Below are 55410 nucleotides of genomic sequence, written 5' to 3'. Positions count from 1 at the left end.
GCGCCGGCGCCGATCACCGTGCCGGCGCCGATCTCGACCCTCGGGCCGATCACCGCGAGCGGATCGACGATCACGCCGTCTTCCAGATGGGCTGTTGCGTCGATGATCGCTGACGGCGCGATGCCGTCATTGTCGAACCAGGACTGCGGGCGCAGCGCATCGCCATGCCACTCGCGCGCGATCTTGACGAAGGCGCGGAACGGCTGGGTGGTGCGCAGCACGGCAACATGGGCCGGCACCTGGGCTTCGAATCGCGGGCCGACGAGGCACGCGCCAGCCTTCGTCGAGGCGAGCTGACCGGCGTATTTGAGGTTGTCGAAAAACGCCAGATGCATCGGACCGGCTTCGTCGAGCGAGGCCAAACCCCTGATCTCGTGGCCGCCCCGCGACGGGTCTGCCAAATGCGCCTTGGTCAGCGCGGCCAGGTCAGCCAGCGTCGACGAAGGGGGTCTTTTGAAGAATATCGGCTGCGCCATTCCACCCGTCGCAGTCCGGCCGGCGCTCGCATCGGAGTTTCGGTTCGGATCAATCAGAACCGAGCTCTTTTTTGTTTTGACGCGTTCTCTTCACGCGACCCGGTACCGACTTCGCCTGAAAACGCTTTAAATCGCGATCCGATTCGATCGAATCGGATCATGATCCAATCTCTCTTGTTCGAGCATGATCCCTCGGGTCGAGCCCGAGGGCATGCTTTTCGGAAAACCGGTTCCCACTTTTCCGGATCATGCCCTAGAACGATGTTCCGCCGCCGAACCTGAATTGCTGCACGCGGTCAAACCTGCCCTTGGTAATCGGAACCGCATAGTCGAAGCGCAGCGGGCCGAACGGCGACGCCCAGATCAGGCCGACACCTGCCGAGGTACGGACGACCTTGCTGTCATCATATTGCAATCCGAGGCAAGTTCCAGGACTGGTCGGATTGGTCGTCGGCGCGATACAGCCGGGAACATTGACTTCGCCGGTCTGCGCCCATGACGTCGGCCCCTTATAGTCAAACAGCCCGCCGGCGTCGGCGTAGATCGAGCCCTTGAGCCCGACTTCCTTCGGCAGGAACCAGAACGGCATCTGCAATTCCGCCGAAAGGCCCCAATATTTGGTGCCGCCGAGCGCGTCGCGGGTTCCGAACGGATTGATATCGCGCGGGCCGATGCCGTTCGGGGCAAAGCCGCGGACGAGGTTCGGACCCATCTGGAAGTGGTCGAGCATCCGCAACTCGTTGTTGCCCAACTGGTTCAGAATGCCGCCCTGGGCATGGATCAATCCCACGATGTCGGAAACCAGCGGCGTATAGTATTTCGCGTCGATGGCGGACTTGATGTAGCTGACGTCGCCGCCGACGCCGGCGAAATCCTGCTTGAAATCGACCAGCAAGCCTTCGGTCGGGTTCTTGTTGTTGTCGAGCGTGTTGTAGTTCAGCGAATAGCCGAGCGCCGAGGTCAGGGTCTTGCCGCTCTGCAGCTCCTTGCGGACCGGCAGCGAAGCCTCGCCATCGCTGAAGCACCACAGGCCGGTGCCGGAAGCATCCGTAACGCCATTGATCGTTCCACCAGCAGGAACCCCGTTCAACTGCGCAAACGCCGGCGTCGGGTTGAAGGCAAGCAAACCGTTGTTCAGGTTGTTGTTGCAATTCGCCAGCGTGTTCGGCAGCTGGATCTGCTGCTGATAGATCGAATAGCGCAGCTGCAGCGCGAGATCCTCGCGCAGGCTGAAGCCCAATCGCGGGCTGAAGCCGAGCGTCTTGGTGCCATAGGAAATAAAGCTGTTGGCGAGTTGCTGGCGCTGGTACAAATCCAGCCCGAGCGCGACGCGATAGTCCAGCAAATAGGGCTCGACGAACGACAGCGAGTAGCCGCGCGCGTACTGGCCGTAGGTTACCGACGCCTTGGCGTAGAGGCCGCGGCCGAGGAAGTTGCGCTCGGAGATGCTGACTTCGGCGAGCGCGCCGTCGGTGGTCGAATAGCCGCCCGAGACCGAGAAGTCGCCGGTGGATTTCTCCTCCAGATCGACGATCAGAATCACGCGATCGCTCGAGGAGCCCGGCTCGGTCACGATCTTGACGCTCTTGAAGAAGTCGAGATTCTTCAGCCGCCGCTCGGCGCGGTCGACCAGCGCGCGGTTATAGGCGTCGCCCTCGGACAGATCGAATTCGCGCCGGATCACATAGTCGCGGGTGCGGGTATTGCCGCGGACATTGATGCGCTCGATATAGGTCCGCGGGCCTTCGTCGATCGCGAACACGATCGAAACCGTGTGGTTCTCGAAATTACGGTCGCCGCGCGGGCGCACGATCGCAAACGCATAACCGCGCCGCGACGCCTCGATCTGCATTTCCTCGACCGACTTTTCCAGCGCTTCGGCGTTGTAGAGCGAGCCTATGCCGACGCGCGAGAAGCCGCGCAGCGAGTTCGCATCGAGCGTGCCGATCGAGGACTGGAAATCGACCGTCGCGACGCGATATTGCTGGCCTTCCTCGATCTTGAAGGTGACGAGGAAACCCTTGCGCTCCGGATCGTATTCGGTCAGCGCCGCCACCACCTGCACGTCAGCAAAGCCGTGCTTGAGATAGAAGCGGCGAATCAGATCGCGGTCGGCCTCGACCCGGTCCGGATCGTAGACGTCATTGCCGCCGAGGAAGCTCAACAGGTTGGATTCGCGGGTCTTGATGACGTCCCGCAGGCGATAGGACGAATAGGCGACATTACCGATGAATTCGATCGATTTGACGCCGGTTTTCGCGCCTTCGGTGATGGTGAAGACGAGGTCGACCCGGTTGTTCGGCTGCTCGATGATTTCCGGATTGACCCGCACGTCGTAGCGGCCCGACCGCCGGTAGATCTCGGCGATGCGCTGGGCGTCCGACTGCACCATCGGACGCGACAGCGTGCCGCGCGGCTTGGACTGGATTTCCGCCGACAGCTGCTCGTCCTTGACCTTCTTGTTACCCTCGAAGGCGATGCGGCCGATCACCGGGTTTTCGACCACCACCACCACGATCCGGCCGCCGGCCTGGTTGATTCGGACGTCCTGGAACAGGCCGGTTTCGATCAGCGCCTTGAGGCCGTCGTCGATTTCGGCCTGAGACAGACGCCCGCCCGGACCGGGCTTGAAATAGGAGCGGATGGTATCGACCTCGACCCGCCGGTTGCCCTCGACGGCAATCGACGACACCGTCTGGGCAGCCGCCGGCACGGATAAAAGCCCGGCCGCCAGCGTGGCAGCCACCGGCACGGCGACCATGACCAAGGCGGCAAGCAGACCCCCCCGCACTCGCATTCCAACCATCATGCGCAACGCGCCCTTATCATTCCATCGCCGGACCGCACCCCGCAGCCCGACAGATTCTCATTCGTTGCACCGCTTGTAACCAATTTCGCCGGGGCGGCAAACCGACATCGCCATGCGATTCCATTTTCGGTCCAGGACGTTGCCCATCGGCAACGTCACAAAAAAGCCGCTTCAGGATGCCGCCAGATGCAGAATGTCGTTGTAGGTGGCGAACACCATCAGCATCAGCACCAGGCCAAGCCCGATTCGGAACCCCATCTCCTGCGCCCGCTCCGACAAAGGGCGCCCGCGGACCGACTCGATCGCATAGAACAAAAGGTGACCGCCATCCAGTAACGGCACCGGGAACAGGTTCAACAGACCGATCGAAATCGAGAGTACCGCAGCCAAGTGTATCAGGGCGGCCAGACCGATGGTGGCGACCTGACCCGAGATTTGCGCGATCCGCAGCGGACCGCCGACCTGATCGGCGGCCTCACGGCCGGCAAACACGCCGCCGATATAGGCGAGCGTCCGGTCAACCACGAACCAGGTTTCCTTGACGCCCAGCCAAAGCGCGGTCGCGGGATCGACCGGTTCGGTCAAGGTATCGCCAGGCGAGGTGGCGCGGGTAATGCCCAGGACGCCCAGCCGATGGGTGTTGCCGAACGGATCCTTCACTTCCCGAAGTTCCGGGGTGCCGCGCAACTGAACCGTGGAATCGCCACGCCTGATCGTGAAGGACAGCTGATCTCCGGCATGAGCGCCAACGATCCGCTGCATGTCCGAGAAGCTGCCGATGGCCTTGCCGTCGATCGCGGTCACGACGTCGCCAACCTGGAAACCCGCACCGGCAGCCGCACTGCCCGCTTCCACCTTGTCCACGCGCGCCGTCGTGCTTGGCTTGCCGAAGAAGGTGAACAGGCAGGTGAAAATCACCACCGCCAGGATGAAATTCGCGATCGGACCGGCCGCGACGATCGCCGCCCGCGGTCCGACCTTCTTGTGATGGAAACTGCCGGCGCGCTCTTCCGCCGTCATCGACGCCAGCGTCTCGGACGACGGCGTCGAGGCTTCAGTGTCGTCACCGAAGAATTTGACATAACCGCCGAGCGGGATGGCGGAAATCTTCCAGCGGGTGCCGTGACGGTCGTTGAAGCCAGCGAGCTCCGGCCCGAAGCCGAGCGAGAATGTCAGCACTTTCACGCCGGCCCAGCGGGCGACCAGGAAGTGACCGAGCTCATGGAAGAATACGACGATGGTCAGGACAAACAAAAAGGGAATGATGTAACCGATGAGCCCATGGCTCAACGTGTTGAAACTATGAAGAAAAAGCTCAGACATGTGATTCCCCTCGACGAAGGCCAACGGCCCCGCTCCAACCCTCTAGGATGCCTTTAAGGCAATTTGAGGCAATAGGGAGGCAGCCCTATTTCGCGCATTGTGGTCAACGGAAATCGCATCGTCCGCCGACGTCAGCGGCGCCAGATTTCCGGAGCGGATCCAGTCGTTCATGGTGGTCTCGACCAGACGCGCAATGGCGCCGAATCTGATTTGGCCTGCGATGAATGCCGCCACCGCCACCTCGTTGGCGGCGTTGTACACCGTGGTCGCGCCGCGGCCGGTGCGCAGCGCGTCGTAGGCAAGCCGCAGCGCCGGAAACCGTTCGAGGTCCGGCGCCTCGAAGGTCAATTGCCCGATCCTGGCGAGATCCAGCCTGGCCGACGGCCCGACGATGCGATCGGGCCAGCCGAGGCAATGCGCGATCGGTATGCGCATGTCCGGCGCGCCCAATTGCGCCACCACCGAACGATCCGAGAATTCGACCATGCCGTGGATGATCGACTGCGGATGCACCAGGACATCGATCTCGTCCGGCGTCAGCGCAAACAAATAAGAGGCTTCGATGACCTCGAGCCCCTTGTTCATCATCGAGGCGGAATCGATGGTGATCTTCTGGCCCATGCTCCAGTTCGGATGCTTCAGGGCCTGCGCCAGCGTCGCCTGCTCGATGTCGGCGACCGTCCAGGTCCGGAACGGTCCCCCGGACGCGGTGATGATCACGCGCACCAGTTCCTCGCGGTTTCCCGCGCCCAGCGCCTGAAACAGCGCATTATGTTCGGAATCGGCGGGCAGGACGCAGGCGCCGGCTTTCAAGGCGCGTTGCATGAAGAAATCGCCGGCGCAGACCAGGCATTCCTTGTTGGCCAGCGCCACCGTCGCGCCGCGATCCACCGCGGCCAGCGCCGGCTTCAGCCCGGCCGCGCCGCTGACCGCGGCCATCACCCAGTCCGCGGGGCGCGCGGCCGCCTCGATGATCGCGCTTTCGCCGGCGCCGCACTCGATGCCCGTCCCGGCCAGGGCTTGCTTCAACTCACCAAGGCGCGCCGGATCGGCCACCGCCGCAAATCGCGCGCCGAATTCCTTGGCGAGACTGGCCAGCGCCGACACGTTGGCATTCGCGGTCAGCGCCTCGACCTGATAGCGGTCGCGCGCGCCCCGCAGCAAATCCATGGTGCTGTCGCCGATCGAGCCGGTGGCGCCCAGCACCGTCACCGAACGCACGGCGGACGCCGCGGCCTTGTTGTTACGCAATGGAACTGCGCTCATCCCGTCACCAAACCATAAGACCGCGGCCAACGCCATCCGCGCCATGCCGAAGAAAGCCGAAAATCGCCGCCACCACGACGGCCGCGACAAATCCGTCCAGGCGATCCAGCAACCCGCCATGGCCGGGAATGATGTGGCTGGAGTCCTTGACGCCGAAACGCCGTTTCACCGCGGATTCGAACAGGTCGCCAAGCTGCGAGACCACCGAAAGCAACCCGCCCAGCAGCAGCAACGGGCCCATCTTGCCAAGATCGAACGCCGCGAAACCGGCGGCCACGGCGAGGCTCGCGGCAAAGCCGCCGATCGCCCCCGCCCAGGTCTTTTTGGGGCTGACCCGCGGCCACAATTTTGGCCCGCCGATGCCGCGGCCGGCGAAATAGCCGCCAATGTCGGTCACCCACACGATCAGCAGGACGAACATCAGGGCGACGAATCCTTTTGCTTCATCAAGCCGAACCAGCACCGAGGCGATCTCGGCCGCCGCCGCATAGCAAAACCCCGTCGCAGTCCAGTTGCGCCGCGTTGGCGAGACCAAAACCGTGGCGATCAAGCCGGCCGCGAGGACGACGAACGAGGCGTGGATCCCGCCCAAGAGGAGGCAAAGCCCGGCGGCCGCGAGCGCGGCCACGCCGGATACGACCACGCCGCTTTCGCGCGCGGGGCTCACGATCGTCAGCCATTCCACGTAAAGGCCGATCGCGGCAAGCGTCACCAGCACGGTCCACAGCACGCCGCCGGCATAGGCGATGGCGATGGCAAGCGGCGCCAGCACGAGCGCTGCGATCACGCGCATCAGGAGATTGCGCGCGCCTGGTTCAGTCGCCGCCGGCGCGGCTTCACCCTCGGTCACGATCCGGTTTTCGCGGCCAGACCGCCGAAACGGCGCTCCCGTCTGGCATATTCGGCGATCGCGCCTTCAAGCGCGGCCTTGTCAAAATCCGGCCAGTGGATCGGCACGAACACCAGTTCGCTATAGGCCGCCTGCCACATCAGGAAGTTCGACAGCCGCTGCTCGCCGCTGGTGCGGATGATCAAATCGGGATCGGGAATGTCGGGCGCATCGAGATACTGCCCGAGCGCATCGGCGTCGATCGAGGCGGGGTCGCGTTTTCCCTGGGCCACTTCGCACGCCAGCCGTCGCGCCGCGTTGGCGATTTCCTGACGCGATCCGTAGTTGAAGGCGACGACGAGATTGAGCCTGGTGTTGCCCCTGGTCAGTTCTTCCGCTTCGTTCAGCAGCGCGCAGATGTCCGGCTCCAGCCCCTCGCGCTCGCCGATCACACGTACCCTCACCCCGTCACGGTGCAGCGTCGCCAGATCGTTGCGGATGAAACGCCTGAGCAAGCCGAACAGGTCGCCGATCTCGGTCGCGGGCCGCGACCAGTTCTCCGAGCTGAATGAAAAGATCGTCAAATAGAGGATGCCGAGTTCATGCGCGGCGCGAACGACGCGACGCAATGCCTCGACGCCGCGGCGGTGGCCTTCGGCGCGCGGCAAACCGCGCGCGGCCGCCCAGCGGCCGTTGCCGTCCATGATGATTGCCACATGCAACGGACTGCCGGCGCGATCCGGTGCTTCCGTTGCTGGGGCGGCGAGATTCGACATCGATCAATCCTTTGGCCTGTCGTTAAAGCCCATCCTCGGCCTCAGACGGTGAGGATTTCCTTTTCCTTGGCCGCGAGCAACTGATCGATCTCCGAAATCATTCCGTCGGTCGCCTTCTGCACATCATTGGCGAGGCGTTCCTGATCGTCTTCGGAAATCTCGTGGTTTTTCTCGAGTTTCTTGACGATATCGAGCCCGTCGCGGCGGACATGCCGCACGGCGACCCTGGCGGCCTCCGCATATTTGTGCGCGACCTTCACCAGTTCCTTGCGGCGCTCTTCGTTGAGTTCGGGAATCCGCAAACGAAGCACCTGCCCTTCGGTGGCCGGGCTCAGGCCGAGGTTGGAATCGACGATCGCCTTCTCCACCGCCTTGACCATGGACTTGTCCCACACCTGCACCGAAAGCAGCCGCGGCTCGGGCACGCTGATGGTCGCAAGCTGGTTGAGCGGCATATGGGAACCGTAGGCTTCGACCTGCACCGGCTCCAGCATGGACGCCGCGGCGCGTCCGGTGCGCAATCCGCCCAATTCATGCTTGAGCGCCTGGGTGGCGCCTTGCATGCGTCGCTTCAATTCGTTGATGTCAAAACCAGGCGTGGGCATAGCGCTCTCCCCTCCTTAAGATCCAGTCGCTGTCGCCGTCACCGCCGTGCGGTTCGACGCCAGCGCGTCAGCCGGCGACGACCGTGCCGTGGCCGGTTCCGCGCAAGATCGCGCCGATCGAGCCCGGCTCGGCGATCGAGAATACGATGATAGGCAGCGACGTCTCGCGGGCAAGCGCGAATGCGGTCGCGTCCATGACCTTGTAGCCGCCTTCGATCGCCTGCGAATGCGTCAGGCGGTCGAAACGCCTGGCCGAGGAGTCTTTCCTCGGATCGGCGCTGTAGACGCCGTCGACATTGGTGGCCTTCAGCACGGCTTGCGCGCCGATTTCGGCCGCGCGCAGCACCGCCGTGGTATCGGTCGTGAAGAACGGATTCCCGGTCCCGCCGCCGAGCAAAACGATCCTCCCCTCGGCGAGGTATTTGTGCGTCGCATTGCGGGTGAACAGCTCGGAAATCTCCGGCATCACGAAGGCCGACAAGGTCCGCGCCGGCGTCCCCTTGCCTTCGATGGCAGCCTCCAGCGCGAGGCAGTTCATCATGGTAGCGAGCATGCCCATGGTGTCGGCGGTCGGCCGGGACATGCCGCGGGAGGATACTTCGACGCCGCGAACGATGTTTCCCCCGCCCACCACTACCGCGACCTCGGTGCCAAGCTCAAGGGCCGCGATCAGCTCGTCGGCGATCCGGTCAACTGTCGGCCGGTCGATGCCGAAGGATTGGCTGCCTGCGAGATACTCGCCCGAGAGCTTGATCACCACGCGACGATAGACCGGCTCAGCCATTGCGAATCGCTTTCCTTATCCGACGGAAGCTTCGGCCTACGAGACGGTCGCGTTGTCTCCCGGCGGCTTCTTCTGTCCGCTGGCCGCCGCGACCTCGGCTGCGAAATCGGATTCCTGCTTGTCGATTCCCTCGCCCAGAGCATAGCGCACAAAGCCGGTAATCTTCACCGGCGCGCCGATCTTGCCCTCGGCTTCCTTGACCGCCTGGGCCACCGATTTGCCGCTGTCATGGATGAAGGCCTGCTCCAGCAGGCAGACTTCCTTGTAATAGGTCTTCAGGCCGGACTCGACGATCTTCTCGATCACGTTCTCCGGCTTGCCCTGCTGGCGGTACTTGTCGGCCAGCACGTCCTTTTCGCGCTTCACCATCGCGGGATCGAGGCCGGCCGGGTCCAGCGCCTGCGGATTGGCGGCGGCCACATGCATCGCAAGCTGGCGGCCGAGCAGTGCGAGCTCATCGGTCTTGCCGGCGGATTCCAGCGCCACGATCACGCCCATCTTGCCGGCGCCTTCGATCACGGCGTTATGGATGTAGCTCGACACCACGCCCTTGCCGACTTCCAGCAAGGCCGCGCGGCGCAGCGTCATGTTCTCGCCGATGGTCGCGATCGCGTCCGCAATCGCGGTCTCGATCGTGACACCGCCGACCTTCGCCGCCTTGATCTTTTCGACGTCGGCGCCGACCTGAAGCGCGACCTGGGCGATCATCTTGACGAGGCCCTGGAACTGCTCGTTGCGCGCGACGAAATCGGTCTCGGAATTGACCTCGACCACGACGCCCCTGGTGCCCGCGGTGACGGCGCCGATCAGCCCTTCGGCCGCGACGCGGCCCGCCTTCTTGGCAGCCTTCGACAGGCCCTTCTTGCGCAGCCAATCCTGCGCGGCCTGCATGTCACCGGCGCTCTCGGTCAGCGCAGTCTTGCAATCCATCATGCCCGCGCCGGTCGACTCGCGGAGGTCCTTGACCATCGCTGCTGTGATCGTTGCCATCGTCGAGTTTCCTTTTTACCTGTCAAGAGACCGCGGCTCTCGCGCGCGCCGCCGCCAGCGACAGGGACTGCTTCAGTCGGGGAATTGGCGCGGTGGCCGGGCGACCCGGCCACACCGAATTACCGTTATTCCGCTTCCGCGGTCATGGCCTTGGCCTGGGCGACCCAGCCATCGGCACGGCTCGGAAGTCCGACCTCCTCGCCGATGTTGTGCGCGGTGTCGTGGTCGAGTTCGGCCAGTTGCCAGTAGTGGAAGATGCCGAGGTCGTTGAACTTCTTCTCGATCGCGCCGGACACGCCGGTGAGCTTCTTGAGATCGTCGGCGGTGCCGCGCGGCCCGGCCAGGCCCTGGAAACCGGTCGGCTGCGGCGCTGCCGGAATTTCCTGGCGGAGCGGGTGCGCGGAGGCGCCGATATCGATCCCCGACTCGCCCTGCGCGCGCGAAATGCCGTCGATGACGGCGCGGGCGACCAGGTCGCAATACAGCGAAATGGCGCGGCCGGCGTCGTCATTGCCCGGCACCACATAAGTGATGCCCTTGGGGTCGGAATTGGTATCGACGATCGCGGCGACGGGAATGTTGAGCCGCCGCGCTTCCTGGATCGCGATGTCTTCCTTGTTGGTGTCGATCACGAAAATCATGTCGGGCAGACCGCCCATTTCCTTGATGCCGCCCAGCGAACGGTCGAGCTTGTCGCGCTCGCGCTGCAGCGTCAGCCGCTCCTTCTTGGTGTAGGCGCTGGCATCGCCGGAATTGAGCACCTCATCGAGGTGGCGCAGCCGCTTGATCGAACCGGAAATCGTCTTCCAGTTGGTCAGGGTGCCGCCGAGCCAGCGCGAATTGACAAAATACTGCGCCGAACGCTTGGCCGCTTCGGCGACGCCGTCCTGCGCCTGCCGCTTGGTGCCGACGAACAGGATACGGCCGCCCTTGGCGACGGTATCGCTGATCGCCTGCAACGCGCGATGCAGCAGTGGCACGGTCTGGGCGAGATCGATGATGTGGATGTTGTTGCGGGCGCCGAAGATGAATTCCGACATCTTCGGATTCCAGCGGTGCGATTGGTGGCCAAAGTGGACGCCAGCCTCTAACAGCTGACGCATAGAGAAATCGGGTAGCGCCATAGGTTCGGTTCTCCGGTTGGTTCCTCCGGAAACGTGTGAGCAAACGAGCCTTACGGCCCGGCTGCCACCGGACGGCCTTTTGAGCCATGTTTCCGTGTGAGATGGCGCGGTATATAGCCGGATTTTGACGGGAAGCAAGGAAATACGGGTGGTTTTCGGGGCTTGGGGCGGCTGAATCATTGGATTTGGTCTTGAATCGATCGGCAAATTCGGACTCGGCACGAGGACATCCATTTCGTCCGCGCCTCGTAGATCATGCTTTGACGAACCTGGAAATCTGGCTATAATCTGGCCAGAATGGCTTTCGCCGTCGTCCTTGCCCCGGAAGCCGTCGAAGACCTGGAAAGGCTCTCGGCGAACGTTCGATCGACGGTGCGGAGTGCGCTCGAAACGCATCTTCGGCACGAACCCGGGAAAGCCAGCCGGAGCCGGATCAAGCGATTGCGGGGATTGCGACGTCCGCAGTATCGACTGCGCGTCGGTGATGTGAGAGTATTTTACGATGTTTCCGACGCAATCGTCGAAATCTTGGCGATCGTATCGAAATCGGAGGCCGAGTCATGGCTCGCACAGTTCGGAAATCAGGAATGAAGGAAGTGCCGCTCTCGGAGATCAAGGATGATCTCTCGCGGTTTCTTCGCGAGGCGGAGACGCAGGAAATCGTCATCACGCGCCACGGCAAGCCGGCGGGCGTGCTCATCGGCTTCGAATCGGAAGAGGACTGGTTCGAGTACCGGCTGGAGCATGATCCCCGATTCCTGCGGCGCATCGAACAGGCACGGGACAGTTTGCGCGCCGGACACGGGGTCCGCCTGGAAGACCTCGACGCCGAATAGCCAGTTAGCCCTCTCCGCATAGCGTGCGCGCATCCACCCGCGGGACACCGGAATCAGACCGCCGCCGGCACCTCAATCAATCCAAGATGCCGCGCCATCGGGTGGAAATCGCCGTCATTGTGCAGCAACGGCCGGCGGTTTTCGATGCACCAGGTCCCAATCAGCAGGTCGATGGTCTTGCGGATGGTGATGCCACGCCTGCGCAAGACGCGAAAGTTGCGGGCCGCGGCCACGGCGATCGCGTCTCCGGCCATCGGCACGATTTCAAAGCGGCGCAGCAGGGATTCGACCTGTCGAGCCGCCCGTTCGCCGTCGAGGCCCTGCAGAACCTCGCAAAGCATCAAATCGCCGACGATAATCTCATCCGTGCCTAGTGACGCCCGCAGCGCTGAAACATGGGGCGCATGGCGACCATTGAGGAAGTCGATCCATACGCTACTGTCGACGACGATCAACCGGTTCCCCGCCCCTTGCGGCTTCGAGCGAGGTCGCCGCGCCAGCGGTATTTGCCAAACGCGGCGTCGACCTGCTGCTGTCGCCGCAATCTGATCATCAAGCGAAGCGCCTGCTCGACCGTCTGCTTTTTGGTCGCCTGCCCCGATGCCTTTTGGGCCTCAGCCATGAGCGTATCGTCGATTTCGATATTTGTGCGCACTGGCGATCTCGGGGCTATGTGTATGAATGATATTATCATACACACCCAGACCTGCAATAGAAATCCACAACGATTATCCTGCGCACAAGCTCAATTTGCCCCTACAGCGTTTGCACGTCCACCACGCCCGACACCGCCTTGATCGCGCCGGCGATCTGCGGCGAGACCTTGAAACGGCCGGGCAGTTTCATTTCGACCTCGGTCTCGAGGTCGAGCATGAGGACGAGCGAGACGTCGCCATCGCCGCCCGATGGTGCCGGCATCGGCTTGGCTGGCGGGGTGCGGGCTTGCGCGCCCGCCGCCGCTTCCGGCATGTTCAGCCGCCTGGCGATGGAATCGAGCGGTTTGGTATCGCGAACGAAGATCCGCAGACCCTTCTGGGTCTTGGCCGCGGCGGCATCGAGCGGCTCGGCATGCAGCACCCGGGCGCGGACGTCCTCGCCCTGCAGTTCGGCGCCGAGCTGCAACAATACCGCGGCGCCAGGCTCCAGCACGTCGCGATATTGCGCGAGGCCCTCGGAGAACAGCACCGCTTCGAAATGGCCGGTGGGATCTGACAGGCCCATGATGCCCATCTTGTTGCCGGTCTTGGTCCGCCGCTCCATGCGCGACACCACGGTCGCCGCGACCTTGCCCGCGGTCGCACCGGTTTTGACGGCGCGCGAAAACTCCGCCCAGGATTGCACCCGCAGCCGCTTCAGCACACCGGCGTAATCGTCGAGCGGATGGCCGGACAGGAAGAAGCCGATGGCGTCGTATTCGCGGCGCAGCCGCTCGGCCGGCAGCCACGGTTCGACCTGCGGCAGCATGATGGTCGGCGCGTCGGGCGCGCCGCCGAACATGTCGTTCTGCCCGATGGTCGCCGCCTCATGGCTGCGCTGGCAGGCCGCGAGAATCGCCTCCGCGCCCGCGAACACCCGCGCGCGGTTGGAATCGATGGTGTCGAAGGCGCCGGCGGCGGCGAGACTTTCGACGATGCGCTTGTTGATCGCGCGCGGACTGACGCGCGCGGCGAAATCGGCCAGCGAGGTGAACGCCCCGTCGCGCCGCTTCTCGACGATCAATTCGACCGCCTGCGGGCCGACGCCCTTCAGCGCGGCCAGCGCGTAATGGATGGTGCCGTCGCTGACCTCGAACGTCGCACCCGAGCGATTGATGTTGGGCGCCTCGACCTTGATGGCGAGCCGCTGCGCCTCGGCGCGGAATTCGGAGAGCTTGTCGGTGTTGTTGAGGTCGAGCGTCATCGACGCCGCCAGAAACTCCACCGGATAATGCGCCTTCATGTAGGCGGTGTGATACGAGACCAGCGCATAGGCCGCCGCATGGCTCTTGTTGAAGCCGTAGTCGGCGAATTTCGCCAGCAGTTCGAAGATGGTTTCCGCCTGCCCTTTCGGTACGTTGTTGCTGACCGCGCCCGCGACGAAGCGCTCGCGCTGCTGCTCCATCTCGGCGCGGATCTTCTTGCCCATCGCGCGGCGCAACAGGTCGGCTTCGCCGAGCGAGTAGCCGGCCATCACCTGGGCGATCTGCATCACCTGTTCCTGGTAGATGATGACGCCGAAGGTCTCTTTCAGGATCGGCTCCAGCAAGGGATGCAGATATTCCGGCTCCTCGTCGCCATGCTTGCGCGCGCAATAGGTCGGAATGTTCGCCATCGGACCGGGACGATAGAGCGCCACCAGCGCGATGATGTCCTCGAAGCGGTCCGGGCGCATGTCGACCAGCGCGCGGCGCATGCCCTGGCTTTCCACCTGGAACACGCCGACCACATCGCCCCTCGCCAGCATCTGGTAGCTCTTGGCGTCGTCGAGCGGCAAGGTCGCCAGATCGACCTCGACGCCGCGCTGCCTGAGCAGCTTGACGGCGACATCGAGCACCGTCAGCGTCTTCAGGCCGAGGAAGTCGAATTTTACCAGTCCCGCCGGCTCGACCCATTTCATGTTGAACTGGGTCACCGGCATGTCGGATTTTGGATCGCGGTAGAGCGGCACCAGCTCGCTCAAGGGCCGGTCGGCGATCACGATGCCGGCGGCATGGGTCGATGCGTGCCGGGTCAGGCCTTCGAGGCGTTGCGCGATGTCGAAGGCACGCGCCACCACCGCGTCCTCGTCGCGGAACGCCTGCAGTTTGGGTTCGCTTGCGATCGCCGCCGCCAGCGTCACCGGCGCGGCGGGATTCTGCGGCACCAGTTTTGTGAGCTTGTCGACCTGCCCATAGGGCATCTGCAGCACGCGCCCGACGTCGCGCAGCACGCCCCGCGCCTGCAGGGTGCCGAAGGTGATGATCTGCGCCACCTGGTCGCGGCCGTAACGCTGCTGCACGTAATCGATCACCTCGCCGCGGCGGTCCTGGCAAAAGTCGATATCGAAATCCGGCATCGACACGCGCTCGGGATTGAGGAAGCGCTCGAACAGGAGACCGAACCGGATCGGATCGAGATCGGTAATGGTCAGGGCATAGGCGACCAGCGACCCGGCGCCGGAGCCGCGCCCCGGCCCGACTGGAATGCCCTCCGACTTCGCGTGCTTGATGAAATCGGCGACGATCAGGAAGTAGCCCGCATAGTTCATGCGGGTGATGACATCGAGCTCGAAGGCAAGCCGCGCGCGATAGTCTTCCTCGGTCGTGCCTGGCGAGAGCCCGTGCACCCTGAGGCGATGGCTCAGGCCCTCCCCGGCCTGGCGGCGCAATTCCGCGGCCTCCTCGCTTTCAGCGTCGGCCGCATGGCTGCCCGCGCCGACCGTGAACCGCGGCAGGATCGGCTTGCGCGTGAGCGGCCGGAACGAACAGCGCTCGGCGATCTCCACGCTCGAGGCCAGCGCTTCCGGGATGTCGGCGAACAGCACCGCCATCTCGGCGCGGGTCTTGAAGCGGTGATCGGGCGTCAGTTGATCGCGATCGGTCTCGGCCACCAGGCGCCCGCCGGCGATGCACAACAGCGCATCGTGGGCTTCGTAATCGTCGCTGGTTGCAAAATAAGGCTCGTTGGTCGCGACCAGCGGCAATCCCCTGGCAAAGGCCAGATCGATCAGGCCGGCTTCGGTGCGGCGTTCCTTCTCGACGCCATGGCGCTGCAATTCGACATAGAGGCGGTCGCCGAACAGGCCGGCCAGCCGGTCGCAGCGCGCTGCTGCAAGAGCTGTATGATCGGCGTTGAGCGCCAGCGCGACCGGCCCGTCGGGACCGCCGGTCAGCGCGATCAGATCCTCGGTTTCACCAGCCAGCCATTCGAACTTGACGTGCGGCGATTGATGCACCGGCGTTTCGAGAAACGCCCGCGAATTCAGCCGCATCAGGCTGCGATAGCCGCGCTCGCGCGCCGCCAGCAGCACGATTCGCGAAGGCCCGGCGGAAAGCGCATTGCGTGCATTGGGGTCGATGTCGCCGAAATCCACCGCCAGTTCGCAGCCGACGATCGGCTGGATGCCGTAGCCCGCCATTTTGTCGGAGAATTCCAGCGCCCCGAACATGTTGTCGGTATCGGTCAAAGCCAGCGCCGGCTGGCGGTCCGCTTTTGCGAGTTCGCCGAGCTTGGCGATCTTGATCGAGCCTTTCAGCAGCGAATAGGCCGAATGAACGTGGAGATGAACGAATCCGGCACTGGACATGGTCGCTGAAGGATCTCTGCATCGGGGGTGGGCGCAATCGTCGGGCCCTGGTACCTTCCAGATCCGACTCGCCGCGCTATGGTGATGCCTGAGGCGCGCCGAGTCCACGCGCGACAGCCAATTAGCGTGCGCCGTCCCGCTTATCCCCAGCGGCCATGATTCGTCGGTTCCGGCCCGCCAAAATCAGAGCTGCGGGATCAGTTGCGCCCAGACCGCGATCATCCCGACAAACAGCGTGATCGATGCCAGCGCCGCTGCTTCTTCGACGAAAATCCTGAACATTTTCGATCTCCCGAAACCAGAACGTATGAGGAACATTGTTCCCTTTTTGTTCTAGGAGTCAAGAGATTCGGACGTGCCCTTTGAGCGAATATTTTCGATGGTTAACCGCCACTGGTCGAATCAAAAAAGCCCCGAGCACGGCCCGGGGCTTCGATGGTCTCGCTGTTCGCGCGAGATCAGTACTTCGCGATCACCGGGCCGCCGAACTTGTAGTTCACGCGCACAGTGACGAGATCGACGTCCTGACGGATGCGGTCGGAGCCGAAGAAGGCGCCAGCCGGCGTGGTGAAGTTGTAGGTACGATCCTGCATGAACAGATGATCGTATTCGATCGCCGCCGACCAGTTCGGGGCGAAGCCGTATTCGAGGCCAACGCCGATGGTGCCGCCCCAGCGGGTGTCGTCGCCGGTGGTGCCGGTGAGTGCGCCGCCAACCGTGTTGTTGATCCGGTAGCGATTCGACGTCACCGCCGCACCGCCCTTGGCGTAGAACAGCGCGTTGTTCACGGCGTAACCGATCTGACCGGTGAACAGGCCGAACGCGTCGATGCGCGAGGTGTTGGTTGAGCCCGGGAAAACCAGGCTCGCATTCGAACCCTTCAGGTCGGCCCAGTCACCCTGCGCTTCCAGGCCGAACACCCATGCGCCGGCCTGCCAGCGATAACCGACCTGACCGCCGGCGACGCCGCCGGTCGCGTCATGGCAACCTTCGGAGGCGCCACCCGGCTGCGAGTGCCAGCAATCGCGGCTCGATCCCCAGCCGCCGTTGGCGCCGATGTAGAAACCGCTCCAGTCATAGACGGCAGCGAGCATCGGCGGCGCCTTGGTATAAGGACGCGCCGCGAGATCGGCAGCCGAGGCGGGGGCGACCGCACCGAACGCGACCAGACTCGCCGTAACAAGAAAAACCTTCTTCATCTTTTTGATTCCCGTTCCAATTGTACAGCCCCCGGGGCCGTTACAGCCTGATAGCAAATCTGCACCAGATTGCTGTAACCTGGCTGCAACAGCGCGCGCGAAACGACTTCGGCGAAAACGTAAGTTAATGTTGTGTTACAAGCACTTTCGGGAACTTTTGAGTTCCATCCGGTCGCAGAAAATTCACAATTCGGATCACGTCGCTTGCTTCATTCGAGACCCATTGACGAGAATTCAGCGTCCGGCTTGGATTACAACGATGGAAATGACAACCACGCCGCGGCCAAAGGAGCTTCGATGCGCAACCTGATTCTAGCCGTACTGACCGCGGGCGGACTCGCGGCACTGGGCGTCGCGCCAGCCGAAGCGGTCGGCACCCGATATCCGTTTTGCATCCAGGGCGACGACTATCCCGGCCTCAGCAATTGCACCTTCGTCAGCTACGAACAATGTCAGGCCACCGCGTCCGGACGCAGGCTGTACTGCATCGCCAATCCCTATTATGCCGGCGACAGTGACGATCCGCGTGCCTATCGCGGCCCGGGCCGGCCGCCTCCATCCGGATTTCCGGACTATCCCCGTTATTGAACGCACGCCGTCGCCGGACGATGGCGGTCACGGAACGCACGAACGTGATTTGACGCGAGCGTGTGCCGCCTGTCTGCTCCGCCAACTGGCGCGCAGCCGACTGCCCGGCGGGAGGTTCTGATGCGTATTCCGGCATTGGCGATTTTGGCCTTCGCCGCGGTTTCGGCGGCTGTACCGGCGAAGGCTCAAACCTACGACCCAAGCTATCCGGTTTGCCTGCACGTCTACCGCATGGGCGGCGACTATTACGAATGCCGCTATACATCACTGGCTCAGTGCAACGCGGCGGCGTCAGGCCGCTCGGCACAATGCCAGACCAATCCGTACTTCGCGAACGGGTATGACGACCCTTCGGTGCGTTACACCCGCCGGCATCGCCGGGTCTATTGAGGCTAGTCCAGCTCGACGACCCGGCCGTCGACGATCGACACCCGCCGGTCCATCCGGCCGGCGAGTTCCATATTGTGGGTCGCGATCAGCATCGCCACGCGCGTCGCCTTGACCAGTTGTATCAGCGCCTTGAACACATGATCGGCGGTGTTGGGATCGAGGTTGCCGGTCGGCTCGTCCGCCAGCAGCGCCCGCGGCGCGTTCGCCACCGCGCGCGCGATCGCGACCCGTTGCTGCTCGCCGCCGGACAGTTCCGCCGGGCGGTGGGTGATGCGGTCGCCGAGGCCGAGATAGGCGAGAATTTCGGTTGAGCGTTTGACGGTCTCGGCGCGTTTGAGACCGCCGATCATCTGCGGCAGCATGACGTTTTCGAGCGCGGAGAATTCCGGCAGCAGCCGGTGCGACTGGTAGACGAAGCCGATATCGGAGCGTCGGATCTGGGTCCGCTCGATGTCGGATAGTTCCGAGGTCGGCGCGCCCGCGACATAAACCTCGCCTTCGTCGGGGCTTTCCAGCAGGCCTGCGATATGCAGTAGCGTCGATTTGCCCGAACCCGACGGCGCCACCAGCGCGACCGACTGGCCTGCCCACAGCGCGAGCTTGGCGCCGTTGAGGATGGTCAGCGTCGTCGCGCCCTGCCGGTACTGGCGTTTTATCTCATGGAGATAAATAACCGGTACATCTTCCGCCCCCTCGACCATCGCGTCCTCACTCGTACCGGAGCGCGTCGACGGGATCGAGGCGCGCGGCGCGCCAGGATGGATAGAGGGTCGCAAGGAAAGACAGCGTCAGCGCCATGATCACCACCGCGGTGGTCTCGCCGAAGTCGACCTCGGCCGGCAGCTTTGAGAGAAAATACAGCGTGGGGTCGAACAATTCGGTGCTGGTGAGCCATGACAGGAATTGCCGGATCGATTCGATGTTCAGGCAGATCAGCATGCCGACGAAGAAGCCGGTCAGCGTGCCGACGACGCCGATCGCAGCTCCCGTGATCAGGAATATCCGCATGATCGAGCCCTGCGAGGCGCCCATGGTGCGCAGGATCGCGATATCCTGGCCCTTGTCCTTGACCAGCATGATCAGTCCGGAAACGATATTGAGGGCTGCGACCAGCACGATCATGGTCAGGATCAGGAACATCACGTTGCGTTCGACCTGAAGCGCGTTGAAGAAGGTCGAATTGCGCTGCCGCCAGTCGACCAGGAATACCGGCCGCCCGGCGGCCTCGGTCACCAGCTTGCGGAAGGCCTCGATCCTGTCGGGATTGGCGGTGAATACCTCGATCGCGGTGACGTCGTTGTTGCGGTTGAAATAGGCCTGCGACTCCGGCAGCGGCATGAACACGAAGCCGGCGTCATATTCGGACATGCCGATCTCGAACACGGCGGCAATTCTGTACGGCTTGATGCGCGGCGTCGTGCCCATCGGGGTCACGGCGCCGCGCGGCGCCACCAGCGTGATGCTGTCGCCGGCGTGCAGCGACAATTGATCCGCGAGCCGGCGGCCGATGGCGACGCCCTGCCCTTCGTCGAATCCCTCGAGCGTGCCCTGCTTGATGTTCCTGGCGATCGAGGTGAGATTGTTCAGATCGTCCGCGCGCATGCCGCGCACGAGGACGCCCGATGCGTTGAATGCCGAGGACGCCAGCGCCTGGCCGTCCACCACGGGCGCTGCCAGCCGGATTCCCTGCACCTGGCTGATGCGATCAGAGACGTCCTTCCAGTCGGTCAGCGGCGATTCCAGCGGCTGCACCAGAAGATGGCCATTGAGGCCGAGGATCTTGTCCAGCAGTTCCTTGCGAAAGCCGTTCATGACGGCCATCACCACGATCAGCGTGGCGACGCCTAGCATGATGCCGAGGAAGGAAAAACCGGCAATGACGGAGATGAAGCCTTCCTTGCGGCGCGCCCGCAAGTAACGTCCGGATAACAGCCACTCGAATGGCGCAAAAGGCGGGGTCCGGACCGGCTCGTTCATGGTCTCATTCATCTTTCGATAATCCCATGATTCGGGCCAAATGTGGCCGGATTGGCTGACGATAAGCACCCGGTGGACAAACTTTATCCGGCCAAAGCCTGTTGTTTTGACACGTTTTCTCTACGAGAACCGATATCCACCCCGGATCAAATCCGGGGGCAGGCTTTCGCTCTAAGACGCTATAGCCTTGCGATCACTTCAGCCGGGCTGAGATTCTCGCGCGAACCGTCGCTGCGCCGCTTGACCTCGAACTTGCCCTCGGCGAGGCCTTTTGGCCCAACCAGAATCTGCCAGGGGATGCCGATCAGATCGGCCGCGGCAAACTTGGCGCCAGCGCGCTGGTCGGTGTCGTCATAGAGGACATCGACGCCTTTGGCGAGAAGTTCGCGATAGAGTTTCTCGCACGCCGCGTCGGTATCCTCAGAGCCCTGTTTCAGGTTCAGGATAACGGCCGTGAACGGCGCCACCGCTTCCGGCCATTTGATGCCGGCATCGTCATGGCAGGCCTCGATGATCGCGCCGACCAGGCGCGACACGCCGACGCCGTAGGAGCCGCCATGAATGGGAACGTCGACGCCGTCGGCGCCGGCGACCAGGGCTTTCATGCTGTCGGAATATTTGGTGCCGAAATAGAATATCTGGCCGACCTCGATGCCGCGGGTGTGCACCTTCTTGTCGGTGTGCACTTCCGAATCGAAGCGCGCGGCGTCATGGACATCCTCGGTCGCGGCATAGACCGAGGTCCATTGCCGGATGATCGGCGACAGATCGCCCTCGTAATCGATATCGTCGCCCGGGATCGGCAGATTGAGCACGTCGCGGTCGCAGTAGACGCCGGACTCGCCGGTTTCCGCGAGCACGATGAATTCATGGCTGAGATCGCCGCCGATCGGCCCGGTTTCGGCGCGCATCGGGATCGCCTTCAATCCCATCCGCGCGAAGGTGCGCAAATAGGCGACGAACATTTTGTTGTAGGAGCGGCGCGCCGCCGCCTCGTCGATGTCGAAGGAATAGGCATCCTTCATCAGGAATTCCCGGCCGCGCATCACGCCGAAACGCGGACGCTGCTCGTCGCGGAATTTCCACTGGATGTGGTAGAGATTGAGCGGCAGGCTCTTGTAGGATTTGACGTAGGCGCGGAAGATCTCGGTGATCATTTCCTCATTGGTCGGCCCGTACAGCAATTCGCGCCGGTGCCGGTCGGCGATGCGCAGCATCTCCGGACCATAGGCGTCGTAGCGGCCGCTTTCGCGCCAGAGGTCGGCAAGCTGCAGCGTCGGCATCAACAGTTCCAGCGCACCGGCGCGGTCCTGCTCCTCGCGCACGATCTGCTCGATCTTCTTCAGCACCCGAAAACCGAGCGGCAGCCAGGCATAGATGCCGGCGGCTTCCTGCCGCATCATGCCCGCGCGCAGCATCAGACGATGCGAAACGATCTCCGCCTCTTTCGGATTTTCCTTCAGGATGGGGAGAAAAAACCGCGACAATCGCATGGACAGCTCTCAGGGAATCGGTGGGAACGCGAGAGGGGTGCAGTGAAACCGGATCGGGTGCAAAAACACAAGGCCGGGAACCGCGAAATTGCCGCCAGAACAGCGGATTCAAGGCCATTTTACAGAGATCGTGAGGCCGACGAAAGCCGCCGGGGGCGCGAACCGGCACGGAAAATTTGTCCCGCGCCGACCACCGATCATTTGATCAGGATCGGTGCCCCCACTTGCACCTTGTCGGTATCGGAAAGCGAGGCCGCGACAAATTCGACGCGCAGGCGTGCCGATGAAGCGATATCATCATCGTTTTCACATCTTCATGCCGGAATGACCGGGCATCTTCTTCATGTCGACAGGCCCGCCCGCTCCCTCCGTGCCCGCAGGCGCCTGCGCGCCGATGCCCTGCACGTCAAGCGACAGCGTCACCTTGCCGGCTTTCTCGAACTCGAGCGTGACCGATACCTTGTCGCCCTCCTTGAGCGGACTTTTGAGATCCATCAGCATCAGGTGGTAGCCGCCCGGCGCCAGCCTGACGGTCTTGCCGGGCCCGATCGCGAGGCCCTTGTCGAGCGGGCGCATCGTCATCACGCCGTTGTTGACAGCCATCTCGTGGACCTCGACCTTGCCGGCCACCTCGCCTGCGCCGCCGACCAGCCGGTCCGGCATGGACCCCTTGTTCTCGATGGTCAGATAACCGCCAGCGATTTTCGCCCCGCTCGGCGTCGCGCGGCTCCAGGCTTGCGTAATGACGAGATCGCCGGCCTTGAGTTCCCCGGCGCGCGCGAATGCGGCAAAAAGCAGCGAGAGCAGCGCAAGCGCTGTGATTGCGCCAGCAATTGACATCGACGCCGGCCTTTCAATTTGCATGTCGTGGTCCTCCTCGGCTTTCAGCGGGATGGCTGTTGCATCGGGGCGTCAGATACAACGGCGTGGATCGCGGGATGCAGCGTACCCAGCGCCCCGACAATTGCGAAAATCATCAGCGCGAGCGCGATCTCGATCATGCTGTTGCGCGCAATTCGACCAAGCGCCTCGCGGGGCGGCATGCTTCCCGGCAAGGCAAGCCGCGGTGTCCACCAAAATCGATTCGCCGCGGCAAACAACAGCATGATGGCAAACAGGGCTATCTTCAGCAACACGAGTTGCCCGTAGCCGGTGACGAGCAAGGCGTGCAAGGAACCGACCAGAATCCATGTGTTGATGATGCCGGTTGCAAGAACCACCGCGACGACGGCGATGCCCATTGTCGAAAACCGCTCGGTTGCCTCCCGTGCGAATGACAAACCTGCGGAGGTCCGATCCGGCCCTGCCACGGACAACAGCAGGGCCAGCGATACGAGGCCTCCAATCCAGATGGCCGCGGCGAGGAGATGAAGCGTATCGGCCGCCAGATGCAAAATCCCCATCTCACCTGTTGTCGATCCCGCATGCCCCGTCCAGGCGATAGCGGCGATCAGGCCTATGGAGATCGCCAGCGCGAACCCGCGCATCAGCGGAAACCGGTCATATCCCAGACAACCCGCCAGGATAACCGCCAGCACTAAACGGGTTTCCAGGACGCGCCCAAACTGCGTCTCGTTGACCACCGTCAGAAACACGTCCGAAGTCATGGCCTCGGCGAACGAGAGACCACTCATCGAGGCTGCTTCCAACAAGAACCAGATCATGCCGGTTGCTGCCGATATCACGAGGCTGGTCCAGGCGAGGCGCAGGGTCGTGGCTCGGACAATGCTGGCGCCCGGCGTTGACGGACCGAAGGCGGCATCAGCGACCAAAGCTCGAAAAATCAGGATTCCGGTTGTCATCGCCGTGGCCGCGAAATGGATCGCGCGAATGCCGACCAGGGGACCGTCGATCTCCGCTCCGAGCCAGTGCATTGGCGTTACTGACCGACATGGAATGAGAAACTGCCCTCGGTCCTGTGGGTATCGACCGAGAGGACACGCCAGGCGACATGGTAGGTTCCGGCGCCTCCTGGACGGAGCGAAACCGACATCTGGTTACCGCTGACGCGGGGTTTTCCGGTATCAACCCGCTGGCCGGCGGCGTTGGTCACGGTGATGCTGCTGAACGCAGCCTCCAGTTTCTGCGTGAACCACAGCGTCACCTCGCGCGGCGCCATCGCGACGGTATCGCCCACCCGCGGTTCGGCGCGATCGAGAACGGTGTGCGCGGTGGCCTCACCCGTCGCAAGCAACAGCAGCAGCGCTATGAGTCCGGCGAGCGGCGCGCGGCGCGTGGTGCGCATGGTCGATTCAATAGCCATTGTCAGTTCCTCGCCAAAGGCGTTGCCGGAGATGCAGTGCTGCCGAACATTGGCCTGCCAATTCCATGCGGATCGAGATCATCGAGATAGAAGTGCAACTGACCGATGACGCCGACATTGGTCCCGCTCTGCCGGTTGATCGGAATCAGGGCTTCGACACCGATCTGAAAGCCTTTTCCGATCCACAGGAAACCCGGGTTGATCGTCCCCGTCGTCACGCTGCCGGATGTCAAGGTATTGGCCACCGGCGTTCGCATGGTTGCCTCGACCAGCGGGATGAAGCGATTGATGAAGTCCGGCAGGCCGAGATCAATCACGGCCGATTTGAGATAGGGCATGCTATACTGAACGGTCCCGCCCCAGTTCAGCACGTGCGGATGAAATTCGGTGTCGACAATCGGATTTCCGCTATCCGGATCGACCCCGAAAGTGGCTGTCGAATTTCTCCCGGGAACAGCATAGCCGATCTGACCGGTGACGGCGACCGGCCTGATCCAGGACAGCGTATCGGGAAGATCGCCAAAACCTTTGCCGAAATACAGGGTCGGCGTGGTGGTGTTGAACGGCTCGGCGCCAATGCGCTGCGCGCCCGTCCTGCCCCACTCGATATTGAGGCCGACCGACATCACGAACTCGTGCACGGGGTCCTTGAACAGGCGATACTTGAATGTCGTCTCCAGATTCTGGAATCCGTCGGCGCCCATCCCGGTCGGCCCGCCAGGGGTGCCGAGATGGCTGTGGGTGACGCCGAGGGAGACCGCGAAGGTTTCGGTGATGCGCTTGGAAAACTCGCCCGAAATATCGCGTTGCCGGAACGAAGGATCGTCGCCGGTCCCGAAGGCCGCGACCGTCGGGATTGAAAGTTCGTCGTTGACGCCGGGATCGTCGATTCCGAGTGTTGCCGGGAAAAGCCGGTTGCCGACGATTTCGTGGGCGACGCCTTCGCTGAGAGCAACGAGTATTATTGCGAGCCCTGCAAGGCCCGCGCGCAAAATGCGCATGGACATGAAAATTCTCCGCCGGTGTCGAGTTGTGAACGCTTCGGGGCGGCCAGTTGCCGCCAAGTTCACATCGACAGCGGTGGCGCGCGCGCCTGCGCGTGGGATCCCGTGCGAGAGCGGGACAGGTCCTGCGTGAAATCGCGCCAGACCACACGCCCGGGCTGAAGATCGAAGCCAATGATCTCGGCGATTCGCGGCACATCCAACGGCGCGCCAGTATGGAGTACGCTGCAAACCGGGCAGCAGCCGTCGTGGGCGCGATGTTGTACGTTCCGATCGGCCTGGCCTGTGCTCGAGGCCGCTCCGCCGGAACAGATCGGGGCCGCGCGCAGCGGGTCCGACGCCGCAATGCTGGCGGCCCAGGTGACGCCGATCGGCGCGACGATCTGCACCAGCAGGGCAACCATCACCACAGGCAGGAAATTCTGCAGCCGTCGTCGCATCAACCGACCCATCCTGCAGGCCAACTAATCACCTCGAGAGTCCGGAGTCGAGATCAGGCTCCCGATTTATCTCGGGGTCGCCATGAAATAACGCGATCCCGATGGTGTTTTTCGCCAGACGAAATTTGGGGCGCGCGACGCGCTCGCGACTCCACTACCCGATTGCCGATTTTGGCTGCGCAGCTACAACCCGCGGTGGCGGAATCCCGATCGTGGCGCGGATTGCTCGAATTTTAAACAATCATTGCTGAAAATGATGACAAAACGAAAAAGATGGTCTACCAGTTCAGTTTCAGGCTGGCCGCAAGGCTCAAGTCTGGTGGTCCAAGTCTCGGGAGGAGCCGGACGCGCACAAGCAGCGTCACCCCATCAATCAAGACCAAATCCGAATCTTTTGGGGAAAACAGGGTCGACACAATTTTGGAGCAGGGTTTTCGCCCTGCTTTTTTTTGCGACATCGCGTTTCGTGCGAAGCGGGTACCGATTGGCGCGACCAAAGCCGCGTCACTGAATCAAGTCCCGCAGGCGACAGCATGCCGTTACCGAACCTGGTCGAGCGCAGCTTTGAACTCGCCGCCGCGCGCTGCGAGGATCTGACACCTCTGGTCTATCGCCAGCTGTTCCGCGAACACCCGGAGGCCGAGGCGATGTTTCGCTCCGAAGGAAGCGACCTCGTCAAGGGCTCGATGCTGGCGCTGACGATCGAGGCGATCATGGATTTTGCCGGCGACCGCACCGGCCACTTCCGCATGATCGAATGCGAGGTGTCGTCGCACGACGCCTATGGCACGCCGCGCGAATTGTTCGTCGCATTCTTCGGCGTCATCGCAAAAACGCTGCGCGAGATTCTGGGCGCGGACTGGTCGCCGGAGATCGACTCGGCGTGGCGGAATCTGCTCGCCGAGATCGAGCGCGTTGTCGTCCGGAGCGACGCCTAGAGCGAGATGACTTTTCCTCGAATCGCCATCCCGCTCCATCTCCTTTGTTTGAGCATGATCCCTCGGGCCGAGCCCGAGGGATCATGCTCCGGCTCACTCCCGTTCCAGGAAACTCGATCCGACGTTGGCCTTCTTCTTGGTCGGATCGTAGTCGCAATAGACGCTGTCGGCGACCAGCGTATAGCTCGCAATCACGGTATCCTTGTTGAGCTTGACTGAATTCAATCCGATCACTGCCGTCTGCTTGCCGCCGTTCCATTTGAATGGCGTCGAACTCCGCGCCCTTTCACAGGCCGCCACCGCGTCGGCAAACACGGTGCCTTCGACATAGGCCTGCACCGTCCGCAGCCGCTTCAGCGTCTTCCAGTTCATGTAGAACGACCCGGCGAGGCCGGCGATCACCAGCACCAAAAGCCCGAGCAATATTCTCTGCAACGTCATTTCATTCTCTCCCGCCGGCGAAATGGAGCGCGCGAACCGCCATCCGCGTCAAGGACCGCATTGATCGTTTCCTGCCGGTTCGACGGCAAGCCGAAAACATCGACGGCACAACAAAAGCCGCCTCCGGTCGGGAGGCGGCGCTTGCAGGCGGCGCCAGGTTCAGAACGATATCTTGAGGCCGCCGTTGCCGTAGAAATCGTTGCCGCCCTGACGCGCGAAGGTCTGCGATACATTCGCGGTCAGCGCGACGTTGTCCGACACCGGAGCCACCACGCCGGCCGCGACGCGGCCGTAAACATGTTGCGAACCGGTGTTCGGCACAGCCCAGTTGTTGACGATGAGCGGCGCCGAGGTCGCGCCGAACTGGATGATGCGCCCGTTGCCGATGAAATCGTCATCCATCGTCAGATTGACGTAAGGGTTGATCATCCGGCCGTTGACCATGAAGGGAAAGCGGAATTGCGCGCCGACGCTTCCGATCAATGTTTCCGCCACCTGCTGGCCGACGGCCAGGGTCAGCACCGGATCGCCGGCTTCGGTGTAGGCGTTGACCTTGGCCCGCGCGTAGGTCAGGCCGCCGATCGGACCGATCTGCGACCTGCCGGCATCGAAGAGGTAGCCGACCTTGCCCGCGGCGACGAAGCTCGTTCCGTCCGGACTGGAGGTGATGGTGTCGACGACGCCGCGCCGGCTGTTGCGATAGTTCTGCCAGCCGAAGGTGGCGAGGCCCTGGGCAAAGAAATGCGAATTGGTCCAGGCGCCATAGGCGCCGATTTGATAGGCGTTCGCTTCGGTGCTGCCGGCGTTGTTGAAGAACCGCGCCTTGGGATTGGAGTAGTCGAAGGCGGCGCCGACAAAGGCGTTGTTGTTGATGCGGTATTCGGTGCCGATGGTGCCGCCGACGCTGTCGAGCGTGAAGCCGTTGGAGGCCACGTTGGCGGATCGCTCGCTGTAGGCGCCGTTGCCCAGCATGTAGAACGACCAGGGATTGACGGGTGCTGCGACCGGCGCCTTCGTGTAGGGCGCCCTGGCGACCTGGGCGTAGGAATTCATGGCCGAGGCCACCATCGACGTCTCGCGGAAGCTGTCGAGCTTGCCGAACAGGGTGGAGGCAAAGCCCATCGCCGACGACAGGCCGATGTCGCCCTGCGCCGACAAGGTGAGCGGCGCATTGAGCCGGTTGACGATGTATTCGCCGAGGATCGTGAAGCCCAGCGAGGTCAGGTGGATGCCGTCGAAATAGAACAGGAACTGGTTCTGCAGCGCGGGATTACCGATGCAGGTCAGCGGACAGGCGCCAACATTCGCCACCCCGTAACGCGACGGGTTCGCCTTGATCAGGTTTCCGATCAGGGCAACGTCGACCAATTCGACGCGCACGCCGGAGCGGGCGATGCCGGCAAGCGCCGCCTGCATCTGGGCGTTGTAGGCCTGGCTATAGGCCGAACCGACCGCGGCGTTGGGATTGCCCACCGCTTCCGGCAATTGGCTGACGTCGCCGGTCGTGAAAACAAGGTTGCGGGCGCCTGCGCCGACCAACGCGTTGATGCCGGCCAGCGCCTGATTGGCGCTCACGGTTGCGGCCGCGGGGACGCCGGCCAGCGTGTTGCCGGCCTGATAGTAGGCGCGGGCATCGTTGCCGCCGATGCTGATTTCCACGAGATCGGAAGCGGCAATCCTCTTTCCCGAGGCGATGAAGCCCTGCCATTCCTGGGCGAAGCCGGGAATCCCCGGCGCGACCGTGTTGGTCGACCCGGTCTGCGCGCCGCCGATGGCGAAGTTATTCTGGGGAATACCCAGCAGCAGCGACGTGGTGTCGACGAAATTGGTGCCGCCGCTGAAGCGCCCGGTCGGATAGGCCGGGCTGGGCCCGATGATCGTGAACAGGTTTCCCGTGTCCGCGTAACTGTCGCCGAAGGCCTGGATAGTCGTAAATACGGTCTGCGCCGTGGCCCGGTTTCCCGGCAGGAATACGCTCCCCGCTGCGACCAATGCCCACAGTAAACCCGCCTTTGCCCCGACTTTCATGACGCCCCCACGCAACTGATACTGATGCGGACGACGGTTTGACGGGGTATTGGGGCGAACAAGCGACCTACGAGCCGATCGCGCACGGATTCCGGCAGGTGTGCTTTTGCTACACCAGTTTGCACTGCAACTTCTTGCAGTGCAAACACACCATGCGTTGCGTTCAGGTCGTTCCTCTGCAGCCGAATGCGTTTGACGGGTACTAGATTAGCCATCCAGCGTCGCGCCGTTGCCGCAAGATCGCGGAAATCCGTCTCAGTCCCGCGTGTTCTGCAAAGGCAAAATCCCCTGTATCCGGTCGCACCGATGTGATGTCGCAGAGTTCGCCGGAAGCGACTTCGCGCACCACGCGATGAGGTATCAACCAACGCCAGCCCAGGACGAGCCATCCTTGTCGGGCAAGGCATAGCCATCTTGCTTTTGCGGGATGATAGAGGAGTGCCGCTGATTTGCCCGACATGTCAAATGTTTCGCACCCGTCGCCAAAGGCATCATGCCAGCAACTATCTGCTACTTTGCATGGGGTTGTTTTCCATATTTTGAGGTGGGCGCAGCTATTGGTCGAATACGATCCGAAGCCGCCGTTCGATGCTGGATCGCCGAAACATGCCGGTTCCGATCTAAAACGGCATCCCCATCAGCTTCGACAACCGCTCGATATTGAAATAGCCGGCATCATAGGCCCACAGCGCGACGCCAAATATCACCGCCGAGATCAGCGTGGTCCAGATCAGCTTGCGGCCCATCCGGCTCGCGATCGGCGCGCCGGGATCGGTGCCGGGCGGACCCCCGCCGTCCTCATGCTGGCTGCGCACGCCGAACGGCAATGTCAGGAACAGCGTGATCCACCAGATCACGAAGTAGATCGCAAACGCGGTTGAGAGGCTGTAGGCCATCAGGTCTGCTCGATTTCGACCAGTGCGCCGGAAAAGTCCTTGGGGTGCAGGAACAGCACCGGCTTGCCATGGGCGCCGATCTTCGGCTGCCCGTCGCCAAGCACGCGCGCGCCCTCCCTGATCAGGGTGTCGCGCGCCGCGACGATATCGGGCACGTCATAGCAGACGTGGTGGATGCCGCCGTCGGCGTTGCGCTCGAGGAATTTTGCGATCGGCGAGGCTTCGCCGAGCGGCTGGATGAATTCGATCTTGGTGTTGGGCAAGGTCACGAACACGGTGATGACGCCGTGCTCCGGCAGCGGCACCGCGGCCGAGATATCGGCGCCGAATGCCGCGCCATAGATCTTGGCGGCCTTCTCCGCGTCCCTGACCGCGATCGCGACATGATTGAGCCGGCCCAGCATCGCCAATCCTCCCTGTCTCACACCGTCAGCACGTGAACGAGACAAAGCGGCTTCTTGCCCCATTGCTCGTTCAGCGCCGCGCGCACCGCACGGCGCACCGATTCCGCCATCGCGTCCGGATCGCGCCGCCGCGCCCGCGGCAGGCCTTCCACCGTCGATATCACCACATCGAACACGATGTCGTCGAGCGCCTCGCCTGCGCTATTCTTCGCGGGGATGCCGACCAGATCAACCTCGGGATCGTCGACCAGCTCGCCCTTGTCGGTCATGGCGATCGCGACGAAGGCGCAGCCGGCAAATCCCATCCGCCGCCGTTCCACCACGGCGCGCGATTTGGAGTCCTCCAAAATGGTGCCGTCCTTGTAGATCCGGCCCGAGGGCAGCTGGTCGATGATGCCGGGATCGCCCGGCCCGAGCCTGACGAGGTCGCCGTTGCGGCAGATCAGCACTTTTGGCACGCCGACGGCGCGCGCCAGTTTTGCGTGCTCGGACAGATGCAGCGCCTCGCCGTGCACGGGGATCAGCAGTTGTGGGCGCACCCACGAGATCATGTCGCGCAATTCGTCGCGGCGCGGATGGCCGGAGACATGAACGAGATGGGTGCGGTCGGTGATGACCTCGATGCCCTGGGTGACCAGGCCGTTGATGATGGCGCTGACCGCCTTCTCGTTGCCGGGAATGGTGCGCGAGGAAAAGATCACGCAATCGCCCTTGTTCAGCGTCACCTGCGGATGATCGTCGCCGGCAATGCGCGCCAGCGCCGCGCGGGGCTCGCCCTGGCTTCCCGTGCACAACGCCAGCACCTTGTCCGGCGGCAAATGACCGTAGAGATCGGCGCCGCGAAAGTTCTGCACGCCATCGAGATAGCCGGTCTCGCGCGCGACCTGCACCACGCGCTCCATGGCGCGGCCGACCACGACGACCTCGCGATCGGCGGCTTTGGCGGCATCGGCCACCGCCTTGAGGCGCGCGACGTTGGAGGCAAAGGTGGTAACGGCGACCCGGCCCCTGGCGGCCTTCACCAGCGCCCGGATCGTCTTGGCGACCTCGGCTTCCGAGGGCGAGCGGCCTTCCCGCACCGCATTGGTGGAATCGCCGACCAGCGCCAGCACGCCGGCATCGCCGAGCTCGCGCAGCCGCCGCTCGTCGGTCGGCAAGCCGATGATCGGCGTCGGGTCGATCTTCCAGTCGCCGGTGTGGAGCACGGTGCCGGCCGGGGTGTGGATCGCCAGCGCATGCGACTCGGGAATCGAATGCGCGACCGGGATGAATTCGATACCGAACGGGCCGAGATCGATGCGCCCACCCGACGGCACCACGGTGACCGGAATTTTCGGCGGGTTGCGCTCGGCGGCGCATTTGGCCTCGAACAATGCCGCGCTGAATTTGGTCGCGTAGACCCGGCATTGCAGTCTTGGCCAGAGGTCGATGAGGGCGCCGAAATGGTCCTCATGGGCGTGCGTCAGCACGAGGCCCACCAGGTTGTTACGTTCCTTTTCCAGAAAGCGGATGTCGGGCATGATCAGGTCGATGCCCGGCAGATGCTCCTCGTCGCCGAACGAGACGCCGAGATCGACCGCCAGCCAGGCGCGCTGATGCCGGTTGCCGAGGCCGTAGATCGACAGGTTCATGCCGATCTCGCCAACGCCGCCGAGCGGCGCGAAGGTCAGTTCATCCGGCCGCGCCATCAGGCCGCTCCCACGGACGCCGCCGCGCCGAAATAGACCTCGCCCGCGGCGACCGGCACGCGCTGGCCCTCCGGTGTCCGGACGATCAGGCAGCCGGTCTCATCGATGGTGTCGAAGATGCCGTCGATGGTGATGGCGCCGGTCCGGATCGCGACCCGCTCGCCGATCCCGGCGGCGCGCCCGAGCCACAAGCTTCGGATCGCTGCAAAGCCCCGGCCGTTGTCCCAGATGCCGCGGAATTCGACCCAGGCGTCCGACAGCGCCGTGAACAGCTCTTCCGCGCCGATGTGGACGCCCAGCGCCGCCAGCGACGTCGCCGGCGTCGGCGTGCCCTCGGGCGCGGCGACGACATTGGTGCCGATGCCGACCACGACCGCGAGGCGATCGTCCGCCACCGATTCAGCCTCCAGCAGGATACCGGCAAGCTTTTGCGACCCGGCCAGCAGGTCGTTCGGCCATTTGAGAGAAAACTTCAATTGCCCGGACCCCGGCACGCGCGAAGCGGCTTCGATGCTGACCGATCGCAGCGCTGATTCCAGCGCCAGACCCGCCGCAAATCCAAGCGTCGCCGCGATCGCGGGCGGTACGTCCATCACCTCGAGAATGCTGCCGGCGAGATTGCCGCGCGGCGCGATCCAGGGCCGGTGCCGCCGCCCCCGTCCCGCCGTCTGCTCCGAGGTGACGAACCACATCGGACTGCGTAGCCCGTCGCGGGCGCATGACATCGCCTCCGCATTGGTGGAACCAATCTGGTCGAAGGCAGCGAGCCGGTAACCCGCCGATATGGCTCGAGGGCCGAGCGTGAAGGCCATTTAGAACAATGATTTCGCGGCAACCGTGGCGACGCTGACCAGCGGCCCCGGATAGAAGACAAAGAGGATGTTGAAGAGGCCTGCGACCGCCAGCACCGTGCGCAACTCTGTGCGCATGGGATCGAGCGCCGCAAGCGGTTCTTCGAAATACATCACTCTGATGATGGTCAGGTAGTAATACGCGCCGACGACGCTCGCAAGTACGCCGATGACGGCCAGCGTGAACAGGTTGGCGTTGATCGCGGCGACGAACACGAAGTATTTCGCAAAGAAGCCGGCCAGCGGCGGAACGCCCGCCAGCGAGAACAGCAGCGCAGCGAAGAAAAAGGCGAGCAGCGGATTGGTGCGGGACAATCCCGCAAAATCGCTGATCTGCTCCATGGCCTGACCGTTGCGCTTCATGGTCAGGATCACGGCGAAAGAGCCGAGCGTCATCGCCACATAGATCGAGATATAGACCAGCACGCCCTGCGCGCCCTCGACGGTGCCGGAGGCCAAGCCGACCAGCGCAAAGCCCATATGGCCGATCGACGAATAGGCCATCAGCCGCTTGATGTTCTTCTGCCCGATGGCGGCGAACGATCCCAGCACCATGGAAGCGATCGCCACGAACACCACGATCTGCTGCCATTGCGACACGATGCCCGGAAAAGCCGTCAGCGCCACGCGGGTGAACACCGCGAGCGCAGCGACCTTCGGCGCCGAGGCGAAGAACGCGGTCACAGGCGTCGGCGCGCCTTCGTAGACGTCGGGGGTCCACATATGGAACGGCACGGCGGAAACCTTGAAGCAGAGGCCAGCCAGCAGGAACACCAGGCCGAACACGATGCCGACGCTGCCGGTCTTCGCCGCCGCGGCGATCCCGGCAAAACCCACGGTGCCGGTAAAGCCGTAGATCAGCGAGGCGCCGTAGAGCAGCATGCCCGACGACAGCGCGCCCAGCACGAAATACTTCAACCCGGCTTCGGTCGATTTGGCGTTGTCGCGGTTGCTGGCGGCGACCACGTAGAGCGCAAGGCTCATCAGCTCGAGGCCGAGATAGAGCATGATCAGGTCGCCGGCCGAGATCAGCACCATCATGCCGAGCGTCGAGAGCAGCACCAGGATCGAATATTCGAAGATGCGGCGCGACGGATCGGACAAGAACTCCGCCGACAGGATCAGCGTCGCCGCCGAACCGATCAGCGCCAGGATCTTCAGGAAGCGGGCAAAGTCATCGACGATGAAGCTGCCGGCAAACGTCGTCAGCTTGCCCGCGGGCAGCAGCAATTCCAGCACGCCGGTCAGGACCAGCAGGCCCACCGCCAGGCCGGTGACGAGCCTGGTCGTCTCCTGCCGATAGGCACCCAACATCAACAGCACCATGGCGCCGGCGGCGAGCACCAGCTCCGGCAGCACCGGCAGCAATTGATAACCTGCACCCTGGAAGCTCATGGCAAAGCCTTACTGAACCAGCGCGGCGGCCTTCACGGCGGTCACGGCGGTGTTGTAATTGTTGACGAGTTGCTGCACCGACGCCGCCGACATGTCGAGCACCGGCTTCGGGTAGACGCCGAACAGGATGGTGAGGGCCAGCAGCGGGAACAGCGTCAGGCATTCCCGGGGGGTGAGATCCCTGATGCTCATCAGCGCCGGCCTGGTCAGCGCGCCGAACACCACCTTGCGGTAGAGCCACAGCGCGTAGGCCGCCGACAGGATCACGCCCAAGGTGGCGAAGAAGGCGGTCGGGATCGAGACCTTGAAGGTGCCGATCAGCGTCATGAACTCGCCGACGAAGCCGGAAGTGCCGGGCAGGCCGACATTGGCCATGGTGAAGACCATGAACACCAGCGCATAGAGCGGCATCCGGTTGACCAAACCGCCATAGGCCGCGATCTCGCGGGTATGCATGCGATCGTAGACGATGCCGACGCACAGGAACAGCGCGCCGGAGACGATGCCGTGCGAGATCATCTGGAACATGCCGCCGGCGACGCCCTGGGTGGTGGCGGCGAAGATGCCCATGGTGACGAAGCCCATATGGGCGACCGAGGAATAGGCGATCAGCTTCTTGATGTCTTCCTGCATCAACGCCACCAGCGAGGTGTAGATGATGGCGATCACCGACAGCGTGAAGATCAGCGGCGCGAAATCATGCGACGCCAGCGGAAACATCGGCAGCGAGAAGCGCAGGAAGCCGTAGCCGCCCATCTTGAGCAAGATCGCGGCCAGGATCACCGAGCCCGCGGTCGGGGCCTCGACATGGGCGTCCGGCAGCCAGGTGTGCACCGGCCACATCGGCATCTTGACCGCGAAGGAGGCAAAGAAGGCGAGCCATGCCCAGGTCTGCAAGGACCGCGGCACAGCGGTGTGCATCAGGGTCGGGATGTCGGTGGTGCCGGCGTTCCAGTACAGCGCCATGATCGCGAGCAGCATCAAGACCGAGCCGAGCAGGGTGTAGAGAAAGAACTTGAAGGAGGCGTAGACCCGGCGCGGACCGCCCCAGACGCCGATGATCAAAAACATCGGGATCAGGCCGCCCTCGAAGAACAGGTAGAACAGCACGAGGTCGAGCGCCGCGAAGGTGCCGACCATCAGCGTTTCCAGGAGCAGGAACGCCATCATGTATTCGCGCACCCGCAAGCTGATCGATTTCCAGCTCGCGATGATGCAGACCGGCATCACGGCGGTGGTCAGGATCACCAGCGGCAGCGAGATGCCGTCGACCCCCATGTGGTAGGTGATGCCGGTGGCGAGCCACGACGCCTTTTCGACAAACTGGAAATCCGGCTGCGCCGGATCGAAGCGCAGCGCCAGGATCAGCGATACGACAAAAGTGATCAGGGTCGACCACAGCGCGATCCAGCGCGCGTTGCGGTTGGCAGCTTCGTCGCCTCCCGGTGTCAGCACGTAGACCAGCAGTGCGCCCGCCATTGGCAGGAAGGTGACGACGGAGAGAATGGGCCAGGTCGTCATCACTGGCCTCCCAAGCCGAACATGAACCAGGTGATCAATCCGGCGACGCCGATCAGCATCGCAAAGGCATAGTGATAGAGATAGCCGGTCTGGATCCTGACGACGTTGCGGGTAACATCGAGCACCCGCGCCGACACGCCATCGGGCCCGAATCCGTCGATCACATAGCCATCACCCTTCTTCCAGAGGAAGTATCCGAGCCACTTCGCCGGGCGGACGAAGATCAGATCGTAGAGCTCGTCAAAATACCATTTGTTGAGCAGAAACCGGTACAGCATCGGCTGCTGGCTGGCGAGTTCGACCGGCAGATAGGGCCGCTGGATATAGAAGACGTAGGCCACGTACGCGCCGATCGCCATCATGATGGTCGGCAGATAGGCAAGCGAATCCGGGATGTGATGCATCTCCTCGATGATATTCGGATGCATCTTCAAGGATTCGCCGAAGAATTCTTCCACGCCATGGCCGGTGAACAATTCCTTGAACGGGAAGCCCGCAAGGATCGAGCCGGCCGCCAGGACGCCGATCGGGACCAGCATCCACAACGGCGCCTCATGCGCCGCCTCGTAGTGCGCCTGGTCGTGCGGCTCTCCGAAGAAGGTCTTGAAGATCAGCCGCCAGGAATAGAATGAGGTGAGACCCGCGGCCGCGACCGTCAGCAGATAGGCATAAGTCCCGAACGCATTATGCGACGCATAGGCGGATTCGATGATGGCGTCCTTGGAGAAGTAACCCGCGAACAGCGGAAAACCGGTCAACGCCAGCGTACCGACGCACATCACCGCGAACGTATAGGGGATTTTGCGCCAGAGCCCGCCCATGTTGCGGATGTCCTGCTCGTGATGCATCGCGTAGATCACCGAGCCGGAACCCAGGAACAGCAGCGCCTTGAAGAAGGCGTGCGTGAACAGATGGAACATGCCGACCGAATAGGCCCCTGCCCCCATCGCCACGAACATGTAGCCGAGCTGCGAACAGGTCGAATAGGCAACGATGCGCTTGATGTCGTTCTGCACAAGCCCGATGGTGGCGGCGAAGAACGCCGTGGTGGCGCCGAAGAACATCACCACGGCCTGCGCGTTCGGCGCGAGCTCGAACAGCGGCGACAGCCGCGCCACCATGAACACGCCCGCGGTCACCATGGTCGCGGCGTGGATCAGCGCCGAGACCGGCGTCGGCCCCTCCATGGCGTCCGGCAACCAGGTGTGCAGCAGGAACTGGGCGGACTTGCCCATCGCGCCCATGAACAGCAACACGCAGATCAGCGTCAGCGCGTCGGCATGCCAGCCGAACAGATCGATGGTCTTGCCCGAAAGGCCCTTGGCGCCGGCAAAGATCGTCTCGAGATCGGTCGAGCCGATCAGCATGAAAATGGCAAAGATGCCGAGCGCAAAGCCGAAATCGCCGACCCGGTTGACGATGAAGGCCTTGATCGCCGCCGCGTTCGCCGACGGCTTGTGGTACCAGAAGCCGATCAGCAGGTAGCTGGCGAGACCGACACCTTCCCAGCCGAAGAACAGCTGCACCAGATTGTCCGCGGTCACCAGCATCAGCATCGCGAAGGTGAACAGCGAGAGATAGGCAAAGAAGCGCGGCCGGTACGGATCCTCATCCATGTAGCCGATCGAATAGAGGTGCACCAGCGAGGAGATGGTGTTGACCACCACCAGCATGACGGCGGTCAGCGTATCGACCCGCAGCGCCCACGCGATCTGCAGGTCTCCGGAAACGATCCAGGGAAACAGCGCGATCCTGGCGTCATGATGCAAGAAGCCGACATCGACCAGCGCGACCCAGGACAGGCCAGCGGAAACGAACAGCAGCCCGGTGGTGATCAGCTCGGCCGCGCGCGAGCCCGCTGCCGCCGGCTCGGCAACGTAATGATCGTCATGCGCGTCATCTTCATGCGCAGCCGACGCATGGGCGTCGGCGCCGTGCGCGTCGCCGTCATGCTCGACCGTATCGCCGCCCGGATGGCGCGCATGCGCGCCGAAGATCGCGATCAGGCCGGCAACAATAGCGCCCAACAGCGGCAGAAAGACAATTGCCTGAACCATAGCGGCGCCTTAACCCTTCATCAGATTGACGTCTTCGACCGCGATCGACCCGCGATTGCGGAAATACACCACCAGGACCGCCAGACCGATCGCCGTTTCCGCCGCGGCCACCGTCAGCACCAGGAGCGCGAACACCTGGCCGACGATGTCGCCGAGGAAGGTCGAGAACGCCACCAAATTGATGTTGACGGCGAGCAGGATCAGCTCGATCGACATCAGGATGACGATGATGTTCTTGCGGTTGAGGAAGATGCCGAGGATCCCGATCGTGAACAGGATCGCGCCGACCGAAAGATAGTGTCCAAGACCGATCGTCATTGCACCCACTCCGCCGCGTCCGCGTCCTGCAGGCCCTGCCCCGACGCCACCTTGCGCACGCTCATGGCGAGTTCAGGCGTCCGCGCGTTCTGCACATTGATATCCTGCCGCTTGACGCTCGCCCTGTGGCGCAGCGTCAGCACGATGGCGCCGATCATCGCGACCAGCAGCACCATGCCGGCAATCTGGAAGTAATGGATGTACTTGGTATAGAGCACGAGGCCGAGCGCCTCGGTGTTGCTGACGTTGGTGGGGATCGCCGCCGTGATCGATTTCGATATGCCGGGATTGATGACCCAATAGAAGACCGTCAGCAGCAGTTCCAGGGAAAAAACTCCCCCGATCACGAGACCAATTGGCAAGTACTCCAAAAAGCCCTCGCGCAGTTCGGTGAAATCGACGTCGAGCATCATGATCACGAACAGGAACAGCACCGCGACTGCGCCGACATAGACCACGACCAGGATCATGGCGAGGAATTCGGCGCCCATCAGCACGAACAGGCCCGACGCGTTGACGAAGGCGAGGATCAGGAACAGCACGGAATGCACGGGATTGCGCGACACGATCACCATGACCGCCGACGCCACGCAGACCGCGGCGAACAGATAGAAGAACAGCGCGGGGAGGATCATGCCCTCACCTCACCGGTATAGCGCGTCGAGTTCGATCGATTTCGCGATCTCGCGCTCCCAGCGGTCGCCATTGGCGAGCAGTTTCGCCTTGTCATAGTAGAGTTCCTCGCGGGTCTCGGTCGCGAATTCGAAATTCGGTCCCTCGACGATGGCATCGACCGGACAGGCTTCCTGGCACAGACCGCAATAGATGCATTTCACCATGTCGATGTCGTAACGCACGGTGCGGCGGGTCCCGTCATTGCGGCGCGGACCCGCCTCGATGGTGATCGCTTGCGCCGGGCAGATCGCCTCGCACAGCTTGCAGGCGATGCAGCGCTCTTCCCCGTTGGGATAGCGGCGCAGCGCATGCTCGCCCCGGAAGCGCGGCGAGATCGGTCCCTTCTCGAACGGATAATTCAGCGTCGGCTTCGGCTTGAAGAAATAGCGCATGGCGAGAAAGAACGCCGATACGAATTCGGACAGCAGCAGCGAGCGGGCGACGGCGTTGATGTGGACACTCATGGCGACCTCATTTCGGCGCGATGTCGGCGAATTGCAGCACGGCGGCGACGATCGCCACCATCGCCAGCGACAGCGGCAGGAACACCTTCCAGCCGAGCCGCATCAGTTGATCGTAGCGGTAGCGCGGCACGATCGCCTTTGCCATCGCGAACATGAAGAACATGAAGAATACCTTGAGCGTGAACCAGATCACTCCGGGCACCCAGGTGAACGGCGGCAGCGCGACCGGCGGCAGCCAGCCGCCCAGAAACAGAATCGTCGCCATCGCGCACATCGTGGTGATCGCGACATATTCGCCGAGCATGAACAGCAAATACGGCGTCGAGCCGTATTCGACCATGAAGCCCGCGACCAGCTCGGATTCGGCTTCCACCAGGTCGAACGGCGGCCGGTTGGTTTCCGCCAGCGCCGAGACGTAGAACACCACGAACATCGGGAACAGCGGCCATACATACCAGTTCAGGATGGTCAGTTGCGGCAAGCCGATCAGGCTGGCGAAGCCGCGGGTATTCTGCGCCTCGACCACGGCCGACAGGTTGAGCGAGCCCGCGCAGAGCAGCACCGTGATGATCACGAAGCCGATCGAGACCTCGTAGGAGACCATCTGCGCGGCGGAGCGAAGCGCGGCGAGAAACGGATATTTCGAGTTCGACGACCAGCCGGCCATGATGATGCCGTAGATCGACAGCGACGAGATCGCGAAGATGTAGAGCACGCCGACATTGATGTCCGATATCACCCAGCCGAGGTCCATCGGGATCACCGCCCAGGCCGCGAGCGCGAGGACGCAGGACACCAGTGGCGCCAGCAGGAACACGCCCTTGTTAGCGCCGGCGGGAATGATCGGCTCCTTCAGCACGAATTTCAGCAGGTCGGCGAAGGATTGCAGCAACCCCCAGGGACCGACCACGTTGGGGCCACGGCGGATCTGCACCGCCGCCCAGATCTTGCGGTCAGCGAGCAGGATGTAGGCGATCGCAATCAGCAGCACGACGAGCAGAAGGAGGCTCTGCGCCACCATGACGATCAGCGGCCAGAGAAAGCCGGTCCAGAGCGAGCTTGCGAACAAATCAGCCATCAGGTCACGCTCACTCCGCTGCCGTCAGCATTTTCCCGGAGGCGAGGCGCGAGCATTCCGCCATCACCGCTGAGGCCCGCGCGATCGGGTTGGTCAGGTAAAAATCCTCGACCGAGGACGTGAAGGCGGTCTTGTCGAGGCTGCCGCCCCTGCCCGCCAGCGCCTTGACATCATCCGCCCTGCCGGGCTCGATCTGGTCGATCCGCATCAGATGCGGCACGGCCCTGAAGATCGCCTGGCGCAACGCCTGAAGCGAGTCGTACGGCAGTTTCCTGCCGAGGGCCTCCGATAGCGCGCGGATGATCGCCCAGTCCTCGCGCGCCTCGCCCGGCGGAAACGCGGCGCGGTTGGCGATCTGCACCCGGCCCTCGGTGTTGACATAGATGCCGGATTTTTCGGTATAGGCCGCGCCCGGCAGAATGACGTCGGCGCGATGCGCGCCGCGGTCGCCATGGGTGCCGATATAGACCGCGAATGTTCCGTCCGGCACCCTGATCTCGTCGGCGCCGAGCAGGAACAGCACGTCGAGGGTGCCGAACGTCGTCATCTGTACCGCGTTGAGGCTGCCTGCGCCCGCGGCGAAGCCGATATCGAGCGCGCCGACGCGCGAGGCGGCATCCTGCAGAACGGCAAAACCGTTCCAGCCATCCCTGAGCGCGCCGAAATCCGTCGCGAGTTTGGCCGCGAGCGCCAGCACCCCTGCCCCGTCATGCCGCGCCAACGCGCCGGAGCCGACCAGCACGATCGGCTTGTTCGCGCCCTTCAGCACGTCCGCGAACGAATGCTTGCCGGCGGCGAGATCGGTCAGCGAATCGGTGCCCGCGCCAATATGGTCGTAGTCGTAGGTCAGCTCGGCCCTGGCGCCGATCACGCCGATCCTGAGCTGGCCCGAGCGCCAGCGCTTGCGGATCCGCGCGTTGAGGACGGCAGCCTCCTTGCGCGGGTTCGAGCCGATGATCAAAAGCGCATCGGCCTGCTCGATCCCGGCGATGGCCGGATTGAAGATGTAGGCGGCACGCCCGGCCCTGGCATCGAAGGCATCGCCCCCCTGCACGGCGAGATTGGCGGAGCCGCATTTCGAAAGCAGGTCCTTCAGCGCAAACATTTCTTCCACCGCGGCAAGGTCGCCGGCAATGGCGCCGATCCGCTTGCCGTCAATGCGTCCGGTCTTCGCTGCGATCGCCGCGAACGCTTCAGGCCACGATGCCGTACGGAGCCGGCCGTTCTCCCGGACATAAGGACGATCGAGCCGCTGCGTGCGCAGGCCATCGACGACGTGGCGGGTCTTGTCGGAAATCCATTCCTCGTTCACCGCCTCGTTGATGCGCGGCAATATCCGCATCACCTCGCGGCCGCGGGTATCGACCCGGATCGCCGAGCCGACGCCGTCCATCACATCGATCGATTGGGTCTTGCCGAGCTCCCAGGGCCGCGCCGCGAAGGCATAAGGCTTTGAAGTCAGCGCACCCACCGGGCAGATATCGACGAGGTTACCCTGCAGCTCGGAGGTCAGCGCCTGCTCGAGGTAGGTCGTGATCTCCATGTCCTCGCCGCGGCCGGTCGCGCCCATTTCCGGCGCGCCGCAGACTTCCGCCGAGAAGCGCACGCAACGCGTGCACTGGATGCAGCGGTTCATCGAGGTCTTGACCAGCGCGCCCAGATATTTGTCCTCGACCGCGCGCTTGTTCTCGGCAAAGCGAGAGGTGTCGACGCCGTAGCCCATCGCCTGGTCCTGCAGGTCGCACTCGCCGCCCTGGTCGCAGATCGGGCAATCCAGCGGATGATTGATCAGCAGGAATTCCATCACGCCTTCGCGCGCCTTCTTGACCATCGGCGAACGCGTCGAGATTTCCGGCGGCTCGCCCTTGGGACCGGGCCGGCAGTCGCGCACGGCCCAGGCGCAGCTTGCGACAGGTTTTGGCCCGCCCTTCACCTCGACCAGGCACATCCGGCAATTGCCGGCGATCGACAGCCGCTCGTGGTAGCAGAAGCGCGGGATTTCGGCGCCCGCCGCCTCGCAGGCCTGCAGCAGGGTATATTCCGCGGGCACATCGATCTCTTTGCCATCGATGATGAGTTTGGTCATTGCTCCTACTCCGCCGCGACCATGTGCGCGGGATCGCGCACGCCGACGTCGTCGATATCAGCCTTGTGCGAATATTGATCGATCCGCGCCTCGATCTCGTGACGGAAATGCGCGATCAGGCCCTGGATCGGCCAGGCCGCGGCGTCACCGAGCGCGCAGATGGTGTGGCCCTCGACCTGCTTTGTCACCTCCAGCAGCATGTCGATCTCGCGCTTGTGGGCGCGGCCCTCGGCCATCCGGGTCAGCACCCGCCACATCCAGCCGGTTCCCTCGCGGCACGGCGTGCACTGGCCGCAGCTCTCGTGCTTGTAGAAATAGGCGATGCGCGCGATCGCCCGGATCAGGTCGGTCGACTTGTCCATCACGATCACGGCGGCGGTGCCGAGGCCGGAGCGCAGCTTGCCGAGACTGTCAAAATCCATCGGCGTATCGATGATCTGTTCGGCCGGCACCATGCGCACCGAGGAGCCGCCGGGGATCACGGCCTTGAGATTGTCCCAGCCGCCGCGGATGCCGCCGCAATGGCGCTCGATCAGCTCACGGAACGGAATGCCCATGGCTTCTTCGACGTTGCAGGGACGTTCGACATGGCCGGAAATACAGAACAATTTGGTGCCGACATTGTTCGGCCGGCCGATGGCGGCGAACCACGCCGCGCTGCGCCGCAGGATATCCGGCACGACCGCGATGGATTCGACATTGTTGACGGTGGTCGGGCAGCCATAGAGGCCGACATTGGCCGGAAATGGCGGCTTCAGCCGCGGCTGGCCCTTCTTGCCTTCGAGGCTTTCCAGCAGCGCCGTCTCCTCGCCGCAGATATAGGCGCCGGCGCCATGGGTGACGTAGAGATCGAACGGCCAGCCATTGACGTTGTCCTTGCCGATCAGCCTCGCCTCATAGGCCTGGTCGACCGCGGCCTGCAGATGCTCGCGCTCGCGGATGAATTCGCCGCGCACATAGATGTAACAGGCATGCGCACCCATCGCGAAGCTCGCGAGCAGGCAGCCCTCGACCAGAAGATGCGGATCGTGCCGCATGATCTCGCGGTCCTTGCAGGTGCCGGGCTCGGACTCGTCGGCATTGACCACCAGATAGCTCGGCCGGCCGTCGGTCGGTTCCTTCGGCATGAACGACCATTTCAGCCCGGTCGGGAACCCCGCCCCGCCGCGCCCGCGCAGGCCCGACGCCTTCATCTCGTTGATGATCCAGTCGCGGCCCTTGTCGATGATGGCTTTGGTGGCGTCCCAGGCGCCGCGGCGGCGCGCGCCCTCGAGGCCCCAATCGTGCTGGCCGTAGAGGTTCTTGAATATGCGATCCTTGTCGTCGAGCATGACTTGCAGCTTCCCCTGGGATCAGCGATTGGACTGCGAAAAAGCGAGACCCGCGGCGCAACCGCCGAAGGTCAGCGCCCATAACAGCGATGATTCAAGCGAGGCACTGAGCGCGTAACGCTGCAGCAGGAAAACAAACGCCGCGGCCGCCACGCCATGCAGGGCGATATAGCGCCAGTTCTTCATCGCTCCGGCCCTCCCCGGCCCGTCTTGTCGCAATGAAAGATCACGCGTCATGTGGTTTCCTTCAGCGTGGTCGGACCGCCCACCGGTGCGGAAAACTGACGATCGATCTGCGGCCCGGGCTTCGGCGGACGGCCGGAAGCAAATCCGTCCAGCACCCTGCCAAAACTTTCCCTGGTCAGGTCCTCGTAAGTGTCCTTCCAGATCAGCACCATCGGCGCGTTGACGCAGGCGCCAAGGCACTCGACCTCTTCCCAGCTGAAATTGCCGTCCTTCGACAGCTGGAAGGGCTCATGATGGATGCGGCGCTGGCACACCTCGATCAGGTCGCCGGCGCCGCGCAGCCGGCATGGCGTGGTGCCGCAGACCTGCACATGGGCTTTCTTGCCGACCGGCTGCAGCTGGAACATGGTGTAGAAGGTCGCGATTTCCAGCACGCGGATATAGGGCATTTCGAGCAGATCCGCGACCGCGCGGATCGCGGCTTCCGAAACCCACCCTTCGTGCTGTTCCTGCACCCGCCACAGGATCGCGATCACCGCCGAGGCCTGGCGTCCCGGCGGGTATTTGGCGATCTGTTGCCTGGCAAAGGCGAGGTTCTCTTCCGAGAACGTAAAGCTCGCGGGCTGCAATTCCTTCGGGGCGAGGCGGCGGACGGACATCGTTCAGTCTCTCATTGCACGCGGCGCGCGGGGTTTGCGTTCAGCGCAGCGATCCGCTCCAGCCAGAACGGGCTTGCGGTGCCGAACACGTTGTAGCCCACATGGGTGGAAACCTTGATGCGGTCGAGGATCGAAAGATCGCTCACGGTTTCAAGGCGATTGCTGCGGGGATCATGGACGATCAGCTTCAGCGGCGTCTGTTCGAGAATATAGCGCGACACGGTGTGTCGCGGATCGTTGCCATGCTCCTCGCACAGCAGCACGCTGTCGCCCTGCAACAGCCGCGCGCCGCCCTTCATCGCCTCGATCTCGACGCCTTCGACATCGAGCTTTATCAGGTATTTTCCGCCGGCCGTGATCCTGCCGTCGTCCATGAGATTGTCGAGCGCGATGACCGGCACTTGCTCGCCGTCGGCCGCCGCGCCGGCGATGCTGAAGGCCTCGTGCTTGGTGCCGGACAGCCGCGCCGTGCCCCGCGAAGCCCCGATCGCGCATCGCATGATCTCGAAACGGTTGCCGTTGATGCCGGCATTGTTCGCAAGCCGGGCAAAATTCTTCGACGACGGCTCGATCGCAATCGCCCGGTGCGAGCCGTAAGGCGCGCTGGACACCAGCACCGACCAGTAGCCGTAATTGGCGCCGCAATCGAGCAGCGTATAGTCGACGTCGGCGGACTCCCGGAACAGCAATTCGAGTTCGTTTTCATACGCGAACGAGCGATTGAGCAGCTTGCTCCAGTAACCGTCGCCATAGGGAAACGCGAAGGTTGCATCCGAATTGAGCCTGACATCGATATCGCGCTCCGGCAGCATCTTCCGAAGCAGATTGGCGCATGCGTTGTAGCCGAAGTGCGAAAAATTCGACCCGACCTTCGATCCCAGCGTCAGCGCGACCGCCGCCAGCCGCTCCCAGGCATTGGCGCCCTCGAGCACGCCGGTGGCGCGATCAAACTGGATGGGCGCCTGCGCCGTCACCGGTCGACCTCTCCGAACACGATGTCAAGCGAGCCGAGAATGGCGGAAACATCCGCCAGCAGATGGCCGCGGCAGATAAAGTCCATCGCCTGGAGATGGGCAAAGCCCGGCGCGCGGATCTTGCACCTGTAGGGTTTGTTGGTGCCGTCGGCGACCAGATAGACGCCGAACTCGCCCTTCGGCGCCTCGACCGCGGCATAGATCTCGCCGGCCGGCACGTGGACGCCCTCGGTGTAAAGCTTGAAATGATGGATCAGCGCTTCCATCGAGCGCTTCATCTCGCCGCGGCGCGGCGGTGCGATCTTGTTGTCCTCGACGACGACCGGCCCCTGCCCGTCCGGCGCGCGCAGTTTGGCGATGCACTGCTTCATGATGCGGACCGACTGGCGCATCTCTTCCATGCGGATGCAGTAGCGGTCGTAGCAGTCGCCGTTCTTGCCGATCGGGATGTCGAAATCCATCTCGGCATAGCATTCGTAAGGCTGCGCCTTGCGCAGATCCCATGCCGCGCCCGAACCGCGCACCATCACGCCCGAAAAGCCCCACTCCCAGGCCTGCTTCAGCGACACCACGCCGATGTCGACATTGCGCTGCTTGAAGATGCGGTTGCCGGTGAGCAGGGTTTCGAGGTCGGCCACGACCTGCAGAAACGGATCGCACCAGGCGTCGATATCGTCGATCAGCCTCAGTGGCAGGTCCTGATGCACACCGCCGATGCGGAAATAGGCCGCATGCATCCGCGAACCCGAAGCGCGCTCGTAAAACACCATCAGCTTTTCGCGCTCTTCAAAGCCCCACAATGGCGGGGTCAGGGCGCCGACATCCAGCGCCTGCGTGGTGACGTTGAGCAGATGCGACAGGATGCGGCCGATCTCGCAATACAAGACGCGGATCAATTGCCCGCGGCGCGGCACGGTAATGCCGAGCAGCTTTTCCGCCGCCAGACAGAACGCGTGCTCCTGGTTCATCGGCGCGACGTAGTCGAGCCGGTCGAAATACGGGATCGCCTGCAGATAGGTTTTTTGCTCGATCAGTTTTTCGGTGCCGCGATGCAGGAGGCCGATATGCGGATCGACGCGGGCGACCACTTCACCGTCGAGTTCCAACACCAACCTCAGAACCCCGTGCGCAGCCGGATGTTGCGGCCCGAAGTTGATGGTAAAATTGCGGAGGTTCTGCTCGTTCATGACGCAGCTTTCGCTTGCGAGCGAATGGCGAATAGCGAATAGCGAATAGCGAACGGTCTCATTTGACAGACTTGCCCTGAAGCGACCGTATCAAAGCGCGAACCATTTTGCCCAAGCTCTCGCACTGGACGAGAACGGCCTGCAAATCGGAAGCCGGCAAGATGCTGACGCGCTCGGCCAGAAGCAGGTGTGTTTCGAGCTCCTTCAACGAGCCCTGCGAAATTCGCAGATGCTGCACAAAGCTGCCGGTGTTTTCCCGCCTGTGGCCTTCGGCGATATTGGCCGGAACCGATGCTGCCGCTCGTCTGATTTGCGACGTCAATCCAAACAGCTCTTCGCGAGGAAATTGGCGCGTCAATCGATAACAGGTCTCTGCCAAGGTCATGGCATCTTGCCATACCCTCAAGTCCCGGTACGAGTTGATCGACTGGTCGCTCAATAATCATCCCTATTCGCCACTCGCCATTCGCTATTCGCCGCTTCTCTTCTCATCGCCCGGCAACACCGGATAGTCCGCGCCTTCCCACGGCGACAGAAAATCGAATTTGCGGAACTCCTGGTTGAGGCGGACCGGCTCGTAGAGCACCCGCTTCTCCTGGTCGTCGTAGCGCACCTCGACGAAGCCGGTCAGCGGAAAATCCTTGCGCAGCGGATGGCCCTCGAAGCCGTAGTCGGTCAGCAGCCGCCGCATGTCGGGATGGCCGGTGAAGATCACGCCGTAGAGGTCGTAGCACTCGCGCTCGAACCAGTCGGCGCCGGGAAACACCTCGATGATCGATGGCACATGCGTCGTCTCGCCGGCCTCGGCGCGAAGGCGAATGCGCGTGTTCAGCGTCGGCGACAGCAGATGATAGACCACGTCGAAACGTTTTTCGCGGCCTGGATAGTCCACCGCCGTGACGTCGGTGATGTTGACGAAGCGGCAGGTGGGATCGTCGCGCAGGAATTTGACGACGTCGACGATCTTGCTCGCTTCAACGGTGACGGTCAGTTGATCAAGTGCGATCGCGTATCCCGTGACGGCGCCTGATAACGCCGCCTTGATGGATTCACCGAGTTCGGCCAGCTTGCTCACTTGTGATCCTCAGCGTTCGATGGTGCCGGTGCGCCGGATCTTCTTCTGAAGCAGCAGCACGCCATAGAGCAGCGCTTCCGCCGTCGGCGGGCAGCCAGGCACGTAGATGTCGACCGGCACGATGCGGTCGCAGCCGCGCACGACCGAGTAGGAATAGTGATAGTAGCCGCCGCCATTGGCGCACGATCCCATCGAGATCACATAGCGCGGCTCCGGCATCTGGTCGTAGACCTTGCGCAGCGCCGGCGCCATCTTGTTGGTCAGCGTGCCCGCCACGATCATCACGTCGGACTGCCGCGGCGAAGCCCGTGGCGCGAAGCCGAAGCGCTCGACGTCGTAGCGCGGCATCGACATCTGCATCATCTCGACCGCGCAGCAGGCGAGCCCGAAGGTCATCCACATCAGCGAGCCGGTGCGGGCCCAGGTGATCAGGTCGTCGGTCGCAGCGACGAAAAAGCCCTTGTCGGAGAGTTCGTGATTGACCTCGAGGAAGTACGGGTCATTGGCGCCGACCGGCCTGCCGGTCGCGGGGTCGATGATGCCGGTCGCGGCCCGCGCGACCAGCGGCGAAGACGCTGGTGTCGCGGCGGTGGGGCTCAATCCCATTCGAGCGCGCCTTTCTTCCATTCGTACGCAAACCCGACCGTGAGGACGGCCAGGAACACCATCATCGACCAGAAACCGGTCGCCCCGAGTTTCCCGAACGCCACCGCCCACGGGAACAGGAACGCGACCTCGAGGTCGAAGATGATGAAAAGGATCGCTACCAGATAGAAGCGGACGTCGAACTTCATGCGGGCGTCGTCAAAAGCGTTGAATCCGCATTCATAGGCAGAAAGCTTTTCCGGATCCGGCTGCTGGAACGCGAGCAGGAATGGGGCGATCAGGAGCGCCAGACCGATAAAGCCCGCCACCGATATAAACACCACAAGTGGGAGATAATTCTGCAGGATGCCGGTCATCGGCGGGGCCTTTTCCTGCGGCGTCGCAGAGACCGCAGATTCGCTGATTGGAATTGTTGTTGAGGCTTAGCGCAGCGCAACAGGGGGCGCAAGACAAGCAATCTTGACGGTCCGCCTGCCTTTTTTGCGTCGGTCTTGATAATCTTTCTGTTGACCGCGACCTGCTTCGGTCAGGGTGTCGGCCCGCGGACTGTGGGCACGATCGACGACGCGCTGAAGAGATTATGGTACCGAGGCCGTGTGCTATTCGCTGCTGTCGGCCGCGCCGACGACCACGCTTGGCGCATTGCTGTTCGTGTCGGCGGCGCGATCGATCCGTGCCGATATCAAGCGAGCAAGCTGATCGCCGCGGCCGGCGACAGGCGCAGGACGCCAGCATGCGCAACGCGGACGTGCTGGCCCAGTCGTGGCTTTCATCGTTGTTTTCATTAATGTTTTCCCGCGCGCGCCCGCGGCCGGTTTCCAAGCCCGGATCGACGAAACCCGTTCCGGCCAGGTGACGAAACCATTTTGGGGAATCCACGAAGCAATCCTGAAACAGGCCGGGCGTAGCTTTGCCGCCAACAGACGGCGCAAAGACGCCCGGAGGCTCAGATGAACCACTCAATTCACTCGGCGGACCGCGCGACGCACCTGAAGATCGTGATTGTCGCGCTTGTGGCTGGCATCGCAGTAGCCGGCTTCGGCATCTCGGTGCGAACCAATACGGATATGACCCAGACCGCCCATATGGTGAAGGCGGGCAAGCCGGTGGTCGTGACCAGCTCGGACACTTCGACGATCCGCTGATTATACGGATCGCAGCGTAATAAAAGGGCCGCCTTCGGGCGGCCTTTGCGTTTCCCGCAGGTCCTCCGAAAACCGGCGCCAAGCCATTGACTTAGTGGCGCGCCACGGTTGATGAAGATGGGCACTATTGCTTTGCCGTGACGCTATGAGTCCGCAGCCCACCGCGCGCTCCAATCGGCAAACCTGCGACGGCCTGCGATCTTGCGCTACGCCTCAAGCTGTCCTCCCGATTTCGCAGCGTGGTCCCGTTACCCTTCGATGGCGGCCCTCCCGATCAACCTCGGGATCGACGATGGTGCGCCATTCGGCGACGCTATTCGCGGCACGATCCTGCCTACCGCGGCCGCTGACGAAATCGCCAAGCATCCCGACAGACTTCACGAGAGTGCTCCGTTTGACAAGCGACAGTGAGTATCGCTAGTATATTGAAACACTGTTTCACTGGATGAAACACACCCATGCCGAAAGTCACGGCGCTGCGCGGGCCGACCGGGAAGCCGAGGTCCCTCGACGAAAGTCCGGCAAACGCGACGGTCGTCCTGTCGCTGCGCCTGTTGGAGCGACTCGCGACCTTGAGAGAACCGATCGGCGTCACCGAGCTCGCACGCGAATTCGCGTCGTCGAAGGCGACCGTCTATCGCCACCTCCAAACTCTCATGCTGCATGGCTTCGTGCGTCAGGAAGCGACTACGATGCGCTATGCAGCGGGAATCAAGCTGTTCATTCTCGGCGAGCGCCTAAGGGAGCGCTTCGACGTCCTCGCGATTGCCCGGGACGATCTGGCGCGACTGCGCGACGAGACGGGGCAGCCGGCGACCTTGTCCGCGCTGGTTGAACATCAGATCGTGGTCCTGGAGGTCCTGCAGGGCCACGCGATCGTCAATTTCGGAACGCAGCCCGGAACCGTGCTGGATCTTCATGCGAGCGCCCACGGAAACGTTGCGTTGGCGTTCGGTCCCGAGAGCCTCATGGAGTATTGCCTTGCAAAACCGCTCAAAGCCTGGACGCCGCATACCATCTGCTCGCCAGGTGCTCTTCAGCGCGCCGTGGCGCAGGTGAGAGCGCGCGGCTGGGCCACGGCTCCCAACCGGGTGCTGCAGGGCGTGAACGGCCTGGCGGCTCCGCTGTTCGATCACGGCGGCAACTATGCCGGTGCGGTCGCCATTGCGGGCTCCATTCAATACGTCCCGGCGTCGCCGCCTCCGGCCCAGATCAGAGCAGTCACGCAAACGGCGGAGCGCATATCCCGCAAGCTCGGGTGGAATGGAAGATGGCCAAGAACGGACAATGGCAGCTAAGCGCGGAGGCGGCCGAACTGTATGAGCGCTACGTCGCGCGGTACATCCTCGGGCCCTGGGCGCCCTTGCTTGTCGATGCCGCTCACGTCGGTGTCGGCGAGCGCGTGCTGGACGTTGCTTGCGGGACTGGCGTCGTCGCTCGCGCCGCAGCGGAACGTGTCGGTTCTGCTGGACGTGTCGTAGGAGTTGATCTGAACTCCGGAATGATCGCCGTCGCACGATCGCTCCCGATCCCCGTCAGCGCATCGATCGAATGGGTCGAATGCAGCGCGCTCGATCTTCGATTGCAGGACGCCACCGTGGACGTGGTTCTCTGCCAGCAGGGACTGCAGTTCTTTCCCGATAAGGCGCTTGCAATCCGGGAGATGCGCCGTGTGCTCGCTCGTGGCGGCCGCCTCGCGCTCAGCGTCTGGAACGGTGTCGGGCTTTACAACAGCGCGGTCGGCGAAGCGCTCACTCGATTTGTCGACGACGCAGCTGCCTTTCAGTTTTGCGTCTCGCGACAGGTCCCTACCAAGGAGGAACTGCAGCGTCTTGCAACGGAAGCAGGCTTTTCAGCGGTGGACGTGCGCGTCAGTCGGATCAATGTGCACCTCCCTCGGCTGGATAAATTCACGCTTGGCCATTTGTCCGCAACGCCGCTTGCACCACTTATCGCCGCCACCGAGCCGGCGGCGCGAGAGAAGATTGGCGCGAGCGTCATGAAAGGGCTTCAGCGCTATGCCGACGGCGAGGGCGTAACCTATCCGGAAGAAACACATGTGCTGACGGCAAGAGTCTCGTGACCATCAAGACGTTCAACAGGAGGCAAGCATGCTAGACGTTCTGAAACGCATTCTTGCGGCAAGCCGCGGCGGGACGAGCGCAACGCGACGGATGGCCGCTGCTTGGCTGTTCACGTTGCTCGCAATCGCGTCCGCGCCGATCGCACTGCAGCCGGTCTATGCCGAGTCCTATCCCGAGCGAACGATCAAGATCGTCGTCCCGTTCTCCCCCGGCGGTCCGACCGATGTTGTCGCTCGGTTGATCGCGCAGTCGCTCTCTTCCAGACTTGGACAGAATGTTGTCGTCGAGAATCTCGCCGGTGCCGGGGGAAGGATCGGCGCCAAAGCGGCCGCCAGCGCGCAACCGGATGGCTACACGTTGTTGCTGGGCGGAACCAACGTCAACGCCATGCTTGGGGCGCTCTACAAAAATCTTGGGTTTGATCCCACCGACTCCTTCGCGCCCATCGCCGCAATCTGCGTCGACTCGATGGCGCTGGCCATATCGCCGGGCGTCCCTGCGGACACATTCCAGCAGTTCGTCCATTACGCGAAGAACAATCCCGGCAAACTGAAATACGGTGCCCCTCCTGGAATCTACACGCATTTCGCCGGCGAATTTCTCAAGGTCAAGACGGGGACGGACATTCTCTTTGTCCCTTACAAAGGGGGCGCTGCCGCAATCACTGACGTGCTCGGCGGGCACATCGACGTGGTTTTCAATCCAAAGTCCAGCCTGCTCACGCATTTCAAGGCAGGCAAGCTGAAGGCGCTTGCGGTGACGAGCGAAGCTCGTTGGCCGGAGCTGCCAGATACGCCGACCATGTTGGAAGTCGGCGTGGCAGGCTTTCCCAAGGAAGTCTGGTTCGGCCTGTTGGCGCCGGCCGGCACTCCCGCGACAATCGTCGGCCAGCTCAACCATGCCGTCAATGAAGGCCTTAGGTCCGAAGAGGTGCGCACCGGCCTCGCCAAGCTCGGCATAGAGGCAAGGATCGGGACCGCGCAGGATTTTGCCACCGCCCTATCAGAACAAGTACGCGAGTGGAAAGTCGTCGTCGACGCGACCGGGATCAAGATCGAGTGAGCCTATTGCGAGCGTACTCCTTGTCGCTGCGCTGATCACAGAAGGACTACTGCGCGAGTCGCGTCGCGAGCGATCATTCGAATTGCCGCACGTGCGGCCGCCAAAGAATCGGCATAACGGCTGGCAATGAGTCGGCAGGGAAACTGCCGCCTGGGCGTTTTGCCTGAGGAGTTGTTCTCTACGGCCATTGACGGGGAGGATCACCATGACCGTGCCGGTTCGCGCTGCCCTCTACCTGCGGGTCTCGGCGACAAGCGCACCGTCATGGACTTCCGCCGTTCGGGCGCGGTCGAGGCCACAGCCGGCCAGGTCGGTCCTGCCGCGCTCGCCGGCAAGATGGCGAACGCGATCGACACCAATCGCGATCTGCAGGCGACCTACCAGCCCAACCATAAGGCCGTGGTACGGCTGGCCGACGAAGCACGCGCGCGGGGTCGCACGCTGATGCGGGAAGCGAACGCATCGGGACCGAAAAAATGACTGGAGTCGAATCGCGGGGTTTCGGAGGCGAAACGTCGGCCGGCGCTGGAGGTCCAAGTGCTTGAAACAATGGCGCGAGAGACGGGACTCGAACCCGCGGCCTCCGCCGTGACAGGGCGGCGCTCTAACCAACTGAGCTACTCCCGCGGATGCCGTCGTCAAACATTGATCCGCACGAAAACGAGGACTTAAAGGCCCTCCCCCTTTTAGTCAAGGACGTTGCAAATCCCCGCGCCAACCGGGCGTTTTTGCGACGCCGATGCAAGTAAGGGCCTGTTTTCAGGCAGAACAGCGTAGTCAGTCGCCACCCGAATCATTTAAGGCCTGATACGTCTTGGTTTCCTGGAGCCTGTTCGGTTGTCACAAATCAGAACCGAACAGGCTCCCGGTCTCCCATCAGACGCGTTTTCTTCACGCGAACCGGTATCGGCTTCGTTCGAAAACGCTTCCGGAGCCACTCAACAACGAGGAGGCCAAATATGGCGAAGAAAGCAGCAACCCCCGCGACCGTCACGCTGAAGCATCTGGCAGCGGCAATCGCCGAGGACCAGGAACTGTCGAAAAAGCAGGCCGAGGCCATTCTGACCGACATGGTCGGCCGGATTACCAAACACCTGAAGAAGGGCGAGCGCGTCCGCATCGTCGGCCTCGGCATCCTCCAGGTCCGCAAACGCGCCGCCCGCATGGGGCGCAACCCCGCCACCGGCGAGGCGATCCACATCAAGGCCAGCAAGAAGGTTGCCTTCCGCGCGGCCAAGGAACTCAAGGAAGCGGTCTGAGCGGACGGTTTTCCGGTTTGATTTCAAGCGCCATTCCGGCTCGTTGCGCGGCCCCGGAATGGCGCTTCTCTGTTATAGAGTTTTCCCGTTTCTCATTCTGCCGCGGTCGTCATGCTGGCTTCCTCTCTCGCATTTACCCACATCGTCACCGAGCGGTTCTTGCGCTATGTCGCGATCGACACCCAGTCGGATCCGGCCTCTCCCACCTGCCCTTCCACCGACAAGCAAAAAGACCTCGGCCGTCTGCTCGCTTCCGAATTGCGGGCGATCGGGCTCCAGGACGCCCATCTCGACGCGCACGGCTATGTCTACGCGACCATCCCTGCGAATACCGACAAAAAAGTCCCGGTGATCTGCTTCTGCTCGCACATGGATACCTCGCCGGACTGCACTGGCAAGGATGTCAAACCGCAGATCGTCAGGAACTATCGCGGCGGCGATATCGTGCTGCCGGCCGACCCCGCGCAGGTGATCCGCGCCGCGGAACACCCGGCGCTGGCCGACCAGATCGGCAATGACATCATCACGACCGATGGCACCACGCTGTTGGGCGCCGACAACAAGGCCGGTCTTGCCGAGATCATGGATGCCGCGCATTTCCTGGTTCACAACCCGCAAATCAGGCATGGCGCGATCAAGATCCTGTTCACGCCCGACGAGGAGATCGGCCGCGGCGTCGACAAGGTCGACCTGAGGAAGCTCGGCGCCGATTTCGCCTATACCATGGACGGCGAGACCGCGGGCAATATCGAGGACGAGACCTTTTCCGCCGATGGCGCCACCATCACCATCGAGGGCGTCAGCACCCATCCCGGCTTTGCCAAGGGCAAGATGGAGCATGCGATCAAGATCGCCGCCGCCATCGTCGATCGGCTGCCGAAAAACACCTGCTCGCCGGAAACCACCGAAGGCAGGGAAGGTTTTCTGCATCCGATCTCGATTTCCGGCGCGCTGGAGAGAGCCACGCTCGGCTTTATTGTACGCGATTTCACCGACGCGGGGCTGAAGGCGAAGGAAGCCCTGCTGGAAGGCATCGTCAAAGAGGTGATGAAAGGCTACCCGCGCTCGAGCTACAGGATGGAGGTCAAGCCGCAATACCGCAACATGAAGCAGGTGATCGACCGTCACCCCGAGATCGTCGACCACGCGATGGAGGCGATCCGGCGCGCCGGGCTGAAGCCTACGAAGACCTCGATCCGCGGCGGTACCGACGGCTCCCGGCTGTCATTCATGGGGCTGCCCTGCCCCAACATCTTTGCCGGCGAGCACGCGTTCCACTCGCGGCTGGAATGGGTGAGCGTGCAGGACATGGAAAAAGCCGTGCAGACCATCGTGCATCTCGCGATGATCTGGGAAGAGCGGGCGTAGTTCACGACACGCGCGCCGTCACGATCCAGATCGATGCCGGCAGCGGCACGGTTTGCCCTTGGACGAAGGGAACAAGCGCCTCACGGATCGAACCGGTGGCCGCGGCCTGCACCTCCGGCGGCTGACCCTCCAGCGCTCGGCTTGAGGGGCCGATCTCGAGCGCCGTTTCGACCGCGGCATCGAGGCCGCGGCCAATGGC

At 63.1% G+C, this 55410-nt stretch carries 57 protein-coding genes, 1 tRNA gene and 1 pseudogene; 12 read left to right on the top strand and 47 right to left on the bottom strand.

Features of this window, described 5'->3' with window-relative positions; translation table 11 throughout:
- From WCE35_RS18225 to WCE35_RS18180, 10 genes are all read right to left on the bottom strand, one after another.
- Positions 1–476, bottom strand: a 476-nt coding sequence (locus tag WCE35_RS18225; protein ID WP_424594723.1) for an LpxD N-terminal domain-containing protein, incomplete at its 3' end; no start/stop codon positions are given.
- A 253-nt stretch (positions 477–729) separates the two neighbouring features.
- Complete coding sequence (bamA, locus tag WCE35_RS18220; RefSeq protein ID WP_424594722.1) at positions 730–3285, bottom strand: outer membrane protein assembly factor BamA; 2556 nt, start codon at positions 3283–3285, stop codon at positions 730–732.
- Between the two features lie 171 nt (positions 3286–3456).
- Positions 3457–4608, bottom strand: a complete 1152-nt coding sequence (locus WCE35_RS18215; protein ID WP_424594721.1) for a M50 family metallopeptidase — start codon at positions 4606–4608, stop codon at positions 3457–3459.
- A gap of 42 nt (positions 4609–4650) precedes the next feature.
- Positions 4651–5874 (bottom strand): 1-deoxy-D-xylulose-5-phosphate reductoisomerase, encoded by a 1224-nt coding sequence (dxr, locus tag WCE35_RS18210; protein ID WP_424594720.1) that lies wholly within the window; start codon positions 5872–5874, stop codon positions 4651–4653.
- 4 nt (positions 5875–5878) lie between these two features.
- A complete protein-coding gene (locus tag WCE35_RS18205) occupies positions 5879–6724 on the bottom strand; it encodes a phosphatidate cytidylyltransferase (protein ID WP_424594719.1) in 846 nt (281 codons plus the stop codon).
- A complete protein-coding gene (locus tag WCE35_RS18200) occupies positions 6721–7479 on the bottom strand; it encodes an isoprenyl transferase (protein WP_424594718.1) in 759 nt (252 codons plus the stop codon). Before WCE35_RS18200 ends, WCE35_RS18205 begins: the two co-directional genes overlap by 4 nt.
- A gap of 41 nt (positions 7480–7520) precedes the next feature.
- Positions 7521–8084 (bottom strand): ribosome recycling factor, encoded by a 564-nt coding sequence (gene frr / locus WCE35_RS18195; RefSeq protein ID WP_424594717.1) that lies wholly within the window; start codon positions 8082–8084, stop codon positions 7521–7523.
- A gap of 67 nt (positions 8085–8151) precedes the next feature.
- Positions 8152–8868, bottom strand: a complete 717-nt coding sequence (pyrH, locus tag WCE35_RS18190; protein WP_424594716.1) for a UMP kinase — start codon at positions 8866–8868, stop codon at positions 8152–8154.
- Positions 8869–8904: 36 nt separating this feature from the next.
- Positions 8905–9858, bottom strand: coding sequence for a translation elongation factor Ts (gene tsf / locus WCE35_RS18185; RefSeq protein ID WP_424594715.1), 954 nt, complete (start codon positions 9856–9858; stop codon positions 8905–8907).
- 125 nt (positions 9859–9983) lie between these two features.
- Positions 9984–10982 carry a 30S ribosomal protein S2 gene (locus WCE35_RS18180; RefSeq protein ID WP_424594714.1) on the bottom strand — a complete coding sequence of 333 codons (999 nt, stop codon included), beginning with the start codon at positions 10980–10982 and terminating at the stop codon, positions 9984–9986.
- A 297-nt stretch (positions 10983–11279) separates the two neighbouring features.
- On the opposite strand from WCE35_RS18180, the gene WCE35_RS18175 reads away from it, so the two are divergent.
- Positions 11280–11573 (top strand): type II toxin-antitoxin system RelE family toxin, encoded by a 294-nt coding sequence (locus tag WCE35_RS18175; protein WP_424594713.1) that lies wholly within the window; start codon positions 11280–11282, stop codon positions 11571–11573.
- Entirely contained in the window at positions 11570–11818 is a 249-nt protein-coding gene (locus tag WCE35_RS18170) for a type II toxin-antitoxin system Phd/YefM family antitoxin (RefSeq protein WP_424594712.1), read from the top strand. Before WCE35_RS18175 ends, WCE35_RS18170 begins: the two co-directional genes overlap by 4 nt.
- A 53-nt stretch (positions 11819–11871) precedes the next feature.
- Here the strand turns inward: WCE35_RS18170 and vapC are convergent, their stop codons facing one another.
- The 4 genes from vapC to WCE35_RS18150 all read right to left on the bottom strand — a co-directional run bounded on the left by vapC (position 11872) and on the right by WCE35_RS18150 (position 17280).
- Positions 11872–12273, bottom strand: a complete 402-nt coding sequence (gene vapC, locus WCE35_RS18165) for a type II toxin-antitoxin system VapC family toxin (protein WP_424594711.1) — start codon at positions 12271–12273, stop codon at positions 11872–11874.
- Positions 12270–12512 carry a type II toxin-antitoxin system VapB family antitoxin gene (locus tag WCE35_RS18160; protein WP_424594724.1) on the bottom strand — a complete coding sequence of 81 codons (243 nt, stop codon included), beginning with the start codon at positions 12510–12512 and terminating at the stop codon, positions 12270–12272. Before WCE35_RS18160 ends, vapC begins: the two co-directional genes overlap by 4 nt.
- Positions 12513–12574: 62 nt before the next feature.
- Complete coding sequence (dnaE, locus tag WCE35_RS18155) at positions 12575–16081, bottom strand: DNA polymerase III subunit alpha (protein ID WP_424594710.1); 3507 nt, start codon at positions 16079–16081, stop codon at positions 12575–12577.
- 458 nt (positions 16082–16539) lie between these two features.
- Entirely contained in the window at positions 16540–17280 is a 741-nt protein-coding gene (locus WCE35_RS18150) for an outer membrane protein (RefSeq protein WP_424594709.1), read from the bottom strand.
- Positions 17281–17577: 297 nt separating this feature from the next.
- Here WCE35_RS18150 and WCE35_RS18145 point away from each other — a divergent pair, with 297 nt between their 5' ends.
- Together WCE35_RS18145 and WCE35_RS18140 are read left to right on the top strand one after the other, a co-directional pair.
- Positions 17578–17868, top strand: coding sequence for a DUF3551 domain-containing protein (locus WCE35_RS18145; RefSeq protein ID WP_424594708.1), 291 nt, complete (start codon positions 17578–17580; stop codon positions 17866–17868).
- A 120-nt stretch (positions 17869–17988) separates the two neighbouring features.
- On the top strand, positions 17989–18258 hold the full coding sequence (locus WCE35_RS18140; RefSeq protein ID WP_424594707.1) for a DUF3551 domain-containing protein: 270 nt from the start codon (positions 17989–17991) through the stop codon (positions 18256–18258).
- A 2-nt stretch (positions 18259–18260) separates the two neighbouring features.
- On the opposite strand, the gene WCE35_RS18135 is transcribed toward WCE35_RS18140, so the two are convergent.
- From WCE35_RS18135 to WCE35_RS18100, 8 genes are all read right to left on the bottom strand, one after another.
- Positions 18261–18959, bottom strand: coding sequence for an ABC transporter ATP-binding protein (locus WCE35_RS18135; protein ID WP_424594706.1), 699 nt, complete (start codon positions 18957–18959; stop codon positions 18261–18263).
- Between the two features lie 7 nt (positions 18960–18966).
- Positions 18967–20247 (bottom strand): lipoprotein-releasing ABC transporter permease subunit, encoded by a 1281-nt coding sequence (locus tag WCE35_RS18130; RefSeq protein ID WP_424594705.1) that lies wholly within the window; start codon positions 20245–20247, stop codon positions 18967–18969.
- Positions 20248–20414: 167 nt separating this feature from the next.
- Complete coding sequence (gene proS, locus WCE35_RS18125; RefSeq protein WP_424594704.1) at positions 20415–21728, bottom strand: proline--tRNA ligase; 1314 nt, start codon at positions 21726–21728, stop codon at positions 20415–20417.
- A gap of 306 nt (positions 21729–22034) precedes the next feature.
- The gene (locus tag WCE35_RS18120; RefSeq protein ID WP_424594703.1) at positions 22035–22568 is read right to left on the bottom strand and encodes a copper chaperone PCu(A)C; all 534 of its coding nucleotides are present in this window, start codon (positions 22566–22568) and stop codon (positions 22035–22037) included.
- 44 nt (positions 22569–22612) lie between these two features.
- Complete coding sequence (copD, locus tag WCE35_RS18115) at positions 22613–23602, bottom strand: copper homeostasis membrane protein CopD (protein ID WP_424594702.1); 990 nt, start codon at positions 23600–23602, stop codon at positions 22613–22615.
- 5 nt (positions 23603–23607) lie between these two features.
- On the bottom strand, positions 23608–23991 hold the full coding sequence (locus WCE35_RS18110) for a copper resistance CopC family protein (RefSeq protein WP_424594701.1): 384 nt from the start codon (positions 23989–23991) through the stop codon (positions 23608–23610).
- Between the two features lie 2 nt (positions 23992–23993).
- Positions 23994–24998: a hypothetical protein gene (locus WCE35_RS18105; protein WP_424594700.1), complete on the bottom strand. Its 1005-nt coding sequence runs from the start codon at positions 24996–24998 to the stop codon at positions 23994–23996.
- Positions 24999–25057: 59 nt separating this feature from the next.
- Positions 25058–25435: a DUF2946 family protein gene (locus tag WCE35_RS18100; RefSeq protein WP_424594699.1), complete on the bottom strand. Its 378-nt coding sequence runs from the start codon at positions 25433–25435 to the stop codon at positions 25058–25060.
- Positions 25436–25968: 533 nt separating this feature from the next.
- Between WCE35_RS18100 and WCE35_RS18095 the strand changes: the two genes are divergently transcribed.
- Entirely contained in the window at positions 25969–26373 is a 405-nt protein-coding gene (locus tag WCE35_RS18095; RefSeq protein WP_424594698.1) for a globin, read from the top strand.
- A 93-nt stretch (positions 26374–26466) separates the two neighbouring features.
- On the opposite strand, the gene WCE35_RS18090 is transcribed toward WCE35_RS18095, so the two are convergent.
- The 23 genes from WCE35_RS18090 to WCE35_RS17980 all read right to left on the bottom strand — a co-directional run bounded on the left by WCE35_RS18090 (position 26467) and on the right by WCE35_RS17980 (position 48649).
- Positions 26467–26814, bottom strand: a complete 348-nt coding sequence (locus tag WCE35_RS18090) for a hypothetical protein (RefSeq protein WP_424594697.1) — start codon at positions 26812–26814, stop codon at positions 26467–26469.
- Between the two features lie 159 nt (positions 26815–26973).
- Positions 26974–28842 carry an autotransporter domain-containing protein gene (locus tag WCE35_RS18085; protein ID WP_424594696.1) on the bottom strand — a complete coding sequence of 623 codons (1869 nt, stop codon included), beginning with the start codon at positions 28840–28842 and terminating at the stop codon, positions 26974–26976.
- A 620-nt stretch (positions 28843–29462) separates the two neighbouring features.
- Positions 29463–29738 (bottom strand): DUF1467 family protein, encoded by a 276-nt coding sequence (locus WCE35_RS18080; protein WP_424594695.1) that lies wholly within the window; start codon positions 29736–29738, stop codon positions 29463–29465.
- Complete coding sequence (gene mce / locus WCE35_RS18075) at positions 29738–30142, bottom strand: methylmalonyl-CoA epimerase (protein ID WP_424594694.1); 405 nt, start codon at positions 30140–30142, stop codon at positions 29738–29740. The genes WCE35_RS18080 and mce overlap by 1 nt, the downstream gene beginning before the upstream one ends.
- A gap of 17 nt (positions 30143–30159) precedes the next feature.
- A complete protein-coding gene (locus WCE35_RS18070) occupies positions 30160–31830 on the bottom strand; it encodes a ribonuclease J (protein WP_424594693.1) in 1671 nt (556 codons plus the stop codon).
- Positions 31830–32642, bottom strand: coding sequence for a biotin--[acetyl-CoA-carboxylase] ligase (locus WCE35_RS18065; protein WP_424594692.1), 813 nt, complete (start codon positions 32640–32642; stop codon positions 31830–31832). Before WCE35_RS18065 ends, WCE35_RS18070 begins: the two co-directional genes overlap by 1 nt.
- Positions 32643–34076, bottom strand: a complete 1434-nt coding sequence (gene nuoN / locus WCE35_RS18060; protein WP_424594691.1) for an NADH-quinone oxidoreductase subunit NuoN — start codon at positions 34074–34076, stop codon at positions 32643–32645.
- A 9-nt stretch (positions 34077–34085) separates the two neighbouring features.
- On the bottom strand, positions 34086–35597 hold the full coding sequence (locus WCE35_RS18055) for an NADH-quinone oxidoreductase subunit M (RefSeq protein ID WP_424594690.1): 1512 nt from the start codon (positions 35595–35597) through the stop codon (positions 34086–34088).
- Complete coding sequence (gene nuoL, locus WCE35_RS18050) at positions 35597–37654, bottom strand: NADH-quinone oxidoreductase subunit L (protein ID WP_424594689.1); 2058 nt, start codon at positions 37652–37654, stop codon at positions 35597–35599. The genes WCE35_RS18055 and nuoL overlap by 1 nt, the downstream gene beginning before the upstream one ends.
- 9 nt (positions 37655–37663) lie before the next feature.
- Positions 37664–37972, bottom strand: a complete 309-nt coding sequence (nuoK, locus tag WCE35_RS18045) for an NADH-quinone oxidoreductase subunit NuoK (protein ID WP_424594688.1) — start codon at positions 37970–37972, stop codon at positions 37664–37666.
- Positions 37969–38607, bottom strand: coding sequence for an NADH-quinone oxidoreductase subunit J (locus WCE35_RS18040; protein ID WP_424594687.1), 639 nt, complete (start codon positions 38605–38607; stop codon positions 37969–37971). Before WCE35_RS18040 ends, nuoK begins: the two co-directional genes overlap by 4 nt.
- Before the next feature lie 9 nt (positions 38608–38616).
- Positions 38617–39111, bottom strand: a complete 495-nt coding sequence (gene nuoI, locus WCE35_RS18035) for an NADH-quinone oxidoreductase subunit NuoI (protein ID WP_424594686.1) — start codon at positions 39109–39111, stop codon at positions 38617–38619.
- Between the two features lie 7 nt (positions 39112–39118).
- Positions 39119–40189 carry an NADH-quinone oxidoreductase subunit NuoH gene (nuoH, locus tag WCE35_RS18030; RefSeq protein ID WP_424594685.1) on the bottom strand — a complete coding sequence of 357 codons (1071 nt, stop codon included), beginning with the start codon at positions 40187–40189 and terminating at the stop codon, positions 39119–39121.
- Between the two features lie 10 nt (positions 40190–40199).
- Positions 40200–42275 carry an NADH-quinone oxidoreductase subunit NuoG gene (gene nuoG / locus WCE35_RS18025; RefSeq protein ID WP_424594684.1) on the bottom strand — a complete coding sequence of 692 codons (2076 nt, stop codon included), beginning with the start codon at positions 42273–42275 and terminating at the stop codon, positions 40200–40202.
- 5 nt (positions 42276–42280) lie between these two features.
- On the bottom strand, positions 42281–43606 hold the full coding sequence (nuoF, locus tag WCE35_RS18020; protein ID WP_424594683.1) for an NADH-quinone oxidoreductase subunit NuoF: 1326 nt from the start codon (positions 43604–43606) through the stop codon (positions 42281–42283).
- Between the two features lie 21 nt (positions 43607–43627).
- On the bottom strand, positions 43628–43843 hold the full coding sequence (locus WCE35_RS18015; protein ID WP_424594682.1) for a hypothetical protein: 216 nt from the start codon (positions 43841–43843) through the stop codon (positions 43628–43630).
- On the bottom strand, positions 43840–44451 hold the full coding sequence (nuoE, locus tag WCE35_RS18010; protein WP_424594681.1) for an NADH-quinone oxidoreductase subunit NuoE: 612 nt from the start codon (positions 44449–44451) through the stop codon (positions 43840–43842). The genes WCE35_RS18015 and nuoE overlap by 4 nt, the downstream gene beginning before the upstream one ends.
- A gap of 11 nt (positions 44452–44462) precedes the next feature.
- Positions 44463–45425 carry an FkbM family methyltransferase gene (locus WCE35_RS18005; RefSeq protein WP_424594680.1) on the bottom strand — a complete coding sequence of 321 codons (963 nt, stop codon included), beginning with the start codon at positions 45423–45425 and terminating at the stop codon, positions 44463–44465.
- On the bottom strand, positions 45422–46612 hold the full coding sequence (locus WCE35_RS18000; protein WP_424594679.1) for an NADH-quinone oxidoreductase subunit D: 1191 nt from the start codon (positions 46610–46612) through the stop codon (positions 45422–45424). The genes WCE35_RS18005 and WCE35_RS18000 overlap by 4 nt, the downstream gene beginning before the upstream one ends.
- Positions 46613–46670: 58 nt before the next feature.
- Positions 46671–47051, bottom strand: coding sequence for a four helix bundle protein (locus WCE35_RS17995; protein ID WP_424594678.1), 381 nt, complete (start codon positions 47049–47051; stop codon positions 46671–46673).
- A gap of 30 nt (positions 47052–47081) precedes the next feature.
- On the bottom strand, positions 47082–47687 hold the full coding sequence (locus WCE35_RS17990) for an NADH-quinone oxidoreductase subunit C (RefSeq protein ID WP_424594677.1): 606 nt from the start codon (positions 47685–47687) through the stop codon (positions 47082–47084).
- 9 nt (positions 47688–47696) lie between these two features.
- Entirely contained in the window at positions 47697–48293 is a 597-nt protein-coding gene (locus WCE35_RS17985; RefSeq protein ID WP_424594676.1) for a NuoB/complex I 20 kDa subunit family protein, read from the bottom strand.
- Positions 48284–48649 (bottom strand): NADH-quinone oxidoreductase subunit A, encoded by a 366-nt coding sequence (locus WCE35_RS17980; RefSeq protein WP_424594675.1) that lies wholly within the window; start codon positions 48647–48649, stop codon positions 48284–48286. The genes WCE35_RS17985 and WCE35_RS17980 overlap by 10 nt, the downstream gene beginning before the upstream one ends.
- Before the next feature lie 594 nt (positions 48650–49243).
- Here WCE35_RS17980 and WCE35_RS17975 point away from each other — a divergent pair.
- The 5 genes from WCE35_RS17975 to WCE35_RS17955 all read left to right on the top strand — a co-directional run bounded on the left by WCE35_RS17975 (position 49244) and on the right by WCE35_RS17955 (position 53064).
- Entirely contained in the window at positions 49244–49438 is a 195-nt protein-coding gene (locus WCE35_RS17975; protein WP_424594674.1) for a hypothetical protein, read from the top strand.
- A 554-nt stretch (positions 49439–49992) separates the two neighbouring features.
- Positions 49993–50736: an IclR family transcriptional regulator gene (locus tag WCE35_RS17970; protein ID WP_424594673.1), complete on the top strand. Its 744-nt coding sequence runs from the start codon at positions 49993–49995 to the stop codon at positions 50734–50736.
- A complete protein-coding gene (locus WCE35_RS17965; protein WP_424594672.1) occupies positions 50709–51521 on the top strand; it encodes a methyltransferase domain-containing protein in 813 nt (270 codons plus the stop codon). Before WCE35_RS17970 ends, WCE35_RS17965 begins: the two co-directional genes overlap by 28 nt.
- A 28-nt stretch (positions 51522–51549) precedes the next feature.
- Positions 51550–52584 carry a Bug family tripartite tricarboxylate transporter substrate binding protein gene (locus WCE35_RS17960; RefSeq protein ID WP_424594671.1) on the top strand — a complete coding sequence of 345 codons (1035 nt, stop codon included), beginning with the start codon at positions 51550–51552 and terminating at the stop codon, positions 52582–52584.
- A 126-nt stretch (positions 52585–52710) separates the two neighbouring features.
- Positions 52711–53064: a hypothetical protein gene (locus WCE35_RS17955; protein WP_424594670.1), complete on the top strand. Its 354-nt coding sequence runs from the start codon at positions 52711–52713 to the stop codon at positions 53062–53064.
- 70 nt (positions 53065–53134) lie between these two features.
- On the opposite strand, the gene WCE35_RS17950 is transcribed toward WCE35_RS17955, so the two are convergent.
- Positions 53135–53211 (bottom strand) — tRNA-Asp (locus WCE35_RS17950).
- 332 nt (positions 53212–53543) lie between these two features.
- On the opposite strand from WCE35_RS17950, the gene WCE35_RS17945 reads away from it, so the two are divergent.
- A complete protein-coding gene (locus tag WCE35_RS17945; protein WP_424594669.1) occupies positions 53544–53843 on the top strand; it encodes an HU family DNA-binding protein in 300 nt (99 codons plus the stop codon).
- A 111-nt stretch (positions 53844–53954) separates the two neighbouring features.
- Entirely contained in the window at positions 53955–55211 is a 1257-nt protein-coding gene (pepT, locus tag WCE35_RS17940; RefSeq protein ID WP_424594668.1) for a peptidase T, read from the top strand.
- Between the two features lies 1 nt (position 55212).
- Here the strand turns inward: pepT and WCE35_RS17935 are convergent.
- A pseudogene (locus WCE35_RS17935) lies at positions 55213–55410 on the bottom strand (SAM-dependent methyltransferase); the annotation flags it as partial.

Source organism: Bradyrhizobium sp. (genome assembly GCF_049691595.1).
In the GTDB taxonomy this organism is placed as follows: Bacteria; Pseudomonadota; Alphaproteobacteria; order Rhizobiales; family Xanthobacteraceae; genus Bradyrhizobium.
Note: the sequence above shows the minus strand (reverse complement) of the source record. Positions and strands in the feature narration are given on the sequence as shown.

Bases quoted from the DNA above. Each gene is read 5' to 3' on its own strand.
- WCE35_RS18110 (WP_424594701.1), bottom strand. From the start codon at position 23,991: ATGGCTATTGAATCGACCATGCGCACCACGCGCCGCGCGCCGCTCGCC.
- nuoE (WP_424594681.1), bottom strand. From the start codon at position 44,451: ATGTCCGTCCGCCGCCTCGCCCCGAAGGAATTGCAGCCCGCGAGCTTT.
- WCE35_RS17945 (WP_424594669.1), top strand. From the start codon at position 53,544: ATGGCGAAGAAAGCAGCAACCCCCGCGACCGTCACGCTGAAGCATCTG.
- WCE35_RS18090 (WP_424594697.1), bottom strand. From the start codon at position 26,814: ATGACGTTGCAGAGAATATTGCTCGGGCTTTTGGTGCTGGTGATCGCC.
- WCE35_RS18070 (WP_424594693.1), bottom strand. From the start codon at position 31,830: ATGGCGCGGCCGGATGAACTGACCTTCGCGCCGCTCGGCGGCGTTGGC.
- WCE35_RS17965 (WP_424594672.1), top strand. From the start codon at position 50,709: ATGGCCAAGAACGGACAATGGCAGCTAAGCGCGGAGGCGGCCGAACTG.
- WCE35_RS17955 (WP_424594670.1), top strand. From the start codon at position 52,711: ATGAGTCGGCAGGGAAACTGCCGCCTGGGCGTTTTGCCTGAGGAGTTG.
- WCE35_RS18150 (WP_424594709.1), bottom strand. From the start codon at position 17,280: ATGAAGAAGGTTTTTCTTGTTACGGCGAGTCTGGTCGCGTTCGGTGCG.
- nuoN (WP_424594691.1), bottom strand. From the start codon at position 34,076: ATGAGCTTCCAGGGTGCAGGTTATCAATTGCTGCCGGTGCTGCCGGAG.
- WCE35_RS18200 (WP_424594718.1), bottom strand. From the start codon at position 7,479: ATGTCGAATCTCGCCGCCCCAGCAACGGAAGCACCGGATCGCGCCGGC.
- WCE35_RS18040 (WP_424594687.1), bottom strand. From the start codon at position 38,607: ATGATCCTCCCCGCGCTGTTCTTCTATCTGTTCGCCGCGGTCTGCGTG.
- WCE35_RS18145 (WP_424594708.1), top strand. From the start codon at position 17,578: ATGCGCAACCTGATTCTAGCCGTACTGACCGCGGGCGGACTCGCGGCA.
- WCE35_RS18140 (WP_424594707.1), top strand. From the start codon at position 17,989: ATGCGTATTCCGGCATTGGCGATTTTGGCCTTCGCCGCGGTTTCGGCG.
- nuoI (WP_424594686.1), bottom strand. From the start codon at position 39,111: ATGAGTGTCCACATCAACGCCGTCGCCCGCTCGCTGCTGCTGTCCGAA.
- nuoH (WP_424594685.1), bottom strand. From the start codon at position 40,189: ATGGCTGATTTGTTCGCAAGCTCGCTCTGGACCGGCTTTCTCTGGCCG.
- WCE35_RS18015 (WP_424594682.1), bottom strand. From the start codon at position 43,843: ATGACGCGTGATCTTTCATTGCGACAAGACGGGCCGGGGAGGGCCGGA.
- WCE35_RS18135 (WP_424594706.1), bottom strand. From the start codon at position 18,959: ATGGTCGAGGGGGCGGAAGATGTACCGGTTATTTATCTCCATGAGATA.
- WCE35_RS17980 (WP_424594675.1), bottom strand. From the start codon at position 48,649: ATGACCGGCATCCTGCAGAATTATCTCCCACTTGTGGTGTTTATATCG.
- WCE35_RS17975 (WP_424594674.1), top strand. From the start codon at position 49,244: ATGAACCACTCAATTCACTCGGCGGACCGCGCGACGCACCTGAAGATC.
- WCE35_RS18105 (WP_424594700.1), bottom strand. From the start codon at position 24,998: ATGTCCATGCGCATTTTGCGCGCGGGCCTTGCAGGGCTCGCAATAATA.
- bamA (WP_424594722.1), bottom strand. From the start codon at position 3,285: ATGATGGTTGGAATGCGAGTGCGGGGGGGTCTGCTTGCCGCCTTGGTC.
- WCE35_RS18080 (WP_424594695.1), bottom strand. From the start codon at position 29,738: ATGGCCTACAGCCTCTCAACCGCGTTTGCGATCTACTTCGTGATCTGG.
- pepT (WP_424594668.1), top strand. From the start codon at position 53,955: ATGCTGGCTTCCTCTCTCGCATTTACCCACATCGTCACCGAGCGGTTC.
- frr (WP_424594717.1), bottom strand. From the start codon at position 8,084: ATGCCCACGCCTGGTTTTGACATCAACGAATTGAAGCGACGCATGCAA.
- pyrH (WP_424594716.1), bottom strand. From the start codon at position 8,868: ATGGCTGAGCCGGTCTATCGTCGCGTGGTGATCAAGCTCTCGGGCGAG.
- nuoL (WP_424594689.1), bottom strand. From the start codon at position 37,654: ATGGTTCAGGCAATTGTCTTTCTGCCGCTGTTGGGCGCTATTGTTGCC.
- WCE35_RS18170 (WP_424594712.1), top strand. From the start codon at position 11,570: ATGAAGGAAGTGCCGCTCTCGGAGATCAAGGATGATCTCTCGCGGTTT.
- WCE35_RS18095 (WP_424594698.1), top strand. From the start codon at position 25,969: ATGCCGTTACCGAACCTGGTCGAGCGCAGCTTTGAACTCGCCGCCGCG.
- copD (WP_424594702.1), bottom strand. From the start codon at position 23,602: ATGCACTGGCTCGGAGCGGAGATCGACGGTCCCCTGGTCGGCATTCGC.
- WCE35_RS18130 (WP_424594705.1), bottom strand. From the start codon at position 20,247: ATGAATGAGACCATGAACGAGCCGGTCCGGACCCCGCCTTTTGCGCCA.
- WCE35_RS18120 (WP_424594703.1), bottom strand. From the start codon at position 22,568: ATGTCAATTGCTGGCGCAATCACAGCGCTTGCGCTGCTCTCGCTGCTT.
- WCE35_RS18085 (WP_424594696.1), bottom strand. From the start codon at position 28,842: ATGAAAGTCGGGGCAAAGGCGGGTTTACTGTGGGCATTGGTCGCAGCG.
- mce (WP_424594694.1), bottom strand. From the start codon at position 30,142: ATGCTGGGCCGGCTCAATCATGTCGCGATCGCGGTCAGGGACGCGGAG.
- nuoG (WP_424594684.1), bottom strand. From the start codon at position 42,275: ATGACCAAACTCATCATCGATGGCAAAGAGATCGATGTGCCCGCGGAA.
- WCE35_RS18175 (WP_424594713.1), top strand. From the start codon at position 11,280: ATGGCTTTCGCCGTCGTCCTTGCCCCGGAAGCCGTCGAAGACCTGGAA.
- WCE35_RS17985 (WP_424594676.1), bottom strand. From the start codon at position 48,293: ATGGGATTGAGCCCCACCGCCGCGACACCAGCGTCTTCGCCGCTGGTC.
- WCE35_RS18100 (WP_424594699.1), bottom strand. From the start codon at position 25,435: ATGCGACGACGGCTGCAGAATTTCCTGCCTGTGGTGATGGTTGCCCTG.
- WCE35_RS18065 (WP_424594692.1), bottom strand. From the start codon at position 32,642: ATGGCCTTCACGCTCGGCCCTCGAGCCATATCGGCGGGTTACCGGCTC.
- nuoK (WP_424594688.1), bottom strand. From the start codon at position 37,972: ATGACGATCGGTCTTGGACACTATCTTTCGGTCGGCGCGATCCTGTTC.
- WCE35_RS18160 (WP_424594724.1), bottom strand. From the start codon at position 12,512: ATGATAATATCATTCATACACATAGCCCCGAGATCGCCAGTGCGCACA.
- WCE35_RS18055 (WP_424594690.1), bottom strand. From the start codon at position 35,597: ATGACGACCTGGCCCATTCTCTCCGTCGTCACCTTCCTGCCAATGGCG.
- dnaE (WP_424594710.1), bottom strand. From the start codon at position 16,081: ATGTCCAGTGCCGGATTCGTTCATCTCCACGTTCATTCGGCCTATTCG.
- proS (WP_424594704.1), bottom strand. From the start codon at position 21,728: ATGCGATTGTCGCGGTTTTTTCTCCCCATCCTGAAGGAAAATCCGAAA.
- WCE35_RS18000 (WP_424594679.1), bottom strand. From the start codon at position 46,612: ATGAACGAGCAGAACCTCCGCAATTTTACCATCAACTTCGGGCCGCAA.
- nuoF (WP_424594683.1), bottom strand. From the start codon at position 43,606: ATGCTCGACGACAAGGATCGCATATTCAAGAACCTCTACGGCCAGCAC.
- tsf (WP_424594715.1), bottom strand. From the start codon at position 9,858: ATGGCAACGATCACAGCAGCGATGGTCAAGGACCTCCGCGAGTCGACC.
- WCE35_RS18180 (WP_424594714.1), bottom strand. From the start codon at position 10,982: ATGGCGCTACCCGATTTCTCTATGCGTCAGCTGTTAGAGGCTGGCGTC.
- WCE35_RS17960 (WP_424594671.1), top strand. From the start codon at position 51,550: ATGCTAGACGTTCTGAAACGCATTCTTGCGGCAAGCCGCGGCGGGACG.
- dxr (WP_424594720.1), bottom strand. From the start codon at position 5,874: ATGAGCGCAGTTCCATTGCGTAACAACAAGGCCGCGGCGTCCGCCGTG.
- WCE35_RS18215 (WP_424594721.1), bottom strand. From the start codon at position 4,608: ATGTCTGAGCTTTTTCTTCATAGTTTCAACACGTTGAGCCATGGGCTC.